Genomic DNA, 55,529 nt, shown 5'->3' on the forward strand with positions numbered 1-55,529 from the left:
CCACGATATTGGATACCCCGAAGAAAATCTTCGTATGTTAGCCGTGAAGACAACATGTAAAGACCGCTGGCGTCAGATATTAAACGAGGCGGACAAAATCAGAGAGATACATCTTTTCACACTACAGGAAGGCGTTTCTCAGACTCAGCATAAAGAAATGAAGGATGCTGGGGTAAAACTGGTTGTACCATCATCATTACACAGGAAATATCCGGAAGCGGTGAGAGGTGAACTAATGACGCTAGGGGCTTTTATCGCTGAACTTACAGGGCTCTACGCAGAACTGCCATAAGAAACCCCCGGCATGTGAAAGCCGGGAGTTTCAGTTATGCCTAATCAGGCTTGGCAGAAACAGCCTTGAGAATGTAAGGCTCCAGTAGTCTGGCTACTGCTTCAAAGACAGGGACCACAACGGAGTTACCGAACTGACGATATGACTGAGTGTCAGAAACCGGAATCCGGAAAGGCTTGCCGTCTGGCGTTTCAAAGCCCATGAGGCGTGCGCACTCGCGGGGGGTCAGTCTACGTGGGCGGCGAGCTTGGTTTTCAGGATTCGCAAAATCGACTTCACCTGCAGCCATATCCCAGCCACGGTCTATCAGAATCTCGGAGCCATCTTTATGATAACGGGCTGAAAGTGTGCGGGCCACGCTTTCTTTATCTTCAGGGTTAACGAGACCAAAACCAAAACCGTTCCCCTTAGCGGCATGCTTTTTAGCATAGTTGTAAAGGTACTCCCAGAGTTTAGGCGTCAGTATATATTTGCTATCAACCACTGGTTCCAGTAGCTCACCAAATGCTGGACGTCGTTCGGGATAAAATCGACTGACGTCGCGAAGGGTGAAGCCATTGTGAATATTCAGGTCGCGACGGAAACCCACCAGAACGATACGTTCACGATGCTGAGGAAGAAAATGCTTACCATCGATGACTTTAGGATCGCTTTTCCCCATCTCATTCGCATCGGCAACTTCATAGCCCAACTCGTCAAGTGTCTCCATGATGACCTTAAAAGTATTACCTTTGTCATGGCTTTTCAGGTTTTTGACGTTCTCAAGCACAAAAATGGCTGGTTTTTTTGCCCGGATAATACGTGCCACATCAAAGAAAAGAGTTCCTTGTGCTTCACACTCAAAACCATGCGCGCGACCCAGCGAATTTTTCTTACTCACTCCCGCAAGGCTAAATGGCTGGCAGGGGAAGCCAGCCAAAAGCACATCATGGTCTGGAACATGTTCGTCGATATAAGCATAAGCATCTGTCTCTGATACCTCAGGCTTGTCACTAAGGGTGACTTCTCGGATATCGAGATTAAATGTATGCGCTTGCTCGTCATTAAACCAGTTAGCTTTATAGGTGCGTACCGCTTGTTTATTCCATTCGCTTGTAAAGACACACTGGCCCCCGATCGCTTCAAATCCCTTACGAATTCCGCCAATCCCGGCAAACAGGTCAACGAAACGAAACGCGTACTCTGGATGATTTGCTGGTGGTTCCGGAAGCATTTTTCGAAGAAGCGCCTCCTCGGCTGAAATCAGTGACCTGGGGGAGCATTTATCATTGATCCAGCGGTTAAGTGTCTCCCGGCTCCATTCGTTTTTACCAACTTTTCTTAAGAGCTCTGCAACATACTTCTGATCATAGATTTCCAATACCTGCTCAATTAGTTTTCTGTCATTTTCCTGTCGCTGCTTTTCTTCTATTTCCACTTTTTCAAGCAGATCCTGCGCCAGTAATTCAAATTCAGACATAACGCCTCCATAGGGTCTTATTAGTGACATCCTATCACTCATTTAACCCAGATGTAAACTTTATTACTGGGCATTTAAACAGTGCTTAACATAAATCTGCCGGCTGTTGAAATCTTTCTTCAATGAAACCGCACAGACAATGAAAGTTTTCTCAGAACAACTTGGTGCTAACCAAACCAATACCGACACTAGTAAAGTGGTTTACCATTTTAATGTTAAGAGGGTATCCCCTTCCTTGCAAAATCGCAGATGTTTTCCTCCTTTTTATCGTCTCATTCGGGTATACCTGATAAAGACCATGATACAAAGTATCAATAGGGTTTAATTTGACTCTATTGACAACATAAACACGCACTGTATCATATGGATATCCATTTAATACTCAGAAGAGAATGCATAATGAATGTCCGTATCTATTGCCGTGCATCTACCGAAGGCCAACATGCTGATCGTGCATTAGTTAGCCTGCGCGAATTTGCGCAAAGCAAAAACTGGCAAGTAGCCGGAGAATACATTGAGAATGCAAGTGGTGCGAAGCTGGAACGTATGGAACTGATGCGCCTACTTGCGGAAGCACAGCCTGGCGACTTGCTTCTAATTGAAGCGATTGATCGTCTCAGTCGTCTTCAACATGAAGAATGGGCTGAACTCAAAGCTACGCTGAACAGTAAAGGACTGGTTATTGTTTCGATGGACTTACCGACCAGTTGGCAGATGGTTGAAATGTCCGGTAACGACCTTACCAGCGGCATTCTTCGGGCAGTCAATGCAATGCTGATCGATATTCTTGCGACAATGGCGCGACAAGATTATGAAACCCGACGTAAACGCCAGGCACAGGGTATCGCAAGAGCAAAACTGGCAGGTTTGTATACGGGGAAAGAAAAAGATATGGAAGCCCGTGAAACTGTTCGCGAAATGCTGGCGCAGAACGTTAAACCAGCCCACATCATGAAGGCAGCAGATATCAGCCGCGCCACCTTTTACCGAATCAAGAAAGAGTTATTAAGCTAATTATATTTGTATTATATCGTAAGAATGCACTCGGATCTGACCGTCCACACTAAAGGAGGTGCGGACATTGCATACTATCTTTTGTTCATGATAGTGTGAGTATGCCGCTGAATATAGCATGTAAATTTATAGGAACTGTTTAAAAGGAGGTAGGACCAATGTTTCGTGTTGATACAATAAATAAGACACTAATAAAATTAAAACCAACAAATTTTTCCGAACTTGGGTTGAGAGAACGTTTCGATATTCAGGAGTGGATCGAAAAAAGCCCTGCTATTTTGGGTAATGATCTACTTGTCATTGGTAAAGAGGTTGTTCTTGCATCAGGCAAGCGCCTCGATTTACTTTGCGTAAATAAATCGGCTGCACTTGTTATAGTTGAGTTAAAACGGGATGATTCTGGCTCGTCTGTTGAATGGCAGGCAATAAAGTATGCATCGTATTGCTCAAAACTCTTCCCCGATGAGATTTTTAAACTTTACGCAGCCTATTTAAAGGAGTCTGAATTTGATGCAGCAAAAAAAATCGAGGAATTCATTGATGCTGATATTGAGCTACTTAACGAGAAACAGCACATTATTTTGGTCTCAAAAGAATTCAACTCTGAAGTCATCTCCGCTGTATTATGGCTGCGAGAATATGGCATAGATATTCAGTGCACTCGGCTTGCACCATTTGTCGATTCTGATGGTGAGCTATTTATCAAACCGGAAACAATTATTCCGTTGCCGGAAGCTAAAGATTATATTGAACGAAGAGAAATTAAGCATAGAGCAATTGCTTCCACTCAAGAAGATTGGACTGGTAGTTGGTTCGTGAATGTGGGCGAATGCAAGTATCGAACCTGGGACGATAACAGACAATTTGGCTTTATTAGCGCAGGTCAAGGGAAGGTGTACTCATCTGCACTTAATCGTCTTGCAGTCGGTGACAAAATTTATGCTTACATGAAAGGATGCGGTTACGTCGGCTTTGGGGAAGTGACCAAACCAGCAGTCATGATTCGCGATTTCGTAACTGATTCAAATGTTCCTTTACTCTCCGCAGGATTGAAAGCGGAACACCCAAACGCAAACTCTGACAATGAAGAACTTTCAGAATGGGTTGTTGGTGTTCGTTGGATCAAGTCTCTTCCGAGAGAGCAGGCGAAAACATTTTCTGGCATCTTCGCGAACCAAAATGTCGTCTGTAAATTGCGGCATGAGCAAACATTAAAATTTGTTCAATCTGAATTTGGTCAGTAAAAACTAATTTCAGCGAAGCTCGCTGTTGGCACTTGACGGAGGTGAAGGTCTGCTCTGTGCCAAAGCTGTGTCAGGCCAAATCTAATATTTTATCTTCGATTCTGACCGGACAATGAACATTGAACAAAACGTTCTAAGGGTTGCGAAAATCGTTTCAAACGCTGAAGTTATATCCTGAATTACGAGCGAAGCGAGTTCCGTCAAGCGAAGCGAAGACGGATAGTTAATGCTGGTTAAAAAATATACGGAAATGTACTGTTTTCTCTATATATAAAATATAAATATTATAAACAGTACATCGTACACAGACACTCACTTCGTTCGTGTCCCTCGCTTCGCGAGGAATTTTGAAGTGATGTATGAATCTATCAGCATAGCAACTATAGTTGAACTATCAAGCATCTGACCGAAGCATAAAGTTAACCAGTTACAAATCATGCCTTAAAACGCTCTGAGCGAGGCTGTAAGCGACTTTTATGATATGGGTAATGCGATTGCATGCATTCGAAAGAAAAACGTGCTACGGGCTTCCTGTGCGATATTTACGAATTCAGTACTTTGCTACTCAATTTTGATGTTGAGTACATGCGCGTTCCCTTCCCTGTTTGCGCTTTACCGCGTTCTTTTGCCAGGTAAGAAAGCCAGAATACCGGACCTTCGAGTGATGAAGGATGTTCACGATGAATGACGTAGTGATCGGGATAGTCTTTAGTGGCTTTAGACAAGTTTACCAGCGTTGCTTTACCACCTGTCAGTTTCATCCAGATTTCCGTAATAATACCAGCGATCCCTCTTTCTGGCGTTCCAAACCATCTTACCGAACGATGTGGAAGTGCAATCCAGCAATGGTAATGGGGTTGTGAAGCCTTTTCCTGTTCGCAAACCCAACCGTAAGCAAAATCAATGATAGGTTCTGATAACCCGTTGTTTCCAGACTCCAGGCGGTCACGTAATCGTTTGAACAGGTTGCGTATGTATTTGTTACCTGCTTCAACAGAAGTGAACTCAGGGAGGTGGAGATCAAAACGGGTCAGGAACACTCGACTGTAGAGCTTCAGGATTGCGTTCAGTTCGTTGATTGTTGACATAAGTATGTCATGACGAACACCAGAGCCGATTCTTGTGTTAATCCGGTATTCATGACCATCATGAACAAAGGAGTTGCCATTAATGGTTTTGTAACGTCCGTGTTCATGGTAGACGGTACGAAAATTTGTTGTCGATAAAATCGACGATTCGAACAGGGTTTGTGATTGTTGCATCATTGTTAAATTAACCTTTTTGTACTCGGAAAGAGACCACACCTCCCACATAGCTATAGTTACTACCTAAAACCACGGTAAAACGAGGGCATTTGCGATAGCGCAAAGCCGCCTTGTATCTGACGTTGGGGATGTTTTCGAGGGGGAAAATACTACGGAACAAAGCTTACGAATATATTTATATAACCCCCTATCATCTCAAAAATCATACTGGATGGCAACAATTATCGTTCATCAATGAAAGAGGAATAATGATTGTGTGGCTTGTTGGTAATAACAGGAGAATTCAAAAGGATTTGCAATCTTGTATTTGGCTTCCTTCCGGCATACACAGTTGAGGGTGTATCTGTAGTTTACAACATTGCAATAGTCTGATTGTTCACAAGGTAGATCATAAAACATTGATCATACCTATCGCACTTCAGTGAACACCGACGGCAACGTAATTGATTTCGTGGTGTTCGGCATCCTGCATGGTTTGTCCACCAAGTGGTATCTGGTACCGGTCGTGGCGGCGATCTGGTTCGTGGTGTACTACGGTATCTTCCGCTTCGCCATTACCCGCTTTAACCTGAAAACGCCTGGCCGCGATGCCGAAACCGCCACCAGCGTGGAACAGGCCGTTGCCGGTACAGTGGGTAAATCGGGTTATAACACGCCGGCCATTCTGGCGGCGCTGGGCGGTGCGGATAACATTACCTCTCTGGATAACTGCATTACCCGTCTGCGTCTGTCGGTGGCGGATATGTCGAAAGTGGATACCAATGCCCTGAAAGCCAACCGGGCAATCGGCGTGGTACAGTTGAATCAGCACAATTTGCAGGTGGTTATCGGCCCGCAGGTGCAGTCGGTCAAAGATGAGCTGGCCACCCTGATGCGCACAGTCGAAGCCTGATGCCTCACCCCCTCACGCAGAGGGGGTTTTACTTTAAGGACATACGTCATGTTTGATTTCTCGACCGTTGTCGATCGCCACGGCACCTGGTGTACACAGTGGGATTATGTTGCCGACCGTTTTGGTGCCGCCGACCTGCTGCCCTTTACGATCTCTGATATGGATTTCGCCACCGCCCCCTGCATTATCGATGCGCTACATCAACGTATTGATCACCGCGTGTTTGGCTACAGCCGCTGGAAAAACGAAGAATTCCTGGCCGCGGTGACGCACTGGTTCCAGCAACGTTTTAATAGCCGGATTGATACTGAAACCGTTGTTTATGGCCCTTCCGTGATCTATATGGTCTCTGAGCTGATTCGCCTGTGGTCGATGTCGGGAGACGGTGTGGTGGTGCATACCCCGGCTTATGATGCGTTTTATAAAGCCATTGAAGGCAATGCGCGCCACGTAGTGCCAGTGGCGATGGAGAAACAGGCGACGGGCTGGCAGGGAAATATGGCCGCGCTTGAGGCCGCCCTGGCGAAACCGGAAAACAAAATATTGCTGCTGTGCAGCCCGCAAAACCCGACCGGCAAGGTCTGGACGCAGGAGGAGCTGGCGCAGATGGCTGAACTGTGCGCGCGCTATGACGTGGCGGTGATAAGCGATGAAATTCATATGGACATGGTATGGGGAGAACATCGCCACACGCCATGGAACAGGGTCGCGCGCGGTAAATGGGCACTGCTGACCTCAGGCTCCAAGAGCTTTAATATCCCGGCACTGACCGGCGCATATGGGTTAATAGGCGATGAGGAGAGCCGTAATGCGTATCTGAGCGCGCTAAAAGGCCGTGACGGCCTCTCCTCTCCCTCCGTGCTGGCACTGACGGCGCATATTGCCGCCTATCAGCAGGGTGAGCCGTGGCTTGCCGCGCTGCGCGACTATCTGGAAGAGAACCTGAAATTTATCGCACGTGAAATGAACAGCGCTTTTCCGGTACTAAACTGGACGCCACCCGAGGCGACCTATCTCGCCTGGATTGACCTGCGCCCGTTAAATATTGACGATCGCGCCCTGCAAAACGTACTGATTGAGCAGCAAAAAGTCGCCATCATGCCGGGATATACCTATGGAAACGAAGGCATCGGTTTTATCCGCCTGAATGCCGGCTGCCCGCGCAGCAAGCTGGAACAAGGGGTGCAGCGGCTGATTGCGGGTATCAACACGCTCCTGTAGTTTGTTTGCGCAACGGAATATTCCCTTGCGCAAATAGCTTTTTACCTCGTTTTGTTTTTATAATGTGGCGCACTTTAACCAGAAAAGAGTGCGACCATGATTGATACACGCCTGCCTTTAACAGATATTCATCGTCACCTTGACGGTAACATTCGTGCCCAAACCATCCTCGATCTTGGCCGCCAGTACAATTTAACGCTCCCTGCTCAATCGCTTGAAACCCTGATCCCGCACGTTCAGGTCACCTCTAATGAACCGGATCTGGTCAGTTTTTTGAGCAAACTCGACTGGGGCGTTAAGATGCTGGCCTCACTGGATGCCTGTCGCCGTGTCGCTTTTGAGAACATCGAAGATGCCGCCCGTAACGGCCTGCATTACGTCGAACTGCGCTTTTCGCCAGGCTATATGGCGATGACCCACAGCCTGCCCGTTGCAGGCGTGGTTGAAGCCGTTATTGAAGGTGTCCGTGAAGGGTGCAAAGCCTTCGATGTGCAGGCCCGTTTGATTGGCATCATGAGCCGTACCTTCGGCGAAGCGGCCTGTCTGCAGGAACTGGAAGCGCTGCTGGCGCATCGTGACGCGATCACCGCCGTCGACCTGGCCGGGGATGAACTGGGCTTCCCGGGCAGCCTGTTCCTTTCACATTTCAATCGCGCACGTGATGCCGGCTGGCATGTAACCGTTCACGCCGGTGAAGCGGCGGGGCCGGAGAGCATCTGGCAGGCCATCCGTGAACTGGGTGCCGAGCGTATCGGTCACGGTGTAAAAGCGGTGGAAGATCGCGCCCTGATGGACTTCCTGGCCGAGCAACGTATCGGGATCGAATCCTGCCTAACCTCCAATATTCAGACCAGCACCGTGCCCGCGCTGGATAAGCACCCGCTGAAAACCTTCCTTGAGCACGGCGTGCTGGCCTCGCTGAATACCGATGACCCGGCGGTACAGGGCGTGGACATTATCCACGAGTATACTGTCGCCGCACCGCAGGCGGGCCTGAGCCGCGAACAGATCCGCCAGGCGCAGATTAATGGGCTGGAGATGGCCTTCCTCACGCCGGAAGAGAGGCAGGCGCTTCGGGATAAGGTGGCAAACGCGTAACCCCTTTGCCGGGTGGCGGCTACGCCCTACCCGGCCAACAACACTTATGCCAGACAGAGCGTGGCGCGATGTTTGGCAGATTCAATGCCCAGTTCGATCAACTCCATAATCTGAATCGCCTGACTGGCTGGTACCGGGTTTTCCCCCGTGCCGTTCAGCGCATCACGCACGGCCGCATAATATGCCGGGTAGTTCCCCGGGCTCGTCAGCAAGGTTTCTTCCACCAGCGTCTCCCCCTCCACTTTAGTCACCACCCCGTCTCGCATATCATATCCCCAGTCTTCCTGAGGCAAACGCTCGCCGTTTTTCAGCCTGTCTTCCTGCGGATCCAGACCAAATTTCACGTAGCTCCCCCGCGTACCATGGATGATATAACGCGCAGATTCCGCAGCCGCAACCATCGTTCCGTGCAGCACTATCCGCCGTTGCGGGTAGCTCAGGATGGCATGAAAATAATCGGTCGTTTGCGCGCCGGGTCTGAGCTGGGCCAGATCAACCGTCATACTCACCGGCAGGCCAAACAGATTCACGGCCTGGTCGAGCAGGTGTGGGGCTAAATCGTACCAGATGCCGCTGCCTGGCCCGGCTTGCTCACGCCAGCGATTTCGCACCTGCGGCCGGAAACGATCAAAGTGCGATTCAAAGAAGGTTATCTCCCCGAGCGTTCCCTCGCTGAGCAGCGCTTTTACCGTGAGAAAATCGCTGTCCCAGCGGCGGTTATGAAACACCGACAGCAGTCTGCCAAGGCTTTTCGCCAGCGCGTCCAGCTCGCGTGCCTGAGACAACGTCACGGTAAAGGGTTTATCGACGACGACATGCTTACCGGCTTCCAGCGCCGCCTTCGCCAGCGGGAAATGGGTGTCGTTCGGCGTGGGGATCACAATTAAATCGATATTCGGATCATTGAAAAGGTGCTTAGGCTCAGAGACAACCGGAACGGTGGGCCAGTCGGCATGCACCTTGGTGGCATCGCTGCTCGACACCGCCGCCAGCGCCATTCCCGGCGTACCGGCAATTAACGGCGCATGGAATGTTTTGCTCGCATACCCGTAACCAATAAGCCCGACACGGATGCTATCACTCATAGTGTTGCCCTCTCCTGTGATGTTCTTATTTCACACTGGCTAACCCGGCCTCATGACAGATTAAGCATGTGCCATATGACTTAAAATAGCATCCTGCTCCGCTTGTTTTTGTTATATGGGGTTAACCCGCTGATTGTGCTTAAGGGAACCGTTCCCAAAGCACTTGCTGTCTCCCCCCTGGCGCTGTAACATTTGCAACCGGTATTTATGGATAAATTACAATCACGAATTATGACGTCAATTATTAATCGAATCATTGAATTAGCGGGATGGATTGTTCTTGGGGTATCGGTCATTTTGCTTGGCGTTGCCAGCCACATCGATAACTACCAACCGCCGGAGCCTGTCACTGTCGCCCAACCTAAGTAACCGGTTACGGTAATAAAGAGTGACATAATATGTCAGTTACTTATTGCCACTCCTGGTGAACACGGTTAACCTTCTCTTCCAGGCATCATCAGATGCCTGAATCTTTCGCAAAGAAAACTCCTAATTTAGTCGCGTTACCTGAGTGGGCAGTTTACGTCTTTATTAATCCGTTTATTATTCAAACGAATTACCTTAACGGGTATGACTCACTTTTATATGGAAACTTATTAATATGACAGTTCAGGACTATTTATTAAAATTTCGCAAGATCAATTCCCTTGAGAGCCTGGAAAAACTGTTTGACCACCTGAACTACACGCTGTCGGATAATCAGGACATCATCAATATGTATCGTGCAGCGGATCATCGCCGTGCGGAGCTGGTCTCCGGTGGCCGTTTGTTTAACGTCGGCGAAGTGCCTAAGTCCGTATGGCGTTACGTTTTATAAGAAAGTAGCCATCCGCGCGAAATGTTATATACTCTCCGCCCTGCAAACTGGCTGTACAACATTTCGCGCAGATTTATGGGAGAGTTCATGACCGCAACGCCTGGAGAAAGAATTGGAGGCTGGTTAATCGCCCCACTGGCATGGCTGCTGGTTGCCTTATTAAGCGCATCACTTGCGCTGCTGCTTTATACCACCGCGCTGGTTACCCCTCATGCAATCCAGACCCTGATGTCGCAAAGTGTGCTGAATATTACGCTGTGGTTCGTGTCGTTCGTCTTCGCCATTGGCATGTGGTACTACACGCTGTGGCTAACCATTGCGTTCTTTAAACGCCGCAAAAATGTGCCTAAGCACTACATCATCTGGCTGCTCGTTTCCGTACTGCTGGCGGTGAAAGCCTTTGCTTTTTCACCGGTTTCGGACGCGCTGGCCGTTCGTCAGCTGCTTTTCCCGTTACTGGCGGCGGCGCTTCTGGTGCCCTATTTCAAGCGTTCGACGCGGGTGAAGAACACCTTCGTGAATCCGTAATAACCTTACAGATAACCTGTTGTCGCCTGTTGTGGTTTATCCGATAATAGGCGGCTTTTTTATTTCAGGCTGAATAATGACCGATTACTTACTGCTCTTTGTCGGCACAGTGCTGGTTAACAACTTCGTTCTGGTGAAGTTCCTTGGCCTGTGTCCGTTTATGGGCGTGTCCAAAAAGCTGGAAACGGCAATGGGCATGGGGCTGGCAACCACCTTCGTGATGACGATGGCGTCCATCTGCGCCTGGTTGATTGATACCTGGATCCTCATCCCGCTGGGTTTAGTCTATCTCCGTACGCTGGCCTTCATTCTGGTCATTGCCGTGGTGGTGCAATTTACCGAAATGGTGGTGCGTAAAACCAGTCCGGCGCTCTATCGTCTGCTGGGTATCTTTCTGCCGTTGATCACCACCAACTGTGCCGTTCTTGGCGTAGCGCTGTTGAACATTAATCTCGGGCATAATTTCATGCAGTCGGCGCTGTACGGTTTTTCTGCCGCCGTCGGTTTCTCGCTGGTGATGGTGCTGTTTGCCTCTATTCGTGAGCGCCTCGCCGCAGCGGATATCCCTGCGCCCTTTCGCGGAAACGCGATTGCGCTGGTGACCGCAGGTTTAATGTCTCTGGCCTTTATGGGCTTTAGTGGTCTGGTGAAGTTGTAATGAATACCATCTGGATTGCCATCGCCTCCATCAGCGTGCTGGGGTTGGTGTTTGGCCTGATTCTGGGTTACGCCTCCCGCCGATTCGCGGTGGAGGACGATCCTGTTGTTGAAAAAATCGATGAGCTTTTGCCGCAAAGCCAGTGTGGGCAGTGCGGCTATCCTGGCTGTCGTCCCTATGCAGAAGCCGTGGGTATTCAGGGTGAGAAAATCAACCGCTGTGCGCCAGGTGGCGAAGCGGTAATGCTGAAAATTGCAGCGCTGCTAAACGTCGACCCGCAACCCATTGACGGCGATGCACAGGTGCAGGAGCCCGTGCGCGCCCTCGCGGTGATTGACGAAGCGAACTGCATTGGCTGCACCAAGTGTATTCAGGCATGCCCTGTCGACGCCATTGTTGGCGCCACCCGCGCCATGCACACCGTTGTGGCGGATCTGTGCACCGGCTGTAACCTCTGCGTGGCCCCCTGCCCGACGCAATGTATTGAGTTGCGCCCGGTTGAAACGACTACCGAAAGCTGGAAGTGGGATCTTCAAACCATTCCGGTTCGCAATATTCCTGTGGAACAACATGCTTAAGTTATTTTCTGCTTTCAGAAAAGAGAAGATTTGGGACTTTGACGGCGGGATCCATCCGCCAGAGATGAAAACCCAGTCCAGCGGCACGCCGCTGCGTCAAATTCCGCTGGCGACCCGTTTCGTCATGCCGCTGAAGCAGCACATTGGCGATGAGGGTGAGTTGTGCGTTAAAGAAGGCGATACCGTCCTTCGCGGCCAGCCATTGACCTTTGGTCGTGGGCGTATGCTGCCGATCCACGCCCCGACATCCGGTAAAGTGGTGGCGATTACCCCTCACACCGTTGCACATCCGTCAGCCCTCTCCGAACTGAGCGTCATTATTGAAGCCGACGGCGAAGACCGCTGGATAGAACGTGATGGCTGGAGCGACTACCGCGCCCGCAGCCGGGAAGCGCTTATCGACCGTATTCATCAGTTCGGCGTTGCCGGGCTGGGTGGCGCAGGGTTCCCGACCGGCGTCAAACTGCGCGGTGGCGGCGATAAAATTCAGACCCTGATTATCAACGCCGCTGAATGCGAACCCTATATCACCGCCGATGACCGCCTGATGCAGGACTGCGCCGCGCAGGTCGTGGAGGGGATCCGTATCCTCGCCCATGTGCTGCAGCCTCGTGAAGTGCTGATTGGCATTGAGGATAACAAACCGCAGGCCATTTCCATGCTGCGCGCGGTGCTCGCCGGTAGCCACGATATCAGCCTGCGCGTCATTCCGACCAAGTACCCGTCAGGCGGTGCAAAACAGCTGACGCAAATACTCACCGGAAAGCAGGTTCCCCACGGCGGCCGCTCGTCGGATATTGGCGTGCTGATGCAAAACGTGGGTACCGCCTACGCCGTGAAACGCGCGGTGATTGACGGTGAACCCCTGACCGAACGCGTGGTGACGCTGACGGGCGAATCAGTGTCTCGTCCGGGGAACGTCTGGGCGCGTCTGGGCACGCCGGTTCGTCATCTTCTGGAGCAGGCCGGATTCTGTCCCGGCAGCGATCAGATGGTGATCATGGGCGGTCCATTGATGGGCTTTACCCTGCCGTGGCTGGACGTTCCGGTCGTAAAAATCACTAACTGCCTGCTCGCCCCCTCCCCCACCGAAATGGGTGAAGAGCAGGAAGAGAAAGGCTGCATCCGCTGCAGCGCCTGTGCCGATGCCTGCCCGGCCGATCTGCTTCCACAGCAGTTGTACTGGTACAGCAAAGGTCAGCTGCACGATAAAGCGCAAGCGCATAATCTGGCTGACTGCATCGAATGCGGCGCGTGCGCCTGGGTCTGCCCTAGCAACATTCCGCTGGTGCAGTACTTCCGTCAGGAGAAGGCCGAGATTTATGCCATCTCGATGGAAGAAAAACGCGCTGCCGAAGCGAAAGCCCGCTTTGAAGCCCGCCAGGCTCGTCTGGAGCGTGAAAAACTGGCCCGTCAGGAGCGTCATAAGCAGGCTGCCGTTCAGCCAGGCGAGAAAGATCAGGATGCCATTAACGCGGCGCTGGCTCGCGTGCGCGAGAAAAAAGCGACCGCAGCGCAACCTGTGGTGATCTCCGCCGGTGAGAAGCCAGATAACAGCGAAGCCATTGCCGCACGTGAAGCGCGTAAGGCCGCGGCGCGCGCGCGTCAGGCGGAAAAAGCGCAAACAGGGCAACCGGAAGAAACCCGTGTCGATCCGCGTAAAGCGGCCGTTGAAGCGGCCATCGCCCGCGCCAAAGCACGGAAAGCGGGAGAGCAGCAGGTAGTCGTTGAGCAAGAGGCCACAGACCCGCGCAAAGCCGCCGTTGAAGCCGCGATAGCCCGCGCTAAAGCGCGTAAAGCGGCGCAGCAACCGCAACCAGCCACAGAAGAGGCGCCGGTCGATCCGCGCAAAGCGGCGCAGCAACCGCAACCAGCCACAGAAGAGGCGCCGGTCGATCCGCGCAAAGCGGCTGTCGAAGCGGCCATCGCCCGCGCCAAAGCACGGAAAGCGGCGCAGCAACCACAACCAGCTGCAGAAGAGGCACCAGTCGACCCGCGCAAAGCCGCTGTCGAAGCGGCCATCGCCCGCGCCAAAGCGCGGAAAGCGGCTCAGCAGGAAGTACAACAGCCTGCCGCGAACGACGATCCACGCAAAGCCGCCGTCGCCGCCGCGATTGCACGCGTTCAGGCGAAGAAAGCCGCACAGCAAGCAGTTAACGAGGATTAAATGGTTTTCAGAATCGCAAGTTCCCCTTACACCCATAACCAGCGCCAGACGTCGCGCATTATGATGCTGGTCTGCCTGGCTGCACTGCCGGGTATTGCCGTTCAGTTCTGGTTTTTCGGCTGGGGAACCCTGTTCCAGTTAGCACTGGGCTGTGCCAGCGCCGTAGCGGCCGAAGCGCTGGTGCTGAAGCTGCGTAAGATGAACATCTCCCGTATTCTCAGCGATAACTCCGCTCTGCTGACGGGCCTGCTGCTGGCCATCAGTATTCCGCCGTTTGCGCCGTGGTGGATGATCGTGCTCGGTACGGTGTTTGCGGTGATTATTGCCAAACAGCTGTACGGTGGGCTGGGCCACAATCCCTTTAACCCGGCGATGGTCGGCTACGTGGTACTGCTTATCTCCTTCCCGGTACAAATGACCAGTTGGCTGCCGCCGCACGATATCGCCGCCACGGTGCCGGGTTTTATGGATGCCCTTCAGGTGATCTTTACCGGCCATACGGCGTCCGGTGCCGATATGAATGCGTTGCGTATGGGCGTGGATGGTGTCAGCCAGGCTACACCACTCGATACGTTTAAAACGTCCCTGCGTGCCGGGCATAGCGTTGAGCAAATCATGCAATCAGCCATCTACAGCGGCGTGCTGGCCGGTGCAGGCTGGCAGTGGGTTAACCTGGCATATCTGTTGGGCGGCCTGTTCCTGCTGCAGCAGAAAGCGATCCGCTGGCATATTCCGGTGAGCTTCCTGGTCACGCTCGCGGTCTGCTCCACGCTGGGCTGGCTCTTCTCTCCTGAATCCCTGGCGAGCCCGCAGATGCATCTGCTCTCTGGTGCCACCATGCTGGGCGCGTTCTTTATTCTGACCGATCCGGTGACCGCCTCGACCACCAATCGCGGTCGTCTGATCTTCGGTGCGCTGGCCGGTCTGCTGGTGTGGCTGATCCGCAGTTTTGGCGGATATCCGGATGGCGTAGCGTTCGCCGTCCTGCTTGCCAACATCACCGTTCCGCTCATTGACTACTACACGCGCCCACGCGTATACGGCCATCGGTAAGGGTTTCGCGATGCTGAAAACAATGCAAAAACATGGCGTCACGCTGGCCATTTTCGCTGCTGTCCTCACCGGGATGACGGCACTGGTGAACGAACTGACCAAAACGACCATTGATGAACAGGCCGCGAAGCAGCAACGCGCGCTGTTCGATCAGGTGATGCCGTCTGATTTCTACGATAATGACCTGCAGAAAAGCTGTTACGTGGTACAGGCGCCGCAGTTAGGTAAAGGCCCGCATCGTCTCTATATCGCCCGTAGAGGCGATAACGCGGTGGGCGTGGTGATGGAGGCCACGGCACCAGACGGATATTCCGGAGCCATTCAGCTACTTGTGGGTACCGATTTTTCCGGTACCGTGTTGGGTACCCGCGTGACTCAACACCACGAAACGCCAGGCCTTGGGGACAAAATTGAGACACGCCTGAGCGACTGGATTTTGCATTTTGCCGGTAAGGTGATCCACGGCGAAGCGGACCCGGCATTTGCCGTCAAGAAAGATGGCGGCGAGTTTGACCAGTTCACCGGGGCCACCATTACGCCGCGTGCCGTCGTGAATGCCGTAAAACGTGCCGGGTTGTATGCAGAAACGCTGCCTGCGCAGATTAACAATCTTCCGGCCTGTGAGGAGTGAGCATGAGCCAGGTTAAAGAGGTCATTGTCCAGGGGTTGTGGAAGAACAACTCCGCACTGGTACAGCTGCTGGGATTGTGCCCGCTGCTGGCGGTGACATCCACCGCTACCAACGCATTGGGGCTGGGGCTTGCCACCACGCTGGTGCTGACCCTGACCAACCTCTCCATTTCCACCCTGCGCCGCTGGACGCCGTCGGAAATCCGTATTCCAATTTACGTCATGATCATCGCGTCAGTGGTGAGCGTCGTTCAGATGCTGATTAATGCCTACGCGTTCGGTCTGTATCAGTCACTGGGGATTTTTATTCCGCTGATCGTTACCAACTGTATCGTGGTGGGGCGTGCAGAAGCCTTTGCCGTGAAGAACACCCCGGCGATGTCGGCCCTGGATGGTTTCTCCATCGGAATGGGAGCCACCTGCGCGATGTTCGTTCTGGGCTCACTGCGTGAAATTCTTGGCAACGGTACCCTCTTCGACGGCGCAGACGCGCTGCTGGGAAGCTGGGCTAAAGTTTTACGCATCGAGGTGTTTCATACGGACACGCCGTTCCTGCTGGCTATGTTGCCACCGGGCGCGTTTATTGGCCTTGGCATGATGCTGGCGATAAAATACCTGATTGATGAAAAACGTAAGCGCCGCGCGGCTGAGCGCAGCGTGCAGGGAGGGATACCCGGGAAAGCCTCATGAACAAAGAAAAGCGCATTGCAATCCTCACCCGTCTTCGGGACGCAAACCCGCACCCGACGACTGAGCTGAATTTCACTTCGCCGTTTGAGCTGCTGATCGCAGTGCTGCTTTCGGCTCAGGCCACTGACGTGAGCGTGAATAAGGCCACCGCCCTGCTCTATCCGGTGGCCAATACCCCGAAAGCCATGCTGGAGTTGGGCGTGGAAGGGGTGAAGTCTTATATCAAAACCATCGGGCTGTTTAACAGCAAAGCGGAGAACGTCATTAAGACCTGCCGCATTTTGCTGGAGCGTCATGGTGGTGAAGTGCCGGAAGATCGCGAGGCGCTGGAAGCGTTGCCGGGTGTGGGACGTAAAACGGCGAATGTGGTACTTAACACCGCGTTTGGCTGGCCGACCATCGCGGTTGATACCCATATTTTCCGTGTCGCTAACCGAACCAACTTCGCTCCGGGTAAAAATGTCGAACAGGTGGAGGAGAAACTGTTAAAAGTGGTTCCCGCTGAATTCAAAGTCGACTGTCATCACTGGCTTATCCTGCATGGCCGTTATACCTGCATTGCCAGAAAGCCTCGCTGCGGCTCATGTATCATTGAAGATCTCTGCGAATATAAAGAAAAAGTGTATCCCTGAGCGGCGTTATTCCTTTTTACTTTCGCATCATCAAGACCTTACTAAAGGAAGGCTTAACTAAAAACCTTCCTTTAGGCCGCAAGTTGTCCGCTTATGTTCTCTTATGCCCTGTCAATTGTTCGGTCATTTAACGCTCAAACAGGTTAATAGTTTTTTCACTACCGAAAATTTCTATACATTTGTGATCGCGATCACTCTGATAACTTCATGTTGATTTTTTGTTGTCAGATCCCACCTAAACCCTTTGCCAGACAAGATGTAATCCTTCAATGGCCGCAGATAAGACCACTCATTTTTCAGAATATGGGCTATATGACTGCATTTAACGGCAAATAGCAGAACATATCGCCACACAACCCTCTCCGCCGGTTTTTCGCAGTCAAAAAAACCAACAAAATCCATTGTGTGAAATTTAACGCTGAATAACATTTGCAGAAACCGAGGATTATAGCGGCTCAGTTATATGTAACAGATTATTACAAACGTATTGCCAGACGGGTCAGGATAGTGAACATTACCCGCCGTTTCTCCTCCCAATATAACTATAAAGCGGATGGACTCCGACCATCACGCTATGAACACCCCCGTTAATATGGGATGTAAAAAAAGAGGTATATGTGTCAACTGCAAACAATAAACCAACAGATGAAAGCGTGAGTTTGAACGCTTTTAAACAGCCAAAAGCGTTCTATCTCATCTTCTCTATCGAGTTATGGGAGCGTTTTGGTTATTACGGCCTGCAAGGGATCATGGCGGTTTACCTGGTAAAACAGCTGGGTATGTCCGAAGCCGATTCCATCACGCTGTTCTCTTCATTCAGTGCCCTCGTTTACGGTCTGGTCGCGATTGGCGGCTGGCTTGGTGATAAAGTTCTGGGTACGAAGCGTGTCATTATGCTGGGCGCCATTGTTCTGGCAATCGGCTATGGTCTGGTTGCCTGGTCTGGTCATGACGCAGCCGTAGTCTATATGGGTATGGCAACCATTGCCGTCGGTAACGGATTATTCAAAGCGAACCCGTCTTCCCTGCTCTCTACCTGCTACAGCAAAGATGACCCACGTCTGGACGGTGCATTCACCATGTACTACATGTCCATCAACATTGGTTCATTCTTCTCCATGCTGGCAACTCCATGGCTCGCCGCAAAATTCGGCTGGAGCGTGGCGTTTGCGCTGAGCTTTGTTGGTATGCTGATTACCGTTGTGAACTTCCTGTTCTGCCGTAGCTGGGTTAAGGACTACGGTTCAAAACCTGATTTCGAACCGGTGCACATGGGCAAACTGCTGGCCACCATCGTGGGTGTTGTTATCCTCGCGGCCATCGCCACCTGGTTGCTGCATAACCAGGGTGTTGCACGTGCCGTTCTGGGCGTGGTGGCACTGGGTATCGTCATCATCTTCGCGAAAGAAGCCTTCGCGATGCAGGGTGCGGCCCGTCGCAAGATGATTGTGGCCTTCATTCTGATGCTGGAAGCGATTATCTTCTTCGTGCTCTACAGCCAGATGCCTACCTCGCTGAACTTCTTCGCTATTCGCAACGTTGAGCACTCCATCCTGGGTATCGCGTTCGAGCCGGAGCAGTATCAGGCGCTGAACCCGTTCTGGATCATGATTGGTAGCCCAATTCTGGCGGCTATCTATAACAAGATGGGTGACCGTCTGCCAATGCCGCACAAGTTCGCCATCGGTATGGTGCTGTGCTCTGGTGCGTTCCTCGTGCTGCCACTGGGTACCAAATTTGCGACTGACGCCGGTATCGTCTCCGTTAACTGGCTGATCCTGAGCTATGCCCTGCAGTCTATCGGTGAACTGATGATCTCCGGTCTGGGTCTGGCGATGGTTGCACAGCTGGTGCCACAGCGTCTGATGGGCTTCATCATGGGTAGCTGGTTCCTGACCACTGCCGGTGCAGCCATCATCGCAGGTAAAATCGCAAACCTGATGGCGGTGCCTGAGAACGTGACTGACCCGCTGGTCTCCCTGAATGTATACGGCACCGTCTTCCTGCAGATTGGTATCGCAACGGCGGTTATCGCGGCTTTGATGCTGCTGACGGCACCGAAGCTGAACCGTATGACTCAGGACGACGACAAAGCGACGAAAACGACCGAAACCGCTACCGCGTAACGTTATTGAGAAACGATGAGCCGCTAATTTATTAGCGGCTTTTTTTTTGTTTGCTTGCGCACTAACATAGCTGAAACCTCAGCAAAAAGGAGTTACCGATGAAACTGTTCTACAAACCGGGCGCGTGCTCTCTTGCTTCCCATATTACCCTGCGCGAGAGCGGCAAAGATTTCACGCTGGACGGCGTTGACCTGATGAAAAAGCGCCTGGAAAACGGCGACGATTTTTTTGCGATTAACCCGAAGGGACAAGTTCCGGCCCTGCTTCTGGATGACGGTACCCTGCTGACAGAAGGCGTCGCCATTATGCAGTACCTGGCAGACAGCGTGCCCGATCGCCAGCTGCTGGCCCCGGTAAGTACGGTTTCACGCTATAAAACGCTCGAGTGGCTGAACTACATTGCAACCGAACTGCATAAAGGATTTACGCCACTGTTCCGCCCGGATACACCGGAAGAGTACAAACCGACCGTTCGCGCCCTGCTGGAGAAAAAGCTGCAGTACGTCAATGAGTCATTGAAGGACGATCAGTATATCTGCGGGGCACGCTTCACCATCGCCGATGCGTATCTCTTTACCGTGTTGCGCTGGGCGCGTGCGGTTAAGCTGAATCTGGACGGGTTAGACCATATCGCAGCATATATGGCGCGTATGGCGGAGCGCCCTGCGGTGGCCGCGGCGCTGAAAGCGGAAGGATTGAATTAACCGGGTCGTTATTGCCCGGCGGCGCTTCGCTTGCACGGGCCTACGGGATTTGTAGGCCGGGTAAGCGCAGCGCCACCCGGCATAGTTTAGAGCTGTGTTGCGCTGAAATAGTGCTCCGGCTGCGCAATACGATCCTGTGCCGCCACTACCTGCAGTTCGTATTCCTGCATCTCTTTCGTCGCAATCATAATTTCGTACACCGCTGCAGTCACATGCTCAAGCGCTTCGCGCAGCGTCGCACCCTGTAGCAGTTTCACCAGCAACAGCCCGCTGGTCACATCTCCCACGCCCACTGGCTGACGCAGGCCAAAATCCACCAGCGGACGGCTGATGTGCCAGGCTTCGTCTTTGGTCACCAGCAGCATCTCAAAGCGGTCTCTGCTCAGCCCTGCACGGGCGAGATGTTTCACCAGCACAATCTCAGGCCCCTGGGCTATCAGTTCACGAGACGCGCTTACCGCCTCTGCTACGCTGTTAACCGGATGCTCGCAAAGGATCTCCAGCTCAATCAGGTTGGGCGCGATGATATCGCTGGCAGGTAACGCATGGCGAACATGGAATTCAGCCACGCCAGGCGCCACAATGCAGCCTTTTTCCGGATGACCCATCACCGGGTCGCAGAAGTACTTTGCTGCGGGATTGGCTGCTTTCACCTGGCGAACGATGCCGAGGATATGCTCCCCCTGCTCTGCGGAGCCCAGGTAACCACTCAGAACCGCGTCACAGCGTTTGAGCTGGTCGATATCGGCAATGCCCTGCACGATCTCCGTGAGATGCGAAGGCGGCATCACGCAGCCGGTCCATTTGCCGTATTGTGTATGGTTTGAGAACTGTACGGTATTGAGGGGCCAGACGTTAGCCCCGAGGCGGCGCATCGGGAATTCCGCCGCGCTATTGCCAGCATGTCCAAAAACAACGTGGGACTGAATGGCGAGGATGTTCTTCATTTTATGCTTACCAAACCCTGAAAAAACAAAAAGGGCGTGGTTTCCCACGCCCCTGGAGACTTTTATTTATTTCCAGCAGACCAGACAGTAATTTTTCTTACCGCGACGCAGCAGCGTGTAGCGGCCATACAGGCGATCGCTATCGGCGAAGGTGTATTCCGGGTCAGCCTGTTTTTCACCGTTGATGGTGATGGCGTTAGACGCAATGGTTTTACGCGCCTGCCCGCGAGACGGCTGCAGCTCAGAGTCCACCAGCGCCTGCATCAGGTCAGCCCCTTTCTCCATCTCAACCATCGGTACGCCATCCTGCGCCAGCTGCTCGAAGTCAGCTTCGCTCAAATCGCTCAGCGTACCGTTGAACAGGCTTGCGGTAATGCGTTTCGCCGCAGCCAGACCTTCTTCACCGTGAACCAGTTTGGTCACTTCATCCGCCAGCACATACTGCGCGCGTGGTGCTTTACCGCTGTTTTTATCTTCTTCTTCCAGGGCGTTGATGGTTTCAATGTCCATGAAGGTGAAGAACTTCAGGAAGCGGTAAACATCGGCGTCCGCGGTGTTGATCCAGAATTGATAGAATTTGTACGGGCTGGTTTTCTTCGGATCGAGCCATACCGCACCGCCTTCGGTTTTACCGAATTTAGTCCCGTCGGCTTTGGTGATCAGCGGAACGGTCAGACCAAACACCTGGTTTTGATGCAGGCGACGGGTCAGATCGATACCGGAAGTAATGTTACCCCACTGGTCAGAACCGCCAATCTGCAGGCAAACGCCGTGCAGTTTGTTCAGACAGGCGAAGTCGTAGCCCTGTAGCAGGTTATAAGAGAATTCAGTAAAGGAGATACCTTGATCGTCACGGTTCAGGCGCTGTTTCACCGCTTCTTTGTTAATCATCTGGTTAACAGAGAAGTGCTTGCCGATGTCACGCAGGAAGGTCAGCACGTTCATGCTGCCAAACCAGTCGTAGTTATTGGCGGCAATCGCGGCGTTATCACCACAGTTGAAGTCGAGGAACGGTGCAACCTGTTTGCGGATCTTATCCACCCACTCCTGCACGGTGTCTTCGGTGTTCAGTTTACGCTCAGCGGCTTTAAAGCTTGGGTCGCCGATCAGACCGGTCGCGCCGCCCACCAGGGCCACAGGCTTATGGCCTGCCATCTGGAAGCGTTTCAGGCATAACAATGGAACAAGATGCCCCAAATGCAAGCTGTCAGCGGTGGGATCAAAGCCGCAATAGAGCGCGATCGGGCCTTGCGCCAGTCGCTCTGCTAACGCTTCCTCGTCCGTCACCTGGGCCACAAGGCCCCGCTCTTGCAATTGTTTAATCAAGTTACTGCTTGCCATCAAATTCTCCATGTATAAACGACTGCACCTTTGCCGGTACACGACTTTTCGCCTGATGCGAAAGGACCATAGAATAAAGCGCAAGCGCGGCGTGCGCTAGCGCTTAAATCAACAAATTTCGGGGATTACGGTGCAAGCCTGTCGATTTTCCAGCCGCCGTTGTCGCGCTGGTATAAAAAGCGGTCGTGCAGGCGATGTTCGCCCCCCTGCCAGAACTCAATCTGCTCGATCGGGATGCGGAAACCGCCCCAGAAGCTGGGCAGTGGAATTTCGCCCTGCTGGAATTTCTGCTTCAGTTCAAGGAATTTGCTTTCCAGCACGCCGCGGGCAGAAATTCGGCTGGACTGTTTTGAGACCCAGGCGCCAATCTGGCTGTCACGCGGGCGGCTGTGGAAGTACTTCACCACTTCCAGTGTGGAAAGGCGCTCCGCTTTGCCTGTGACCATGACCTGGCGTTCCAGCATATGCCAGGGGAACAGGAGACTGATTCGGGGATTGTTCTCTAAATGGTGTGCTTTGCGGCTGTCCAGGTTGGTGTAAAACACCAGCCCTTTCTCGTCATAATGCTTAAGCAGCACGATACGTTGATACGGTTGACCATTTTCATCCACCGTGGCAACCACCATGGCCGTTGGGTCGGCCAGTTTTGCTTCACAGGCCTGTTTCAGCCAGCGTTCAAAAAGCACCAGAGGTTCAGCGGGAAGATCCTGGCGACGCAGGCCGCCTTTGGTGTATTCACGGCGCAGATGCGCTATTTGCTGCAGTTCGTCGTTATCAGACATGGCATTAGGTGACGTTGAGATTGGGTGGCGCTATTGTGCGCCGCCCCTGTGAAAATCTCAACGCTTCGGATTATCGAGCTGGCAATTGTTCAGCACAATGCGGTCTCGTTTGTAGACGGTGGCGCTGTCACCTTTCGACCAGAAGACGTAAATACCGTCGCTGTAGCGCGCGCCGGAGGCGGAGATCCCCTGCTTGAGCGTCAGCAATTTATTGTCATAGACAAAGCTGGCTTCCTGGCGTGGGTTATTAAGCTTGACGGTCAGCGGCTTTTCATCACAGCGATATTCCAGCGTGTCGGTCTGCATGCGCTCAACGAGCTGGTTATAGACGCTGCAGCCTGACAGCAAGACAGGTACAGCAATAAGAAGAAGTTTTTTCATGAGCGTATTCCGAAGACTATCCTGGTCCTGGAGGGCTAACGGGCCCTCCTGTTCCCTTTTATTTTACCGGCGACGCGCTGCGCTGAATTTCAGTTAACTCTGATTATGGCGGGGATTGGCCGGGAAAATGGCACCGAGAACGCTGGCTTCGCGTGCGCCGGTGACTGAGGGCAAATTCCCCGGTAGCCCGGCAACGGTACGCCAGGCAAGCCAGGCGAAGGCCAGCGCTTCCATGTCGTCTCCGCTGATGCCGGCTTCATCGGTGGTTGTCACTTCGGTGCCCGGCAACAAGCCGGCAAGGCGCGCCATCACCAGCGGGTTGCGGCTTCCCCCCCCGCAGACCAGCAGACGTTCGCAGCCACCGCTCAAAAGTACCTGTTCTGATATGGAGACCGCCGTGAGCTCGGCCAGCGTCGCCTGAACATCCTGCGGTGCCAGCGCCGGGAACTGAGCCAGCTGACGTTCAAGCCAGCCATAGTTAAAGTACTCGCGCCCCGTGCTTTTTGGTGCCGGCAGGGCAAACCAGGGATCGCTGAGCATGGACTGCAGCAGCGGGATAATGACTTTGCCTTCGCTCGCCCACTCCGCGTCTTTATCATACGGTTTACCGCACTGACGCCAGATCCAGGCATCCATCAGCATGTTACCCGGGCCGGTATCATATCCCCGTACCGGCTGGCCCGGGATCAGCATCGACAGGTTGGCAATACCGCCAATGTTAAGCACCATACGGCGCTCTGACGGGTGCCCCAGCAACGCCTGGTGGAAGGCAGGCACCAGCGGCGCACCCTGCCCGCCCAGCGCGATGTCGCGACGCCGGAAATCGCCCACGACCGTGACGCCCGTTTTTGCCACAATCTGATTATTATCGCCAATTTGCATGGTATGCGGCGCATCGCCAGTGGGTTCGTGCCAGACGGTCTGCCCGTGACAGCCAATCGCGACCACATCCTGCGGCCGGAGATTCTCTTTATGCATCAGCGCCAGCACCGCATCGGCAAACAGCGCCCCCAGCCTGACATCAAGCTGTCCAAGCTGCGAAAGCGTCAGCTGTTGCCCCTGGCAGATGCTCAGGATCTCCTCTTTCAGCGAAACAGGGATAGGCCAGGTCAGACTTGCCTGTTGTGCCACCATGTTTTCGTCTATGGCGGCCAGAACGACATCTACCCCATCCAGACTGGTGCCAGACATCACACCAATATAGCGACCCGATTTCATGCGCTTTCCTTACGTTGCGTGGGCTAAGGATAACCACTCAACCATAAACAGCCCCGCTTTGCCATCAGGCGATAATATTTTTTAACACTCTCAGTGAGGTAACGCGTCGAAATTTTGTTTATCTCTCGTTAAGTCAAATTCAAGTACAATTTTCCGATTGTTAGTGCAAAGATATGAACGATGGCCCTTTATGCCATATAATTTAGCCATAACGGATGCCCGGATTGGGCGTTTTTGGTGAACAGGAGATTCAAATGATTTTACGTGTACTGGGCGTTTCGCTGATTGGTTTAACTCTGGCTGGCTGTGTGAATGACAGTTCACTTTCTGGCGACGTTTATAGCGCTTCTGAAGCGAAACAGGTTCAGAACGTGACTTACGGTACGATTGTTAACGCACGTCCTGTTCAAATTCAGGGTGGTGACGAGAACAACGTCATGGGTGCCATCGGCGGTGCGGTTCTGGGTGGCTTCCTGGGCAACACCGTAGGCGGTGGTACAGGCCGTTCTCTGGCGACTGCGGCAGGTGCCGTTGCGGGTGGCGTAGCAGGCCAGGGCGTTCAGGGTGCGATGAATAAAACCCAGGGCGTAGAGCTGGAAATTCGTAAAGACGACGGCAGCACCATTATGGTTGTGCAGAAACAGGGCAGCACCCGCTTCTCTGCAGGTCAGCGCGTCGTGCTGGCAAGCAACGGTAGCCAGGTTACCGTTTCTCCGCGTTAATTCATAAAAAGGATGTGGCTGCCAGGCCGCATCCTTTTACAAATAGCATCATTATAATAAATAGTTTTACAAAATTTATTCAGGCAATGAATAATTAACCACGCCGTATCTTGTTCCTGCGCAAAGTATTCCCCTCTCTTTTGCATTAGGCTAATCTCAATTAACTTTTTTATTTATTATTTTCGTTGAAACATACTTATGCTTGCGATCTCCCGGTACGTGAAAAAACCCTATATTCCATTCTGTTTAGGGTGCATTGTCGTCATTGGAATATTACAAATTTTATTTTTAAAACTGGTCGAATGGGTTCCCTCTTTCTCACCGCTTTTATTCCCTACACTCACCATTTTTTTACTGGTATTCCATCTGTTTATTGCCTGCTTTATGGCCATGAAATACTGGTGTGACAGAAGACGGTTGTACCTGATTGCTATTGCTTTTGCCTTTGCCGGTTCAGCCATGCTGATGGTGGGTACGCTTACCAGTTTCCCGGCCTGGCTTGATCTCTACCAGCTCAACGTCGTGGACTATAACGATACGATGATCTTCTTTATGTACCGCCATCTGTTAATGGCGGTACTGATGATTGCGTCGGCCCTGCTGTATATCGTCAGGGATAATCCGCTTTCACGTGCGGCGCATATCGCCATTGTTGCCGGTACATTTCTGTTTATGGTGGGCATGGTGCTATTGGCCTGGCTTAGCTCCAGCCACTCATCATTAATGTCGTTAGACCTGGTGGATAATGAAACCCATCAATTTATGGTTCTCTGGAGCCATGCAATAAATATCGTCTTGATTATTCTTTGGGTGGTGACATTAGCAACGCTAATGGTTATTACCCGCGTACGCAATATTTTTTGGGTGGGCGGTAATTTTTTATGTGTCTGTTATATCGTGACGCTCGCGATGCTATTAGCAGGCGGACACGCGGAGGATATTTCCTGGTATCGAGCGCGCTTATTTGAAACTGTTGCGACGTTATTGATTATTTTTGTTCTGCTTTATGATGTCTTTAGACTCTATCGCGACTCGCATTTGAAATATCAACAGTCGTATCAAAACTCGATTCGCGATCCTCTGACCCGCCTCTACAATCGCAGCTATTTTTACGACTCGCTAAACCAGGCACTCGGTGCCTGTAAAGCCAGCCGTCCGGTTTCGGTTATCGTCAGCGATCTCGACCGCTTCAAGCGCATCAACGACTGCTACGGCCATCTGCAGGGCGACAAAGTGTTGCAGTTTGTGGCGCATCTGCTGATGGATTCCGTACGGCCTCAGGATATTGCCGCACGTATTGGCGGTGAGGAATTTGTGTTGATGTTAACCAACACCCCTTCAGCAGCCGCGTACCAGGTGGCGGAACGCATCCGCCTGAAGCTGAGCAGCTTTGATAAGACCAGCAGCGGGGGACAGCTTCCGGAGCCCATTACCATCAGCATGGGCGTCTTTACGGCAACGTCCGTGGAGACGACGGCTGAAGAGTGTGTGGAAAAGGCTGATAAAGCGATGTATGAGGCGAAAGAGACGGGTCGCAACCGGGTGATCGTCTCCAGATGATAAAAGGCCTTGCGAATGCAAGGCCTGATAAGGTCAGGCGTCGCGTGCCTGCAGGTCGTGAATGTTCTGCTCAAGGCGTCCAATCAGACTGATGAGCATTTCAAGCTCCGCAGGGGAAACCCCGGACAGGATCTCACCGCGCGTTTTGGTAATCACTGCTTCCATTTCAGTGATAATGGGAGCCGCTTTCTCAGTGAGTTTAATTCGCTTGGCGCGACGGTCGCTGGCACAGGTTTGTCGGGAGATCAGCCCCTTCTCTTCCAGTTGGTCAAGCGTACGCACCAGCGACGGCTGCTCAATACCAATCGCCTTTGCCAGTTGAATTTGTGACTGGTCGGGCGGCAGCTGATGAATGTTGTGCAGCGTGACCCAATGCGTCTGTGTCAATTCCAGAGGTTTCAGGCGATGGTCAATCAGAGCACGCCAGACGCGTACCAACCTTGCCAGATCAGAACCTAATGGCGATTCCAATTTCATCTCCTTATAATTAGCTTGCTAAGTTATTATACTGATTTTAGAATAGTGTGCAGCATTTGTATTGCCAAAACAAATGCATTACGACATTCATCAAATTTAAAAGTATGACTTACACTGAAAAGTGATGTTCCATCTCATTAAGACAAGCCATCCCGGCATTCTGTTCACTGCAAAGGATCTCTGCTCGTGACGTTTTTTCATCGCTCAGAGGGGCTGCCCCTTCAGGACCTGATCTTCGGTGCATCAGTCTACTTTCCTCCCCTGTTTAAAGCCGTTCTGGTGGGCTTTGTGATCTGGCTTGTCGCGCATCGTCTGCTCCGCGACTGGATGTATTCTGGCGAGATCTGGCACCCCATGCTGATGGATCTCTCCCTGTTCGCTCTCTCCGTGTCTCTTGGCCTTGCTGTGCTGATTGTGTGGTGATTATGCCCCTGAAAACGCTGAAGTACTTTTCCACCCTCTTTGTCCTGGCTCTGGCCCTGGTTGCCGGCTGGTGGCTGTGGAATTTTTATATGCAGTCACCCTGGACACGCGACGGTAAAATTCGCGCTGAGCAGGTGAGTATCACCCCGCAGGTATCTGGCAGTATCACGGCGCTTCTGGTTAAGGATAACCAGTTTGTTAAAAAGGGAGATGTTTTATTCCGCATTGACGATACCCCGTACCATATTGCGATCCTTAACGCCCAGGCGCAGCTGGCTAAGGCCCAGACAGAGCTGGCGAAAGCAAACAACGAAGCCACGCGTCGTCGGCATTTATCACAAAACTATATCTCTGCCGAAGACCTGGATACCGCCAACATCAACGTCAAGGCGATGCAGGCCAACGTCAATGTGGCAGAGGCAACGCTCAAACAGGCGCAATGGGAACTGACGCAAACCGTGGTACAGGCCCCTGTCGATGGCTGGGTGACGAACCTCTCTGCCCGCGTGGGTAATTATGCCACCACCGGCCAACCGATTTTCGCGCTGGTCGACAGCCACTCGTTTTACGTCGTGGGCTATTTTGAAGAGACCAAACTTCGCCATATTCGGGAAGGTGCCCCTGCCACAATAACGCTTTATAGCGGCTCGCAAAGGTTACAGGGTCACGTTTCCAGCATTGGCCGTGCCATTTACGATCAGAGCGTTGAAACCGATTCTGGCCTGGTTCCCGACATCAAACCTAATGTCCCCTGGGTGCGCCTGGCCCAGCGCGTGCCGGTTCGGGTTGAATTTGACCGCTTACCGCAGGGGTTAACGCTGGTCTCCGGCACAACCTGTACTGTCTCGATCGGAACACCCTGATGAATGCCTTCTCCTGGCGAAATCTGCCGTGGATGAAAGCAACGCGCCCTCAGTGGCGCTACGCCCTGCGCAATGGCATTGCCATGTGCCTTGCGCTGACCGTCGCCTACTATCTGAACCTTGACGAGCCTTACTGGGCCATGACCTCCGCGGCGGTCGTGAGCTTCCCGACCGTTGGCGGAGTGATCAGTAAAAGCCTTGGGCGCATCGCGGGCAGCCTGCTCGGTGCCACTGCGGCGCTGATCATTGCAGGCCATACCCTGAACGATCCGTGGCTTTTTTTACTGAGCATGGCGGCATGGCTGGGATGCTGTACCTGGGCCTGCGCCCACTTTACTAATAACGTCGCCTACGCCTTCCAGCTGGCGGGCTATACCGCCGCGATTATTGCCTTTCCGGTAGTTAACGTTCTTGATACCACCGAGTTATGGGATATCGCCCAGGCGCGCGTCTGTGAAGTTATTGTCGGTATTCTGAGCGGCGGGTTTATGATGATGATCCTGCCCAGCACCTCCGACGGCACCGCGCTTATCACGGCGCTGAAGACCATGCATACCCGCTTGCTGGAACATGCGAGCCTGCTCTGGCAGCCGGATACAAACGATGAGATTCGCCTGGCGCATGAAAAGGTGATTGGTCAGATCCTGACCATGAATCTGTTACGCATTCAGGCCTTCTGGAGCCACTATCGTTTTCGCCGCCAGAATACCCTGCTGAACTACCTGCTTCACCAGCAGCTACGGATGACCAGTGCGATCTCCAGCCTGCGCCGGATGTTACTCAACTGGTCAACGCCACCGGAAAACACCCGCGCCATCATTGAAACGCTGCTCGCAGCCCTTGCCCGCCCGGATGCCGACATCTACACGGTGGCCCGCATTATCGCCCCGCTTGCGCCGAAAGATGAGTACGATTATCGCCACCGCGCCTTCTGGCAGCGTCTGAACTACTTTTGCCGCCTGTATCTGCGCAGCAGTCGCTGGATCAAGGCCGTTGAAAATGCCACGCCGATAACGGAATTCGCCGTTCCCAGTAGCCCGGCGCTGGCGCGGCACACTGACTATCTGGAAGCGCTGTGGAGCGGTTTTCGAACCTTTTGCGCCCTGACGCTGGTGGGGGCATGGAGCATCACCACGCAGTGGGAATCTGGCTCCGCCGCGCTCACGCTGGCCGCCATCAGTTGCGTGCTCTACTCCGTCGCCGCCTCGCCGTTCAACTCGCTTACGCTGCTGCTGCGCACGCTGGTGTTGTTATCGCTGTTCAGCTTTGTGGTCAAGTTCGGCCTGATGGTGCAGATAAGCGACCTGTGGCAGTTCCTGCTGTTTCTGTTTCCGCTATTAACCACGATGCAGCTTCTGAAGCTGCAAATGCCCAAACTTGCGGGGCTCTGGGGTCAGTTGATTGTCTTTATGGGCTCGTTTATCTCAGTCACAAACCCGCCGGTTTATGATTACGCCGATTTTCTCAATGATAATCTGGCAAAAATCCTGGGCGTGGGTCTGGCGTGGCTGGCTTTTGCCGTATTACGCCCCGGCTCAGACGCGCGTAAAAGCCGACGCCATATCCGCGAGCTTCGTCGGGGGTTTGTCGATCAGCTCAGCCGTAAACCGCATCTGCGTGAAAGTGAGTATGAATCGCTGGTGTACCACCATGTCAGCCAGCTCAATAACAGCCAGGACTCGCTTTCCCGCCGCTGGCTGCTGCGTTGGGGAGTGGTCTTGCTGAACTGTTCCCATGTGGTCTGGCAACTTCGCGCATGGGAGACGCGGTCCGATCCGCTGTCGCAGGTGCGCGACGTGTGCATCTCTCTGCTACGCGATGTGATGAGTGAACGCGGCGTTCAGCAACGCCCGCTGGAAGCGACGCTGACTGAACTGCAGCGGATCTGCGACAGTCTTGCTCACCACCATCAGCCCGCCGCGCGTGATTTAGCGTCGATAATCTGGCGGCTGCACTGTTCCCTGTCGCAGCTGGAACAAGCGCCACCGCCGGGGACGATTGGGGATCAGATCACCCCGCAGGCATAGCGTGCCCCACCACCGCCAAGCGGTTTCGGCTGATCGGACATATTGTCGCCGCCGACGTGGATCATTAGCGCCTTGCCTTTGACCTCATCCAGCTTTTTGAGGCGTGGCGCAACAACCGGATCCGTGGCTTTGCCGTCATTATTTACCACGAGCACGGGCAGATCGCCCAGATGGCCCATTCCGTTTGGGCCCTCATGCTTACCGGAATGTTGTGGGTCAAGGTGGCCGCCTGCCGCCTCTGCTGCCGAGGGTTTACCCTCTTTTAACGCGGGCTGACAACTCCCCTTAGCATGAACATGAAAACCATGTTCGCCGGGAGGCAGGGCCTTGAGATCGGGCGCAAATTCCAGTCCTTTGTCGGTTTCAGTGATTTTCACTGTGCCGATGGACTGACCTACGCCCTGCGAGGTGACGAGATTCATTTCTACTTCATCGCTGGCTGCCTGCGCCCCTGCGCAAACAACCAGCGTGACCAGTGCCAGAGCAAAACGCTTCATATGACCTCCGCTGGTTATTTTTTGCCTCTTAAGTGTATACCAGAGGCAAAGATTTCACCGGAAAGTCACATTTTTACCGGTTTACGGAACGTCGTAACCGAGCGCAGCTTTGCGGATGCGGAACCACTGCTGACGGCTCATCTGCAGCTCTTCAGCCGCCAGGGCAGAACGGACGCGTTCAATTTTACCGGAACCAATAATCGGTAGCGGTTTCGACGGCAGACGCAGGATCCACGCGTAAACCACCTGTTCGATGTTCTCAGCGTTCAGTTCACGGGCAATGGTTTCCAGCTCATTGCGCAGCGGCTGGAATTCATCGTCATTGAACAGACGACCGCCACCGAGGCAGGACCACGCCATAGGACGGATGCGCAGCTGTTGCAGCTGATCGAGCGTACCATCCAGCAACAATGGCTGATGCACCGGGGAGATTTCCACCTGGTTGGTGGCCAGGGTAAAGGGCAGACGAGACTGCAGCAGCGCAAACTGCGCCGGGGTAAAGTTTGAGACGCCAAAATGACGCACTTTGCCGCTTTGATGCAGCGCCAGGAAGGCTTCGGCGACCTCATCGGCATCCATTAACGGGTCAGGACGGTGGATCAGCAGCAGGTCGATATGATCCGTTGCCAGGTTCACCAGCGACTGCTCGGCGCTTTTGATGATATGTGCGCTATCGGTAATGTAATGACCAAGGGTATGTTCAGGTTTTGCCGTCGTGGCAATACCGCATTTGGTGACAATTTCCATCCGCTCACGCAGCGCCGGAACCAGCTTGAGGGCTTCTCCGAACGCCGCTTCACACGCATAGCCGCCATAAATGTCAGCATGATCGACGGTGGTGATCCCTAAATCGAGGTGCTCCTCAATGAAGCTCGCCAGTTGCAGGGGGGACATATTCCAGTCCATCAGGCGCCAGTAACCCATCACAAAGCGCGAGAATTCTGGCCCCTGGGGGGCAAGGGTAATACGCTGAACCATAACATTTTCCTCAAGGAAGTGATGTCATGAGTATACGCAATAAGCGTGTTAAAACAGTGAAGGTTGCTGGGGTTCTTCGGTTTCACCGGGCTTGTTTGCACGTATTTTGCGCAGAAACCGCTGGCGGCAGAGGCGAAGCACCTCCTGCTTTTGCGTGTCGCTGAAATTTTGCCAGTTAAACCGCTCGTCGCGGGTACGCATACACCCACGGCAATAACCGCGCTCATCCACCTGACAAATCCCCCGGCACGGGCTCTGGATGGGGAAAAACTCCAGCTGCTCTGCCACGTTCACCTCCGAATACCGACACTCACCTACAGTGAAGACGTTAAACGCCCCACGTGCAAGGGCTTTACCACAGTTTTGTGGCATTAAGGTTTCACTAATCTTCCCTCTCTATACTCGCCTCATCAATATGATGACAGGTTTCTTTTCGATGTGGTTAACGAAGAAGTTACAGTGTAACGATATAAAATTCACTCTGGGTTGTGCGCTTTTCTTTACGCTGATAAACGCACTGTTTATTCAACGTAGCTGGGCTATTACTGCCCCGGCAAGGCTTCACGATATCCTTTTTGCCGCGTCCGTGCCGCTGGTGCTGTTCTGCGGCTGGGTGATTGTCTTCAGCCTGCTCAATATCCCCTTTATCCGTAAGCCGCTGCTGATCGTCTTAACCGTCGGCTGTGCCGCGGCAACGTACTTTATGTATACCTATGGCGCGGTTATCGATCAGAACATGATTGTTAACGTGTTCGAAACCAACTCCCAGGAAGCCACAGCGCTGGTCACGCCGCAGATGATTCTGTGGATTGTCATAGCAGGACTGGTTCCTTCCGTGGTGTTGGCGATGACGCGTATTCAGACCGGAAAATGGTGGTATGCGCTGCTGATGCGCGTTGCCGCCATGCTTGGCGCCCTGCTGGTGATCATCCTCGTCGCCGCCGTGTTTTATAAAGATTATGCGTCGCTGTTTCGCAACAATAAGAGCATCGTCAAGATGGTCACCCCTGCTAACTACGTCAGCGCCATGATGAAATACAGCAAAATGCGCTGGTTCGAAGGTGACCAAACGCTGGTGCGTATAGGTGAAGATGCGCATAAAGGCACGCTGATTGCAGGACAGAACAAGAAAACAGTTCTGGTGCTGGTTGTCGGTGAGGCCTCACGTGCCGCGAACTACTCGCTGAATGGTTACGGCCGTGAAACGAACCCGGAACTGAAAAAACAGGATGTCATCAACTTCCCGCAGGCCACGTCATGCGGTACCGAAACGGCCGTTTCCGTTCCCTGCATGTTCTCCGGGATGACGCGCAGCAAATACGATGCCGACCTGGCGCATCACCAGGAAGGGTTGCTCGATGTGCTCAAACACGCGGGAATCAACCTGCTGTGGCGCGACAATGACGGCGGCTGTAAAGGTGCCTGCGACCGCGTACCCCATACTGATATGACCCAGTGGAACCTGGATCAGTTCTGCAAAGACAAGTCCTGTATTGATGATGTGAACTTCTACCGTCTCGACAACGTGCTGGACGGCCTGAAACAGGACACCGTACTGGTTATCCACCTGATGGGCAGCCACGGCCCGGCTTACTATCACCGTTACCCGGATAATTTCCGCAAATTCACCCCAACCTGCGACACCAATGAGATTCAGGATTGCGATCACCAGGCGCTGATGAATACCTATGACAACACCATTCTGTATACCGACAGCGTGGTCAGCAAAACCATCAATGCGCTGAAGGCACGTCAGGCGAATATGAACACCGCGCTGATTTACCTTTCCGACCACGGCGAATCGCTGGGCGAAAGCGGAATTTATCTGCACGGCACGCCGTACATGCTGGCGCCAGAGCAACAAACGCACATTCCGTTTATGTTCTGGTTATCACCGGACTACGCGAAAAACTTTGGTATCAACGCGCAGTGCCTGCGCGACTACGCAGCAAAAAATGCGGTTTCGCAGGATAATCTGTTCTCTACCGTACTGGGTATGATGGATGTGAAATCAACGGTTTATCAGCAGCAACTGGATATTCTGAACGCATGTCGTCAGTAAACGCCCTTGCAATAGACCGAACGGTCTATTAGAGTTTGGCCATGAGCAGAAATACTGAACACGATACACGCGAACATTTACTGGCGACCGGCGAGCGGCTTTGCATGCATCGCGGGTTTACCGGTATGGGGTTAAGCGAGTTACTTAAAACCGCTGAAGTGCCAAAGGGATCGTTTTATCACTACTTCCGTTCCAAAGAGGCGTTTGGCGTGGCGATGCTGGAGCGGCACTATGCCAGCTACCATCAACGCCTGGCCACCCATTTCGCCAGTGGTGAAGGAAACTATCGGGATCGTGTTCTCAACTACTATCAGGAAACGCTGAACCAGTTCTGTCAGCAGGGCATTATCAGTGGTTGCCTGACGGTAAAACTCTCTGCAGAAGTGTGCGATCTCTCCGAAGATATGCGCGCGGCAATGGATAAAGGTGCCAGCGGCGTGATCGCCCTGCTGGCGCAGGCGCTTGAGAACGGCCGCCGTGAAAAAACGCTGGCCTTCGCCGGTGAGGCGTTAACCCAGGCGCAGGTTTTATATTCGCTCTGGTTAGGGGCGAATCTGCAGGCCAAAATTTCCCGCAGTGCCGTGCCGCTGGAAAGCGCACTGGCACATGTTAATAGCAGCATTACTGCGCCTGGCGTGTAGCAGGCGTTTTTATTTACTTAATTACTAGTCGACTGGTCTACTCAGGAGTCGTTATGTCAGCTGAAAAACTTTTCACCCCACTGAAAGTGGGTGCCGTCACCGCACCAAACCGCGTGTTTATGGCCCCACTCACCCGTCTGCGCAGCATTGAGCCGGGTGATATCCCAACCCCACTGATGGGTGAATACTATCGTCAGCGCGCCAGCTCTGGCCTCATCATCACTGAAGCCACGCAGATTTCCGCACAGGCGAAGGGATATGCCGGCGCACCAGGCCTGCACAGCACGGAGCAGATTGCCGCCTGGAAGAAAATCACCGCTGGCGTTCACGCCGAAGAGGGTCGCATTGCGGTTCAGCTATGGCACACCGGTCGTATCTCTCACAGCAGCATTCAGCCTGGCGGTCAGGCGCCGGTTTCCGCGTCAGCCCTGAATGCGAATACCCGCACTTCCCTGCGCGATGAAAACGGTAACGCGATCCGCGTCGATACCTCAACGCCACGCGCCCTTGAGCTGGACGAGATCCCGGGTATCGTGAACGATTTCCGTCAGGCCGTAGCTAACGCCCGCGAAGCCGGTTTTGATCTGGTTGAACTGCATTCCGCGCACGGTTACCTCCTGCACCAGTTCCTTTCACCGTCGTCCAACCACCGCACCGACCAGTACGGTGGCAGCGTCGAAAACCGCGCCCGTCTGGTGCTGGAAGTGGTTGATGCCGTTTGTCAGGAGTGGAGCCCGGACCGTATTGGTATTCGCGTCTCCCCAATCGGTACGTTCCAGAACGTCGACAACGGTCCGAACGAAGAAGCGGACGCGCTGTATCTGATTGAAGAACTGGCGAAACGCGGTATCGCGTATCTGCACATGTCCGAGCCGGACTGGGCCGGTGGTCAGCCTTACTCTGAGGCTTTCCGCCAGAAAGTGCGCGAGCGTTTCCACGGGGTGATCATCGGTGCGGGGGCCTATACGCCTGAGAAAGCCGAAGATCTGATTAATAAAGGGTTGATCGACGCCGTGGCCTTTGGTCGTGATTACATTGCCAACCCGGACCTGGTTGCCCGTCTGCAGCAGAAAGCAGCGCTGAACCCACAGCGCCCGGAAAGCTTCTACGGCGGCGGCGCGGAAGGCTATACCGACTACCCTACGCTGTAATCTCTCCGTTGTGCATTGATAGCGGCGGCCTTTCGCCGCTATACTAAAACATCGTTTCTGTTCAAAAAGATACTCTACTCCATTGGTTAATGAGGAAATTATGCGCCTACTTCACACCATGCTGCGCGTTGGCGATCTGCAACGTTCCATCGATTTCTACACTAACGTACTGGGTATGAAGCTGCTGCGCACCAGCGAAAACCCGGAATACAAATACTCGCTGGCATTCGTGGGTTACGGCCCGGAAACGGATGAAGCGGTTATCGAGCTGACCTATAACTGGGGCGTCGACAGCTATGAGCTGGGCACGGCGTATGGCCACATCGCGCTGGAAGTGGACAACGCGGCAGAAGCCTGTGAACGCATTCGCAGCAACGGTGGCAACGTCACGCGTGAAGCGGGCCCGGTAAAAGGCGGCACCACCGTGATTGCGTTTGTTGAAGATCCAGACGGTTATAAAATCGAGCTGATTGAAGCCAAAGACGCCGGTCGCGGTCTGGGCAACTGATCCCTCAGGGCGCACTATGCGCCCGTTGTTTTACTGCATCCCACGCCAAAATTTGCCATAATGCGCTCTGCTTTTTTCCCCTTGTAAGAGACCCTGATGTCCGATAACGCTCAACTTACCGGTCTGTGCGACCGTTTTCGTGGTTTTTATCCTGTTGTCATTGATGTCGAAACAGCCGGATTTAACGCTAAAACCGATGCGCTGCTTGAAATTGCCGCCATCACGCTGAAGATGGATGAAGAGGGCTGGCTTACACCGGACACCACGATGCATTTCCACGTTGAGCCCTTTGAAGGCGCAAACCTGCAGCCAGAGGCGCTGGCGTTTAATGGCATCGATCCGCATAACCCGCTGCGCGGTGCGGTGAGCGAATATGACGCGCTGCACGCCATTTTCAAAATGGTGCGTAAAGGCATGAAAGAGAGCAACTGCAGCCGCGCCATTATGGTGGCGCATAACGCCACGTTCGATCACAGCTTTACGATGGCCGCAGCCGAGCGAGCCTCTCTTAAGCGTAACCCCTTCCACCCGTTTGTGACCTTTGACACCGCCGCACTGAGTGGCCTGGCGCTGGGACAAACGGTCTTGTCAAAAGCCTGTATTACGGCCGGGATTGAGTTTGACGGCACGCAGGCGCACTCCGCGCTGTATGATACGGAGCGCACCGCAGAGCTGTTCTGTGAAATAGTCAACCGCTGGAAGCGTCTGGGCGGCTGGCCGCTGGCGATGGGCGACAGCGAAGAATAAAAAAAAGCGACCTCTTAAGGTCGCTTTTTATTTGCGCAGAAAATTACTCTGCGTCCGGCTCTTCGGTTTTGTACTTCGCCGCCGTCTCTTTGATCAGCTGCTGCAGTTCGCCGCGCTGATACATTTCAATCAGGATATCGCAACCGCCAACCAGTTCACCGTCGACCCACAGCTGCGGGAACGTCGGCCAGTTCGCGTACTTTGGCAGCTCAGCGCGGATGTCCGGGTTCTGCAGGATATCAACGTAAGCAAAACGTTCACCACAGGCAGACAGCGCCTGAACCGCTTGCGCGGAGAAGCCACAGCTCGGCAGCTTCGGAGAACCTTTCATATACAGCAGAATTGGGTTTTCAGCGATCTGGCGCTGGATTTTTTCAATAGTGGTGCTCATGTCTTGCTTCCTTTAACTTCTGTTACGGCATTAGTCTGACATTGTAGCGGTTCAGACTGGCATCGGAAAATAACATTTTTGTCACGTATAGCTATTTTATCGCGAGTGGCGAAAAGTTGCATTGTAAATGGTGCTTAACCCTGCGGCAGGCAGGGTTTTGCTTAGGGCGTGAACAATTGTGCGACAAATCGATGAATTTTTTTGCACTTGCTAACGAAACAGGTTTTTAGATTGAAAAATGCTATTAACTTCTCGGGTTTTTATGGATTAGAATCGACGGGCTTTGTAAATCACACGCGGGTATTATTGATGACCTGCATTTATCAGGGGACTGCCCAGTGGCGCGGATAAATAAAATCTCGATCACGCTCTGTGCTTTACTGTTTACATCACTCTCTTTCACGCCAGCGGCAAACGCCTCTCAACAGGCGCGGCACTCTGCTGTGCAAAAAACGCATCTGGCAAAAACCACAGAACGTAAAAAAAAGACTACCAGTAAGAACGAAAAGAAAAAAACAACCGCTCAAACGAAAAAGACCGCCTCCAGCAAATCGAAATTAACATCTTCCCGCACTGCCCTCGCATCGAAACGTAAAGCCTCAAAAACTGCTGCCAACCTCGTAACGGAAAAATGCACCACGCGCAAAGGGCATAAAGCCAAATGCACGAAAGTGACAAAAATTGCCGACGCGCATAAGGTTCGGGTACAGAAAGCGCAAAAAACGGCGATGAATAAGCTGATGGGGCAAATTGGCAAACCGTATCGCTGGGGTGGTACCTCTCCCCGCACCGGTTTTGACTGCAGCGGGCTGGTGTATTACGCCTATAAAGATCTGGTGAAATTCCGCATTCCGCGTACCGCCAATGAAATGTACCACCTGCGCGACGCCGCCCCCGTTAACCGTGGCGAGCTGCAAAATGGCGATCTGGTCTTCTTCCGCACCCAGGGTCGCGGTACGGCTGATCACGTCGGCGTGTATGTGGGTAACGGGAAGTTTATTCAGTCCCCACGAAGCGGCCAGGACATTCAGATCACCTCGCTTAGCGAAGACTACTGGGTGCGTCACTACGTCGGCGCACGCCGCGTCATGACGCCGAAAACCATCCGCTAAACCCTGCTCTGCCGTCACTACGGCAGGGTAAGTTCCTCTTTTGCATACCCTTTCAATTTGCTATCCTGTCCTTGTTGTCTGTGTGGTTATTGGCAACGCAAAATACAATAAGGAGAGAAGCAATGTCGTTCGAATTACCTGCACTACCGTATGCAAAAGACGCCCTGGCACCGCACATTTCTGCGGAAACCCTGGAATATCATTACGGCAAACATCACCAGACCTATGTCACCAACCTGAACAACCTGATCAAGGGCACCGATTTTGAAGGCAAAACGCTGGAAGAGATCGTCCGCAGTTCAGACGGTGGCGTATTCAACAACGCTGCTCAGGTGTGGAACCACACCTTCTACTGGCACTGCCTGGCACCAAATGCTGGCGGCGAGCCGACCGGCGAACTGGCTGCTGCGATTAACGCCGCCTTTGGCAGCTTTGCGGAGTTCAAAGCGAAATTTACCGATGCCGCAATCAAAAACTTCGGTTCTGGCTGGACATGGCTGGTAAAAGAGGCCGATGGCAAACTGGCTATCGTCTCCACGTCTAACGCGGGTACACCACTGACCACCAGCGCGACTCCGCTGATGACCGTGGATGTCTGGGAACACGCGTACTACATTGATTACCGTAACGCGCGTCCTAACTACCTGGAGCACTTCTGGGCACTGGTTAACTGGGACTTTGTGGCGAAGAACTTCGCCGCGTAAGAGAGACGCAGAAGGGTTTCCCCTTCTGCGTTTTTTTATTCGGCAGCACAGGCCGCTTCAGGCTGTTTACGACCCGACATCATCACTAACAGCAGGCCAAGCGCGGCAATAATGGCCCCCATCACCGGCACAAAGCTGTATCCCAGACCACCCGAAATCACAGCACCGCCCGCTGCGGCACCGAGCGCATTGCCCAGATTGAACGCGCCAATATTCACCGACGATGAAAGACCCGGCGCCTCATGCGCGACGCGCATTACGCGCATCTGCAGCGGCGGAACCACGGCAAAGGTGGCCGCAGGAACGCCGCCAATGTTGGCGATGGTCAGGCCCATAAACATGGTTGCCACGGCACTCGCCTGCTTGTGTTTGGGCACCACGCTTGCCGCCACCACCGACCCCAGCCCAAAGAAAGCGCCGTGGTTAAGGCTTGTCAGAATGCGTGACAGCATCAGCGTGGTGTAATCAGGCGAAATGGCGGAGAGCACGTTGCCAAGCGTAAAGATAGCCATCAGGAAAATCAGCGCATTGCGGCGCGCTCGGTGGGAAAGCAATAGCGTCATCAGCGGTGCCCCTACCATCACACCAATGGCATAGGCGCTGATTAACATCCCGGCTGCAGGGATAGAGACGTCCACACCGCGGGCGATAACCGGTAAGAGTCCCATAGGGGAAAATTCAGTGGTGCCAATCCCAAAAGCGCCAATCGCCAGGGCCAGCAGGGGAAAATTGATTTTCATGCGTCAACTCCGGATGCCGTGTCATGTGGTGACACAGAACAAAGAAGCCGAAAGCATGACATCAATCACAAAAAATGAGAAGTTAACAAATTGGCAAAAGATTTTTGCCGGAGATGTAACAATCAGGACGAGCGGGAGAGAGCGAACGCCCCCTCCGCGTAAATCAGTGCAGTGCAGCCGTCAGACCTGCAGCAACAATCAGCGCCAGCACAATAACGGTGGTGAACAGCGAAAACTTCAGATCGGAACTCATCAATTTTTCTCCTTTTAATCCCCCCACGAAAAGTGAGCTTGCTCATTTTTACACAATTTACGTCAAAAATCTTCCAGGATTTAAACGGATAACCACTTTAGCTCTTCCCCTTTTCATCAAGATAGGACAAAATTCCACGCTAAATTTATTAGCGTACCGGCCATTGACCCCCTCCTGACGTCCCGTGTCGTTTTCCTGGCGTGCCGCAATTCAAGATTGCGTGATAAGGGTGAGAGAAGGCAAACGTTTACCTTCAAGGTTTTCAGGAGCTTAGGATATGGTCTGGAGTGACATTTAATGGCAACAATTAAAGACGTAGCAAAACGCGCAAACGTTTCCACTACAACCGTATCACATGTAATTAACAAAACCCGCTTCGTGGCGGAAGAGACGCGCAACGCCGTCTGGGCGGCAATCAAAGAGCTGCACTACTCGCCGAGTGCCGTTGCGCGTAGCCTTAAAGTTAATCACACCAAATCCATTGGTTTGCTGGCGACCAGCAGTGAAGCGGCCTATTTTGCCGAAATCATCGAAGCGGTTGAGAAAAACTGCTTCCAGAAAGGCTATACCCTTATCCTCGGCAACGCGTGGAACAATATTGAAAAACAGCGCGCCTATCTGTCGATGATGGCGCAAAAGCGTGTGGATGGCCTGCTGGTGATGTGTTCCGAATACCCGGAATCTGTCCTGTCCATGCTGGAAGAGTATCGTCATATCCCAATGGTGGTGATGGACTGGGGCGAAGCGCGCGCCGACTTTACCGACTCCGTCATCGATAACGCCTTCGAAGGCGGTTATATGGCGGGCCGCTATCTGATTGAACGCGGTCACCGTGAAATTGGCGTGATCCCGGGGCCGCTCGAGCGCAACACCGGTGCTGGCCGTCTGGCCGGGTTTATGAAGGCGATGGAAGAAGCGCTGATCACCGTGCCGGAAAACTGGATCGTGCAGGGCGACTTTGAGCCGGAGTCTGGCTACCGCGCCATGCAGCAGATCGTTTCTCAGCCGCATCGTCCAACGGCGGTGTTCTGCGGCGGGGACATCATGGCGATGGGGGCCCTGTGTGCAGCCGATGAGCTGGGCCTGCGCGTGCCGCAGGATATTTCCGTGATCGGCTATGACAACGTGCGCAACGCGCGCTTCTTCACGCCTGCGCTGACCACCATCCACCAGCCGAAGGACTCCCTCGGTGAAACGGCCTTCAATATGCTGATGGACAGGATCGTCAACAAACGTGAAGAGTCGCAGTCCATTGAAGTTCACCCGCGCCTTATCGAGCGCCGTTCCGTTGCGGATGGTCCATTCCGCGACTACCGTCGTTAATCTCGTGTGGAGCCAGCTAAGCTGGCTCCCGTAGCCATTCCCGGTTAAGCGTTTCGCTGTCTCCCAGATAATCCAGTAGCCATGCCATGGCGGGCGACACATCATTTTGTTGCCATGTCAGGCAGCAGGCCGCATCCGGGAACGGATTCTCCAGCGTCAGCTCGACCCATTCACCGGTATCGATTCTCGGCTTAGCGAAATGGACGGGAACCATCGCGACGCACAGCCCGGCGCTGAGGCAGGTCGCGGAGGATTCCCAGTCCGGCGCTACCACCCGCCGCTGGTTATCAAGAAGCCAGGTAATACGTTTTGGCAACGAGCGCGAGGTATCCTCCAGCACCAGCGACGGCCAGTTGCGCAGCGTGTCGTCACTCAGCGGTCCCTTCAGGGCAGCCAGCGGATGATCGTGTGCCACGACGCATTTCCAGCTCAACATGCCCATATCGCGAAACGCATAGCGCCCCCCGACGGGGATCGCCTGGGTTGCGCCAATCGCCATCTCTGCCCTGCCGTCCGCCAGCGCGTCCCAGACCCCGTTGAATACCTCCTGCGAGACGCGAAGTTCAACGTCTGAAAAATGGCGATAGAAATCCACGATCATCTGCCGGGTACGCTCCGGCTTAACGATATTGTCCACGGCGATGGAAAGATGTCCGCGCCAGCCGTTGGCGATCTGCTGGCACTGTTCGCGGGTGATCTGCATTTTTTTGATAACAGAACGCCCTTCTTTCAAAAACCACGCGCCAGCAGGTGTTAATTCCACATCGCGATGCCGCCGTTCGAACAGCGGAACCGCCAGCCACTCTTCAAGCTGCCGCACCGTGTAGCTGATAGCCGAAGGGACGCGGTGCAACTCCTGTGCCGCACCGCTAAAGCTGCCGTTACGCGCGACAGCATCCACCACTTCAAGAGAATAATCTGACCACATTTTCTGCCTGCAAAAAATTTGAATGCAACCGCCAAATATTAGCGTTTCACAACCCGCTTTGCACTCCCTACACTCTGCGCCAGTGTCTACCTGCCTCCTCAAGGAGAATAAAACAATGCAACCCAGGAATGGATTTTTAGTCTGGCTCGGCGGTTTGAGCGTGCTGGGCTTTTTGGCCACCGATATGTACCTGCCCGCGTTTGCGGCGATGCAGGAAGATCTGCAAACGCCAGCCGCGGCCATCAGCGCCAGCCTGAGTTTGTTCCTCGCCGGTTTTGCCATCGCACAGCTGCTCTGGGGCCCGCTCTCCGATCGCTTCGGGCGTAAACCGGTGTTGTTGCTGGGCCTGGCCATTTTTGCCGCAGGCTGTCTGGGAATGTTGTGGGTACGCGATGCGACCTGGCTGCTGGTGCTGCGCTTTGTGCAGGCCGTCGGCGTCTGTGCCGCGGCGGTAACCTGGCAGGCTCTCGTGACCGACTACTACCCGGCCAACCGTACCAACCGCATTTTCGCCACCATTATGCCGCTGGTTGGCCTGTCACCCGCCCTCGCTCCCCTGCTGGGCAGCTGGATCCTCGCGCACTTTGACTGGCAGGCCATTTTTGCCACGCTGTTTGCCATCACCCTGGTACTGATGCTGCCGGCGTTTGCCCTCAAGCCCGCGCATAAAAAAGAGGCGCATGCTGACGCCAAACCGATCACGTTCCTCTCCCTGCTGAGCGCCAAAGCGTATCGTGGTAATGTCCTGGTCTATGCCGCCTGCTCGGCGAGCTTCTTCGCCTGGCTCACCGGCTCGCCGTTTATTCTGCACGATATGGGGTACAGCCCGGCCGCCATTGGTCTGAGCTATGTCCCACAGACCATCGCCTTCCTGCTGGGCGGATACGGCTGCCGTGCGGCGCTGCAGAAATGGGAAGGTCAGCAGATGCTGCCCTGGCTGCTGGCGCTGTTTGCCTTGAGCGTGGGCGCCACCTGGGCCGTTGGGTTTATTCCAGGCGTCGGTCTGGCGGAGATTTTGATTCCGTTCTGCGTGATGGCGGTGGCTAACGGTGCCATTTACCCTATCGTGGTCGCACAGGCGTTACGTCCTTTCCCGCAGGCGACAGGACGCGCCGCGGCGCTGCAAAATACCCTGCAGCTCGGCCTGTGCTTCCTGGCAAGCCTGGTGGTGTCAGCGCTGATTGCCACCCCGCTGTTAACTACCACCAGCGTGATGCTGGTCACCGTTGCGCTGGCAGTAATGGGTTATCGCATGCAATCCGCCGCACAGCGCGAGCTTGAGAACCATGCTCAGGCGGAGACGTCGCACGCGTAATCACTGGGGAAAATATGTAACATTTCAGTGATTAGGTTGCTAAGAATTTTCTATTGAATCACCAAATTTTGAGGCCTATACTAAATTTGGTTCGATTAAATACGATAAATATTAAGTGTTAACGGGAGCCGGAGTGCTCCCGTTTTACCAAGGAAGGCATTTCGGCAAGGGTTATCTCCCTTCCTCTGTTCTACGTCGGATACTAGCCTCGCGGTATTTACCGTGAGATTTCTCACAAACCATAAAAAGCGTCTACGCTGTTTGAAGGTTCTGATCACAGTAAGGTGATGGAGAAGCTATGAGTTCATCGTGTATAGAAGAAGTCAGCGTTCCGGACGATAACTGGTCCCGGATCGTCAGTGAACTGTTAGGTCGTGCAGGCATCACTATCAACGGATCTTCACCCTCCGATCCGCAGGTCAAACATCCCGATTTTTTTAAACGCGTACTGCGCGAGGGATCGTTAGGGCTGGGCGAAAGCTATATGGATGGCTGGTGGGATTGCGAGCGGCTGGATATTTTCTTTGCCAGCGTGTTGCGCGCCGGTCTGGAGAACCAGCTTCCCCGCAATATAAAAGACACGTTGCGCGTCGCCTCCGCCCGTTTGTTCAATCTGCAAAGCAAAAAGCGGGCGTGGATCGTGGGCAAAGAGCACTACGACCTCGGTAACGATTTGTTCAGCCGCATGCTGGATCCCTTCATGCAATACTCCTGCGCCTACTGGAAAAAGGCGACAACCCTCGAAGAAGCCCAGCAGGATAAACTGCGTCTGATTAGCGAGAAACTGCAGCTGCAGCCCGGTATGCGTGTGCTGGATATCGGCTGCGGCTGGGGCGGTCTGGCGTATTTTATGGCGAAGCACTACGGCGTCAGCGTGGTCGGCGTAACCATTTCAGCCGAACAGCAAAAAATGGCCCGGGAGCGCTGCCAGGGTCTCGACGTTGATATCCGTCTGCAGGATTACCGCGACCTCAACGAACAGTTTGATCGCATTGTTTCCGTGGGCATGTTTGAGCACGTGGGGCCGAAAAATTACGACACCTATTTTGAGGTGGTGGATCGTAATTTAAAACCCGACGGCATCTTCCTGCTGCACACCATAGGCTCTAAGCGCACGGACAATAACGTTGACCCGTGGATCAATAAATACATCTTTCCGAATGGCTGTTTGCCTTCCGTTCGCCAGATTGCCAACGCCAGCGAAAGCCACTTCATTATGGAAGACTGGCATAACTTTGGCGCGGATTACGACACCACGCTTATGGCGTGGCATGAACGTTTCCAGCAAGCGTGGCCTGAGATTGCAGACAACTATTCTGAACGATTTAAACGGATGTTCAGCTATTATCTGAATGCCTGCGCAGGTGCGTTCCGCGCGCGTGATATTCAGCTCTGGCAGGTGGTCTTCAGTCGCGGGATTGAACATGGCTTACGTGTGCCGCGCTAAAAAATAACCCCGGGTATCCGGGGTTATTTTTTATTCTTCTTCGGTGGCCTTTATTATGGCCGCCTCTTTCGCCGCCAGCACACGCTCGACGGTATCCACGACCGCCTGGGTTTGCGGATCGATTTCGATATTCACACGCTGCCCCAGTTTTTTCGCCCCCAGCGTCGTACGCTGTAGCGTTTCCGGAATTAAATGCACGCAAAAACGCGTCGGCGTCACTTCTCCGACCGTCAGGCTAATCCCATCAATACCAATAAATCCTTTATACAGGATGTATTTCATTAATGACGGATCCTGCACTTTAAACCAGATTTGACGGTTATTTTCAGAGGTGACAATTTTCGCCACTTCGGCGGTGGTCATGATATGGCCCGACATCAGGTGGCCGCCAATTTCATCGCTGAACTTCGCCGCACGCTCTACGTTTATGGTATCGCCCACCACCAGTTCGCCCAGGTTGGTGATACGCAGCGTTTCTTTCATTAAATCAAAGCTAATCTGGTTGCCGTTAATTTCGGTCACCGTCAGGCAGCAGCCGTTATGCGCAACCGAGGCACCGGTTTCGATGCCATCCAGCATATATTCTGGCAGCTCAACGACGTGGGTACGGAAATTAGGTTTTTCATCAATGGACACCACTTTAGCGGTGCCCTGCACAATACCAGTAAACATGCTTACAACTCCTGTATTTTCCGGACGGTGGTGACACCGTTTAATCCCACCACAATAACAGTTGGAAATACAGGTTGCCAGAGCAGCGCATTTTCTGGCGATTTTTTCACTAGATTAATAGCTAAAGCCCGCTACAATAGCTGGCACCCCCTCTGCTTTTTCTTCTTGCTGCCAGTTACGGCGGCTTTTTTAGTCTCTCATATAACTACAAAATAAAGGTGTTCACGTGCAGAAGTACATGAATGAAGCGCGGCAGTTATTGGCACTGGCTATCCCGGTGATCATCGCGCAGGTGGCCCAGACCGCAATGGGATTTGTGGATACGGTGATGGCCGGTGGCTACAGCGCCACCGATATGGCCGCCGTGGCAATCGGAACCTCTATCTGGCTTCCGGCCATTCTCTTCGGTCACGGCCTGCTGCTGGCACTCACGCCGGTTATCGCCCAGCTGAATGGTTCCGGCCGACGTGAACGTATCGCCCATCAGGTGCGCCAGGGCTTTTGGCTAGCTGGATTTGTCTCCGTACTGATTATGATTGTGCTCTGGAACGCCGGGCATATCATTCGCGCCATGCATAATATCGACCCGGCTCTGGCAGACAAGGCCGTGGGGTATCTGCGCGCCCTGCTCTGGGGTGTACCGGGTTATCTCTTCTTCCAGGTGGCGCGTAACCAGTGCGAAGGCCTGGCAAAAACCAAGCCGGGGATGGTCATGGGCTTTATCGGTTTACTGGTCAATATTCCGGTGAACTATATCTTTATTTACGGCCATTTTGGTATGCCGGAGCTTGGCGGCGTAGGCTGTGGCGTGGCAACAGCGGCAGTGTACTGGGTGATGTTCTTTAGCATACTTACCTTTGTTAAACACGCCCGCTCCCTGCGTGATATCCGTAATGAGCGTTCATTCAGCACGCCGGACTGGCACATTATGATGCGTCTGGTACAGCTGGGGCTGCCCATTGCGCTGGCACTGTTCTTTGAAGTGACTCTGTTTGCCGTGGTCGCCCTGCTGGTCTCGCCGTTGGGCATTGTGAACGTGGCCGGACACCAGATTGCGCTGAACTTCAGCTCGCTGATGTTCGTCCTGCCGATGTCGCTGGCGGCCGCGGTCACCATCCGCGTCGGCTTTCGTCTGGGGCAAGGCTCAACCCTTGATGCACAAACGGCTGCGCGCACCGGGCTGGGCGTGGGTGTCTGTATGGCGGTCTGCACCGCGCTTTTCACCGTCGCACTGCGGGAGCAAATTGCCCTGCTCTATAATGACAACCCGGAAGTGGTGATGCTGGCATCGCATCTGATGCTGCTGGCAGCGGTATACCAGATCTCTGACTCCATCCAGGTGATCGGCAGCGGCGTACTGCGTGGTTATAAAGATACCCGCTCCATCTTCTTTATTACCTTCATCGCCTACTGGGTGTTGGGTCTGCCGAGCGGTTACATTCTCGCGCTCACCGATCTGGTGGTGGATCGCATGGGGCCCGCCGGGTTCTGGATCGGCTTTATCATCGGTCTGACCTCTGCGGCTATCATGATGATGCTGCGTATGCGCTTCCTGCAACGTCAGCCATCCACGGTAATTTTGCAACGCGCCGCACGTTAAATACACAGCAGCCGCCTGCTGGCGGCTACTTTCTCTTCACTTTGCGCGGTAATGAAGCAATCGCGTGAAATCAGAGAGAAAAATGCATTTTGCCTCTTGCCACTGCGGTGCTGTGCCGCTAATATTCGTCCCCGTTGTCACCGACAACACGTTGCGTTCATAGCTCAGTTGGTTAGAGCACCACCTTGACATGGTGGGGGTCGTTGGTTCGAGTCCAATTGAACGCACCATTCTGCGTCCGTAGCTCAGTTGGTTAGAGCACCACCTTGACATGGTGGGGGTCGGTGGTTCGAGTCCACTCGGACGCACCATTTCAGTCCTGAAATGGTGCAAATCCTCTTCTCGTAGTCTGAATAATCCCAATTGTCTGATTTTTTAAGCTTTCTCCTGCTACGCTTTTCATATGACAAAAAAAGCAGGAACAGTGTCGATGAAAAAAATCGCCATTATCGGCTCCGGCCCCACAGGGATTTACACCTTTTACGCGCTCCTGAAGCATAAAACGCCACTGGCCGTTTCCATTTTCGAAAAAGCCGAAGAAGCGGGCGTGGGCATGCCCTATCGAATTGATGAAAACTCGCGTCTGATGCTGGCGAATATTGCCAGCATTGAAATCCCACCCGTTTTTATGACCTACCTCGACTGGTTAAAAGAGCAGAGTGCAGCCCATCTCGCCCGCTATCACGTCGATAAAGCTTCCCTGCACGACCGGCAGTTTCTGCCCCGAATCCTGCTGGGGGAATATTTTCGCGACAGTTTTCTCAGGGTGGTCAAAGAGGCCCGCAGGCTCGGATTTCAGGTCGATATCCATGAATCCGCCGAGGTGACGGATATCGCCACCGACAAAGACGGCGTTACGCTTTCGGTAAATAACAGCCGCTTACCTGAACGCTTCAACCTTGCCGTCATCGCCACCGGCCACGTCTGGCCTGATGAGGATGAGGCCACGCGCACCTTCTTCCCAAGCCCCTGGTCCGGGTTGATGGACGCCGATATCCCAGCCTGTCGGGTGGGGATTATGGGGACCTCATTAAGCGGACTGGACGCCGCCATGGCGGTTGTTATGCAGCATGGCGCCTTTGTTGATGACAAATTCGTTCTGGATAAGGGCAGCGAGGCGTTAAAAATAGTTCTCATGTCCCGGACAGGCATTCTGCCTGAGGCCGATTTTTACTGCCCTATTCCTTACGAGCCGCTGTCGGTATTAACTGAATTTGTCGTTGAGAATGAAATCGCCAAAGGGTCTGACGGCCTGCTGGATCGTATTTTTGCCCTGATGGTAAAAGAGCTGGAACTCGCCGACCCGGCATGGTGTGAGAAAATCGGGCTGCGCGCCCTGGATGCGGACACCCTTCGCGATGCCTGGTTTGAGGACCGCAAACAGCACGGTCCGTTTAGCTGGGCAGAAGCCAATCTGAATGAGGTCGAACGCAACAAACGTGAGCATCGAACGGTGCCCTGGCGCTACACCGTGCTTCGGTTGCACGAGGTGGTTCAGGAGATCGTGCCGCATCTTAATGAGCAGGACCGGGAACGTTTCAAACAGGGACTGGCGCGGGTGTTTATCGACAACTACGCCGCCATTCCACCGCAGTCTATCCGTCGGCTGCTTGCGCTGCGCGAGGCCGGGATCATCAGCGTTGTCGCATTAGGTGATGATTACACGCTGGATGTCGGTCGTGCCCAGACGGCGATCGCGACTGAAGACAACACCTATCTCTTTGACGTGTTTATTGATGCCCGCGGGCAAAAACCGCTGAAAACAGAGGATCTGCCTTTCCCGACACTGCGCAAACAGCTGCAGGCGACAGGCGACGAGATCCCTGATATTGGCGAGGATTACACGCTTAAAGCACCAGAAACGGTGCGCGGGAGAATCGCGTTTGGCGCGATACCGTGGCTGATGCACGATCATCCCTTCGTTCAGGGACTGGCCGAGTGCGCGGAGATTGCCGGGTCGATGGCGAAAGCGGCGGAAAAACCCGCTTCTGGGTTACGCAGGAGATTGCCGTATTTCGATAGCTGACAGGGCTTCCATGCCCTGATCGTCATTATTCGAAGAACACTTCCGGGTTCTCAGACAGAGAAACGAAGGTTTTCGTCGCTTTATCCAGCGCACGAATTTCACCGCTCTCAATGTCATACACCCAGCCGTGCAGGCGAAGGGCGTTTTTGCGCAGACCCACAGCAACGGATGGATGGGTCTTGATGTTGCTCAGCTGCGCAAAGACGTTCTCCTGCACCATTGCATTCACTTTGTCGATCGGCTGATCCCAGCTTTTCTTCTCCACCACCGCTTTAGCGGCATCAGAATAACGCAACCAGTGGGAGACGGCAGGCATCGGTTCGAGGTTCGCGTTATCCGCAATCGCCTTCATCGCCCCGCAGTTGGAGTGACCGCAAATCACAATATCCGTCACGCCAAGCGCCACAACGGCATATTCGATGGTTGCGGAGACACCGCCCGGCTCTGGCCCGAACGGCGGCACAATGTTGCCAGCATTTCGAATGACAAAGAGCTGTCCTGGCTCTTGCTGAGTGACCAGTTCTGGTACCAGACGGCTGTCGGAGCATGAGATGAACAGCGCTTTGGGATTCTGGCTGGACGCTAAACTGCGGAAGAGCTCTTTACGTTGCGGGAAAATCTCTTTTTGAAAGTTGAGGAAACCTTCAATGATATGTTGCATAGCAATTTCTCTTTTATCTGTTGTAGTTTAGGTATGATCGAGATCACACTCGTGAAGTTTACCCATCGTGCTTTACCTGAGACAAGCAATATATTTCTGGCCCGACCGCTGCACAATCTCGTCCGCATTTGCCGGGATGTTTTGTCCCTCAAAGGCACCGTACAGACGGGCAAATTTTTTGCCTTCCAGAAGTCCGCTAATCCGCTCAACGGTGCGGGCAGGCAGCGGCAGCATATTCGGGTAGCTCCACATAAACGAAACGGCGTCTTTTCCGGGCGTGACCTGAAGAATATCCCCCGCCAGTAATACGCCTTCGCCCTCCTGCCAGTGCAGCACCGTACCGCCTGCAAAATGTCCCCCCAGACGCAGCAAGGTGACCGACGGGAATAGTTCCAGCGCATCCCCTTCCCAGAACTGAATGGCGGGACTGCCGCGCATGACCCACTCTCTGTCGCTGGCGTGCAGGTACACCGGCGCATCAAATGCCGCAGCCCAGGTCTGCATGGTGGTGTAATAGTGTGGGTGCGAAATCGCAATCGCGCTGATGCCGCCGAGCGCTGTAATGAGCGTTTTGGTTGCCGGGTCGAGGTTGGCAATACAGTCCCAGAGAATATTGCCGTGCGGGGTACGCAAAAGCAGCGCGCGCTGGTTAATCGCAAAGGCAGGCACCGTTTTGATACTGAACAGCTGTGGCGCCAGCTGCTGCCATTTGTTGCTGTGGGTGGAAGTCACGGTAGCAAAGTCAATCCACGCCTGGCCGCTGTGCGGAACATACTGGCGTTCATCCTCGCAAATCGGGCATGTTTCCGGCGTGGCGTCATACGCAGTACCGCAGGTTTTGCAGAGTGTCATCATATGCATTCCTCAGCCATAAAGCAGAGAGTATGGCAGGGATTATCCATATGTGCTGCGAGGTACATTGCTGGCCTTTTTTGCCCTATACTGTGCCAGTATCAAAAACTGAACAAAGCAGGTGCCCCATGGAAATTGATCTCGAAAACCTGGTCTTTAACGGACTGGATGAAGCAGAAGAGCGTAATGCGGAACGTCTGGACGACGCAGATAAAAAAGCCCAGGCGATTGTTGCGGATGACGACTGCGGCGATGCCTGCAAGATCTGATGAAAAAGCACCGGTTAACCCGGTGCTTTTTTTATGTTACTTTTTCAGCCCGTCAATGGCCGCCTGCGCGCAGGCTTCATCAAGATGACCGCCCGGCGCACCGCCGATGCCAATCGCCCCGATCACCTCATCGCCCTCTTTCACCGGCAGGCCGCCCGCCAGCAGCAGGAAGCCCGGAATATCACGCATGTTTTGCGCGCCGGCGTTGCTCTGCGCCGCTTCCATCACTTTGCCTGAGGCATTCTTTGCGCTGAGCGCCGTCCAGGCTTTCATTTCGCTGGCTTTAACCGTATGAGGACCGGCATTGTCCGTACGCTGCACGGCTTTCACCACGCCCGCACGGTCAACCACGGTGACCGTCACCTGATAATTCTTTGCCGTACACGCCTGAATGGCGGACGTGGCCAGCGCATTCGCCTGCGCCAGCGAGAGACTCTTTTGGTTTAACGTATCGGCTTGTGCCGTCAGACTTACGCTACCTGCGGCCAGTGCCGCAACCATCATTAATTTTTTCATCGCACTTCCTCGCGTGTTGGGATACGTGGCAGAGCGTACCCCGCCGGGCGATGAAACATAATTCGGTTGAATACGCACTCAACCTGGTAGTTATACGGATTGCAATTTATCGTATTCGCGTATTGCCTGAACCAGACTGCCGACGCCAAGCTTGGTAAACGCCGCCGCGCGGTGCGCTTCCACCGTCCGTGGCGAAAGGTTCAGCCGGGCGGCCACCTCTTTGTTGCTGAGCCCTTTCATCAACTCCCCCAGCACCTCATGCTCCCGCGCGGATAATTGTGCGAAGCGCGCTTTCACCCGGGAGGTTTCCTGCCAGCCGGCAAACCGGCGCTGACTCTCCTCAAAGGCTAATCCTACCGTTTCAATAAGCTTATCGGCATCCAGCGGTTTGGTGAAAAACTCAAACACGCCGTTACGAAATGCCCGACGACAGGCATCTACGGTCCCGTGCCCGGTCATGATGATCACCGGCAGCAGGGGCCAGGGCCATTTCCCCTCCTCAAGCCAGGTGAGTCCGCCTTTGCCCGGCATCCGCATATCCAGCAGCATGCAGCCTACCAGCTCCGCGTCCCGTGCATGGGCCGCGGTAAAGGCATCAACGCTTTCAAACGTCCTGACCGGCCACCCCATGCCCGAAAGCAAAAACGCCATCGACTCTCTGATGGATTCATCATCATCAATCAGCCAGATTGTGTTATCCAACTGTAGCCTCCTTTCCGTTTGCCAGTTGTAGCCGGATCTGTGCCCCGCCCTGCGGTGCATTGCCCAGCGTAATCGATCCATTCATACGCGTCATTAATGATTCCGTTAAGGTCATTCCCAGGCCTATGCCCTCTTCCCGGCCGCTGTAAAACGGCATAAAGGCATTCTGTAATGCCTCCGGGCTGAAGCCAGGCCCGCCGTCCGTCACGGTAATCTGAATGCCGCTCTCGGTTTTGTGGCTTTCAATCTTTACCCAGCCAGCAGGACTCGCCTGTTGGGCCTGAATCGCATTGCTGAGCAGATTATGCAGCACCTGCTCCAGCCAGAGCGGGTCGGCCAGCACGGTGGTGGCCCCGGGGGCAAACGCATGACTGACCGAGATATGTTCAGCCCTGCGCTCATGCTCAAGTAAGTTCACCACCTGCAGCCAGCATGCTGCCAGATCGGTTTCCCGCAGGGTGACTTTCTCCTTCACAACGTGCTCGCGAAAACGGGTTAATAATGCGCTAATACGCTGCGTTTGCGTCAGCGCAGCCGACAGCGCCTGCGACACGGCCTGGCCGTTTTCCTGCTGTAACTGACGCTGTGCGCCCTGGATCCACGTCTGGACGGCGGTCAGCGGCTGGTTTATCTCATGCACAATACCGGCGGTGATCTCCCCCAGGGTATTGAGCCTGGCGTGCTGATAATAGCGCGCCCTTTGCTCGGCGTCTTTACGTGCTTTACGCTGCCAGAGCACCACGTTTGCCAGCGCAATCACTATCCCCCAGCCGATAAACAGTAAAGGGTAAACAGACCAGCGGACGCCAAACCAGTCCGGCCGGGAATCCGCTTCAAGCGTAAAAGGTTGCGTATGTTGCGGGAAGGTGCGTTGCCAGTGCCAGAATGCATCAGAGGGCCGTTCTTCTCCGGTCGGTATGAAGCGGATCCCAAGGTGGGTAAACGGATGATGCGCATTCAGAATCGGGCCGAGATCCACCCGCACGCGGATCTGACGCCAGGGGTTATAAAGCCAGTACTGCATCTCGTGGGCAGGCTCCACCCGCGCCGCATCCAGTGGGCGTCCCGTCGTTTTTTCCAGGGCGAGCAGATGGGGGAATTTTTTGCGCAAGGCGGCAATGTCTTCATCGCCATTCAGAAGCGGTAAGACCGATTCATTTTGCGTCAGGACCGCGCTTAATTCGGAAAATAACGCCGAGAACTCACGGTCTCGTTCCCAGAACTGACGGCGAATTTGTTCGGCGTAGAGCAGTACGCCGCTGAGTGTGCACGCTATCGCCCAAAGAACGATAGCGCGTTTCATCATGCTGTTGGTGGTCATTGCGTTAACAGGGGCAGTGGCGAATGCCGAGACCTTACCAGCTAACCCTGTTAAGAACAAAAAAACGTAGGGTCAGGCCTCCGGCGTATGTTTAAAGCCAGTCAGCATGAGCATTAACCCGTCTGGTGATGAGGCTGGTTCAAACTGATAATGATTCCCCTGGCGATCGCCACCGATATACCACGAGATCTCGGTTTTCCCTTCCGCCAGCGCCTTACGCACGGCTTTATCCACGTCGACCATCCGGTATTCACGAACATGGTTCAGATAAAGCACGGCATCGGAACGGTAATTACAGGCCGGACGCGACGACCACTTCACGGTCGCAGGATCCCAGTCATTACTGGCCGGATAAAAGAAAATCTGATCGGCCCCATTGTTTTCTACCTTCCCACCGAAAATACGGATGCGGTATTTAAACAAGGACGGATCCTGCCCGGCGGGCAGCGGTGGGATATGGAATTTTACCAGGCTCAGCGTCTCGCTGTTTTTTGTGCGTCCACCGTTCTGCCAGTTATCTTCTACCAGTAACACCTGCGGTGAAGGCTGAGTGATGTTCGGTTCAAGACTGCTGAGCCAGACATTGGCCTTCGCCATAGAATAACCATAGGGCACGGTTGAACCACAATCCATACCGCGGTTCATGCAGCGTTCGGTCATAAAGCGGGCGGCATCGTCCGTCCAGCCGTTCATGAAATCGGCATGCGCCGTATAGAGGCTACCCCAGCGTTCTTCACGTTCAGCCCCCTGCATCACCGGATCGAGCGACAGTTGCGCCTGACGGGTGTCCAGGCGGGTAATACCATGCAGCACGTAAGCCACATTCATGTTAACCGTTGGAATTTTTACCGGGAACGCGCTCGGGCACTGGCCGTTAACGTCATACGCCGCATTGGCCAGACCGTGGTCGGGCTTCAGATTCACACCGTCCCAGCAGTTCGGAAATTGAATGCCAATATTAAACTGGACGGCATCGTTAGCTTTACGCAGCCCGCATACCTCCCCGATTTTGCTGCTATAGCCATTCCCGTTCGCGCATAAAAAGCTGATATGGGGGTTGGGCGTGCTGCCGTGATGATCCCCGGCGAGCAGCGACAGCCCGGCCGGGAACGGGTGCAAGGGATAGGCATCAACCTTCGAGGCCTGATAATAGGTTTTTTGATAGGCCGGTTTGACCACCGTTCCGTCGGGTAATCTCAGAGAAGGCGCCCAGTAGGCA

At 53.6% G+C, this 55,529-nt stretch carries 58 protein-coding genes, 2 tRNA genes and 1 pseudogene (1 of these 61 running past the window's edge); 38 read left to right on the forward strand and 23 right to left on the reverse strand.

The window, feature by feature from the left end:
• The coding region (locus M8370_RS01315; protein ID WP_250020391.1) for a type II restriction endonuclease at positions 1-292 on the forward strand (292 nt) is incomplete at its 5' end.
• Between the two features lie 40 nt (positions 293-332).
• On the opposite strand, the gene M8370_RS01320 is transcribed toward M8370_RS01315, so the two are convergent.
• Entirely contained in the window at positions 333-1,751 is a 1,419-nt protein-coding gene (locus M8370_RS01320) for a DNA cytosine methyltransferase (protein ID WP_050863415.1), read from the reverse strand.
• Positions 1,752-2,150: 399 nt separating this feature from the next.
• On the opposite strand from M8370_RS01320, the gene M8370_RS01325 reads away from it, so the two are divergent.
• Together M8370_RS01325 and M8370_RS01330 are read left to right on the forward strand one after the other, a co-directional pair.
• On the forward strand, positions 2,151-2,765 hold the full coding sequence (locus M8370_RS01325; protein ID WP_058660855.1) for a recombinase family protein: 615 nt from the start codon (positions 2,151-2,153) through the stop codon (positions 2,763-2,765).
• A gap of 158 nt (positions 2,766-2,923) precedes the next feature.
• Positions 2,924-4,009 carry a DUF8606 domain-containing protein gene (locus tag M8370_RS01330; RefSeq protein WP_058660857.1) on the forward strand — a complete coding sequence of 362 codons (1,086 nt, stop codon included), beginning with the start codon at positions 2,924-2,926 and terminating at the stop codon, positions 4,007-4,009.
• Positions 4,010-4,551: 542 nt separating this feature from the next.
• On the opposite strand, the gene M8370_RS01335 is transcribed toward M8370_RS01330, so the two are convergent.
• Complete coding sequence (locus M8370_RS01335) at positions 4,552-5,274, reverse strand: YagK/YfjJ domain-containing protein (protein ID WP_065187184.1); 723 nt, start codon at positions 5,272-5,274, stop codon at positions 4,552-4,554.
• A gap of 424 nt (positions 5,275-5,698) precedes the next feature.
• Here M8370_RS01335 and M8370_RS01340 point away from each other — a divergent pair.
• From M8370_RS01340 to add, 3 genes and pseudogenes are all read left to right on the forward strand, one after another.
• Positions 5,699-6,166, forward strand: a pseudogene (locus M8370_RS01340) (glucose PTS transporter subunit EIIB); the annotation flags it as partial.
• Between the two features lie 48 nt (positions 6,167-6,214).
• Entirely contained in the window at positions 6,215-7,387 is a 1,173-nt protein-coding gene (locus M8370_RS01345) for a MalY/PatB family protein (RefSeq protein WP_095454796.1), read from the forward strand.
• 96 nt (positions 7,388-7,483) lie between these two features.
• On the forward strand, positions 7,484-8,485 hold the full coding sequence (gene add / locus M8370_RS01350) for an adenosine deaminase (RefSeq protein ID WP_250020392.1): 1,002 nt from the start codon (positions 7,484-7,486) through the stop codon (positions 8,483-8,485).
• Positions 8,486-8,529: 44 nt separating this feature from the next.
• Here add and M8370_RS01355 read toward each other — a convergent pair whose 3' ends face one another.
• The gene (locus M8370_RS01355) at positions 8,530-9,570 is read right to left on the reverse strand and encodes an oxidoreductase (RefSeq protein WP_013096894.1); all 1,041 of its coding nucleotides are present in this window, start codon (positions 9,568-9,570) and stop codon (positions 8,530-8,532) included.
• Positions 9,571-9,813: 243 nt separating this feature from the next.
• Between M8370_RS01355 and blr the strand changes: the two genes are divergently transcribed.
• The 12 genes from blr (at position 9,814) to gstA (ending at position 20,153) form a co-directional block, all read left to right on the forward strand.
• Complete coding sequence (gene blr, locus M8370_RS01360) at positions 9,814-9,939, forward strand: division septum protein Blr (protein WP_168112406.1); 126 nt, start codon at positions 9,814-9,816, stop codon at positions 9,937-9,939.
• A gap of 232 nt (positions 9,940-10,171) precedes the next feature.
• A complete protein-coding gene (gene ydgT, locus M8370_RS01365; protein WP_013096896.1) occupies positions 10,172-10,387 on the forward strand; it encodes a transcription modulator YdgT in 216 nt (71 codons plus the stop codon).
• Between the two features lie 87 nt (positions 10,388-10,474).
• Positions 10,475-10,915, forward strand: a complete 441-nt coding sequence (locus M8370_RS01370; RefSeq protein WP_013096897.1) for a DUF2569 domain-containing protein — start codon at positions 10,475-10,477, stop codon at positions 10,913-10,915.
• A gap of 76 nt (positions 10,916-10,991) precedes the next feature.
• Positions 10,992-11,573, forward strand: coding sequence for an electron transport complex subunit RsxA (gene rsxA / locus M8370_RS01375; protein WP_013096898.1), 582 nt, complete (start codon positions 10,992-10,994; stop codon positions 11,571-11,573).
• On the forward strand, positions 11,573-12,151 hold the full coding sequence (gene rsxB, locus M8370_RS01380; RefSeq protein ID WP_013096899.1) for an electron transport complex subunit RsxB: 579 nt from the start codon (positions 11,573-11,575) through the stop codon (positions 12,149-12,151). Before rsxA ends, rsxB begins: the two co-directional genes overlap by 1 nt.
• Complete coding sequence (gene rsxC / locus M8370_RS01385; RefSeq protein WP_250020393.1) at positions 12,144-14,318, forward strand: electron transport complex subunit RsxC; 2,175 nt, start codon at positions 12,144-12,146, stop codon at positions 14,316-14,318. Before rsxB ends, rsxC begins: the two co-directional genes overlap by 8 nt.
• Entirely contained in the window at positions 14,319-15,371 is a 1,053-nt protein-coding gene (rsxD, locus tag M8370_RS01390) for an electron transport complex subunit RsxD (protein ID WP_038980391.1), read from the forward strand.
• A gap of 10 nt (positions 15,372-15,381) precedes the next feature.
• Positions 15,382-16,002 (forward strand): electron transport complex subunit RsxG, encoded by a 621-nt coding sequence (gene rsxG / locus M8370_RS01395; protein ID WP_045902895.1) that lies wholly within the window; start codon positions 15,382-15,384, stop codon positions 16,000-16,002.
• 2 nt (positions 16,003-16,004) lie between these two features.
• Positions 16,005-16,691: an electron transport complex subunit E gene (locus M8370_RS01400; protein ID WP_248031508.1), complete on the forward strand. Its 687-nt coding sequence runs from the start codon at positions 16,005-16,007 to the stop codon at positions 16,689-16,691.
• On the forward strand, positions 16,688-17,323 hold the full coding sequence (gene nth / locus M8370_RS01405) for an endonuclease III (RefSeq protein WP_020688297.1): 636 nt from the start codon (positions 16,688-16,690) through the stop codon (positions 17,321-17,323). The genes M8370_RS01400 and nth overlap by 4 nt, the downstream gene beginning before the upstream one ends.
• A 617-nt stretch (positions 17,324-17,940) precedes the next feature.
• On the forward strand, positions 17,941-19,449 hold the full coding sequence (gene dtpA / locus M8370_RS01410) for a dipeptide/tripeptide permease DtpA (RefSeq protein ID WP_250020394.1): 1,509 nt from the start codon (positions 17,941-17,943) through the stop codon (positions 19,447-19,449).
• 98 nt (positions 19,450-19,547) lie between these two features.
• Entirely contained in the window at positions 19,548-20,153 is a 606-nt protein-coding gene (gene gstA / locus M8370_RS01415; protein ID WP_020688299.1) for a glutathione transferase GstA, read from the forward strand.
• An 86-nt stretch (positions 20,154-20,239) separates the two neighbouring features.
• Here gstA and pdxY read toward each other — a convergent pair whose 3' ends face one another.
• The 5 genes from pdxY to anmK all read right to left on the reverse strand — a co-directional run bounded on the left by pdxY (position 20,240) and on the right by anmK (position 24,822).
• The gene (gene pdxY, locus M8370_RS01420; RefSeq protein WP_013096907.1) at positions 20,240-21,100 is read right to left on the reverse strand and encodes a pyridoxal kinase PdxY; all 861 of its coding nucleotides are present in this window, start codon (positions 21,098-21,100) and stop codon (positions 20,240-20,242) included.
• A 66-nt stretch (positions 21,101-21,166) separates the two neighbouring features.
• Complete coding sequence (gene tyrS, locus M8370_RS01425; RefSeq protein ID WP_014831636.1) at positions 21,167-22,441, reverse strand: tyrosine--tRNA ligase; 1,275 nt, start codon at positions 22,439-22,441, stop codon at positions 21,167-21,169.
• 125 nt (positions 22,442-22,566) lie between these two features.
• The gene (pdxH, locus tag M8370_RS01430; RefSeq protein WP_194500214.1) at positions 22,567-23,223 is read right to left on the reverse strand and encodes a pyridoxamine 5'-phosphate oxidase; all 657 of its coding nucleotides are present in this window, start codon (positions 23,221-23,223) and stop codon (positions 22,567-22,569) included.
• A 57-nt stretch (positions 23,224-23,280) separates the two neighbouring features.
• On the reverse strand, positions 23,281-23,604 hold the full coding sequence (gene mliC / locus M8370_RS01435) for a C-type lysozyme inhibitor (RefSeq protein WP_045902892.1): 324 nt from the start codon (positions 23,602-23,604) through the stop codon (positions 23,281-23,283).
• Positions 23,605-23,697: 93 nt separating this feature from the next.
• Positions 23,698-24,822, reverse strand: a complete 1,125-nt coding sequence (anmK, locus tag M8370_RS01440) for an anhydro-N-acetylmuramic acid kinase (RefSeq protein ID WP_045902891.1) — start codon at positions 24,820-24,822, stop codon at positions 23,698-23,700.
• 254 nt (positions 24,823-25,076) lie between these two features.
• Between anmK and slyB the strand changes: the two genes are divergently transcribed.
• Positions 25,077-25,544 (forward strand): outer membrane lipoprotein SlyB, encoded by a 468-nt coding sequence (gene slyB, locus M8370_RS01445; protein ID WP_013096912.1) that lies wholly within the window; start codon positions 25,077-25,079, stop codon positions 25,542-25,544.
• Between the two features lie 198 nt (positions 25,545-25,742).
• A complete protein-coding gene (locus tag M8370_RS01450; protein ID WP_040023036.1) occupies positions 25,743-27,104 on the forward strand; it encodes a sensor domain-containing diguanylate cyclase in 1,362 nt (453 codons plus the stop codon).
• 33 nt (positions 27,105-27,137) lie between these two features.
• On the opposite strand, the gene slyA is transcribed toward M8370_RS01450, so the two are convergent.
• Positions 27,138-27,581: a transcriptional regulator SlyA gene (gene slyA, locus M8370_RS01455; RefSeq protein WP_020688303.1), complete on the reverse strand. Its 444-nt coding sequence runs from the start codon at positions 27,579-27,581 to the stop codon at positions 27,138-27,140.
• A 186-nt stretch (positions 27,582-27,767) separates the two neighbouring features.
• On the opposite strand from slyA, the gene M8370_RS01460 reads away from it, so the two are divergent.
• Genes M8370_RS01460 through M8370_RS01470 form a run of 3 tightly spaced genes read left to right on the forward strand, consistent with a single transcriptional unit; the run spans position 27,768 to position 30,894 of the window.
• Positions 27,768-28,004, forward strand: coding sequence for a DUF1656 domain-containing protein (locus tag M8370_RS01460; protein WP_013096914.1), 237 nt, complete (start codon positions 27,768-27,770; stop codon positions 28,002-28,004).
• 2 nt (positions 28,005-28,006) lie between these two features.
• Positions 28,007-28,867: an efflux RND transporter periplasmic adaptor subunit gene (locus M8370_RS01465; RefSeq protein ID WP_013096915.1), complete on the forward strand. Its 861-nt coding sequence runs from the start codon at positions 28,007-28,009 to the stop codon at positions 28,865-28,867.
• Entirely contained in the window at positions 28,867-30,894 is a 2,028-nt protein-coding gene (locus M8370_RS01470) for an FUSC family protein (RefSeq protein ID WP_130626028.1), read from the forward strand. The genes M8370_RS01465 and M8370_RS01470 overlap by 1 nt, the downstream gene beginning before the upstream one ends.
• On the opposite strand, the gene sodC is transcribed toward M8370_RS01470, so the two are convergent.
• The 3 genes from sodC to M8370_RS01485 form a co-directional block, all read right to left on the reverse strand.
• A complete protein-coding gene (sodC, locus tag M8370_RS01475; RefSeq protein ID WP_013096917.1) occupies positions 30,873-31,391 on the reverse strand; it encodes a superoxide dismutase [Cu-Zn] SodC in 519 nt (172 codons plus the stop codon). The two genes, M8370_RS01470 and sodC, sit on opposite strands and share 22 nt — an antisense overlap.
• Positions 31,392-31,472: 81 nt before the next feature.
• Entirely contained in the window at positions 31,473-32,369 is an 897-nt protein-coding gene (locus tag M8370_RS01480; RefSeq protein WP_013096918.1) for an aldo/keto reductase, read from the reverse strand.
• 48 nt (positions 32,370-32,417) lie between these two features.
• Entirely contained in the window at positions 32,418-32,657 is a 240-nt protein-coding gene (locus M8370_RS01485) for a DUF1289 domain-containing protein (protein WP_013096919.1), read from the reverse strand.
• Positions 32,658-32,805: 148 nt separating this feature from the next.
• Here M8370_RS01485 and eptA point away from each other — a divergent pair, with 148 nt between their 5' ends.
• The 5 genes from eptA to rnt all read left to right on the forward strand — a co-directional run bounded on the left by eptA (position 32,806) and on the right by rnt (position 37,478).
• Positions 32,806-34,431, forward strand: a complete 1,626-nt coding sequence (eptA, locus tag M8370_RS01490) for a phosphoethanolamine transferase EptA (protein WP_250020395.1) — start codon at positions 32,806-32,808, stop codon at positions 34,429-34,431.
• A gap of 41 nt (positions 34,432-34,472) precedes the next feature.
• Positions 34,473-35,072, forward strand: a complete 600-nt coding sequence (locus tag M8370_RS01495; protein ID WP_028028082.1) for a TetR/AcrR family transcriptional regulator — start codon at positions 34,473-34,475, stop codon at positions 35,070-35,072.
• Positions 35,073-35,125: 53 nt separating this feature from the next.
• Positions 35,126-36,223, forward strand: a complete 1,098-nt coding sequence (locus tag M8370_RS01500) for an alkene reductase (RefSeq protein ID WP_139936550.1) — start codon at positions 35,126-35,128, stop codon at positions 36,221-36,223.
• Positions 36,224-36,323: 100 nt separating this feature from the next.
• Entirely contained in the window at positions 36,324-36,731 is a 408-nt protein-coding gene (gene gloA, locus M8370_RS01505; protein WP_013096923.1) for a lactoylglutathione lyase, read from the forward strand.
• A gap of 96 nt (positions 36,732-36,827) precedes the next feature.
• The gene (gene rnt / locus M8370_RS01510; protein ID WP_020688309.1) at positions 36,828-37,478 is read left to right on the forward strand and encodes a ribonuclease T; all 651 of its coding nucleotides are present in this window, start codon (positions 36,828-36,830) and stop codon (positions 37,476-37,478) included.
• 43 nt (positions 37,479-37,521) lie between these two features.
• Here the strand turns inward: rnt and grxD are convergent, their stop codons facing one another.
• Complete coding sequence (gene grxD, locus M8370_RS01515; protein ID WP_003832760.1) at positions 37,522-37,869, reverse strand: monothiol glutaredoxin 4; 348 nt, start codon at positions 37,867-37,869, stop codon at positions 37,522-37,524.
• Positions 37,870-38,207: 338 nt separating this feature from the next.
• Here grxD and M8370_RS01520 point away from each other — a divergent pair, with 338 nt between their 5' ends.
• Entirely contained in the window at positions 38,208-38,981 is a 774-nt protein-coding gene (locus M8370_RS01520; protein ID WP_095427170.1) for a C40 family peptidase, read from the forward strand.
• Positions 38,982-39,103: 122 nt separating this feature from the next.
• Complete coding sequence (gene sodB, locus M8370_RS01525; protein ID WP_029882771.1) at positions 39,104-39,685, forward strand: superoxide dismutase [Fe]; 582 nt, start codon at positions 39,104-39,106, stop codon at positions 39,683-39,685.
• Positions 39,686-39,720: 35 nt separating this feature from the next.
• Here sodB and M8370_RS01530 read toward each other — a convergent pair whose 3' ends face one another.
• Together M8370_RS01530 and cydH are read right to left on the reverse strand one after the other, a co-directional pair.
• The gene (locus M8370_RS01530; protein WP_250020396.1) at positions 39,721-40,425 is read right to left on the reverse strand and encodes an MFS transporter; all 705 of its coding nucleotides are present in this window, start codon (positions 40,423-40,425) and stop codon (positions 39,721-39,723) included.
• Between the two features lie 163 nt (positions 40,426-40,588).
• Positions 40,589-40,678 carry a cytochrome bd-I oxidase subunit CydH gene (cydH, locus tag M8370_RS01535; protein WP_020688313.1) on the reverse strand — a complete coding sequence of 30 codons (90 nt, stop codon included), beginning with the start codon at positions 40,676-40,678 and terminating at the stop codon, positions 40,589-40,591.
• Positions 40,679-40,975: 297 nt separating this feature from the next.
• Between cydH and purR the strand changes: the two genes are divergently transcribed.
• Entirely contained in the window at positions 40,976-42,001 is a 1,026-nt protein-coding gene (gene purR, locus M8370_RS01540; RefSeq protein WP_013096929.1) for an HTH-type transcriptional repressor PurR, read from the forward strand.
• A 16-nt stretch (positions 42,002-42,017) separates the two neighbouring features.
• Here the strand turns inward: purR and punR are convergent, their stop codons facing one another.
• Entirely contained in the window at positions 42,018-42,929 is a 912-nt protein-coding gene (gene punR / locus M8370_RS01545) for a DNA-binding transcriptional activator PunR (protein WP_250020397.1), read from the reverse strand.
• 115 nt (positions 42,930-43,044) lie between these two features.
• Between punR and punC the strand changes: the two genes are divergently transcribed.
• Complete coding sequence (punC, locus tag M8370_RS01550; protein WP_038980360.1) at positions 43,045-44,244, forward strand: purine nucleoside transporter PunC; 1,200 nt, start codon at positions 43,045-43,047, stop codon at positions 44,242-44,244.
• Positions 44,245-44,542: 298 nt separating this feature from the next.
• On the forward strand, positions 44,543-45,691 hold the full coding sequence (gene cfa, locus M8370_RS01555) for a cyclopropane fatty acyl phospholipid synthase (RefSeq protein ID WP_013096932.1): 1,149 nt from the start codon (positions 44,543-44,545) through the stop codon (positions 45,689-45,691).
• Positions 45,692-45,721: 30 nt separating this feature from the next.
• Here the strand turns inward: cfa and M8370_RS01560 are convergent, their stop codons facing one another.
• Positions 45,722-46,363 (reverse strand): riboflavin synthase subunit alpha, encoded by a 642-nt coding sequence (locus tag M8370_RS01560; RefSeq protein WP_250020398.1) that lies wholly within the window; start codon positions 46,361-46,363, stop codon positions 45,722-45,724.
• Positions 46,364-46,589: 226 nt separating this feature from the next.
• Between M8370_RS01560 and mdtK the strand changes: the two genes are divergently transcribed.
• The 4 genes from mdtK to M8370_RS01580 all read left to right on the forward strand — a co-directional run bounded on the left by mdtK (position 46,590) and on the right by M8370_RS01580 (position 49,989).
• Entirely contained in the window at positions 46,590-47,963 is a 1,374-nt protein-coding gene (mdtK, locus tag M8370_RS01565; protein ID WP_013096934.1) for an MdtK family multidrug efflux MATE transporter, read from the forward strand.
• Positions 47,964-48,116: 153 nt separating this feature from the next.
• Positions 48,117-48,193, forward strand: a tRNA-Val gene (locus M8370_RS01570).
• Between the two features lie 4 nt (positions 48,194-48,197).
• Positions 48,198-48,274: transfer RNA gene (locus tag M8370_RS01575), tRNA-Val, on the forward strand.
• 119 nt (positions 48,275-48,393) lie between these two features.
• On the forward strand, positions 48,394-49,989 hold the full coding sequence (locus M8370_RS01580; protein WP_250020399.1) for an FAD-NAD(P)-binding protein: 1,596 nt from the start codon (positions 48,394-48,396) through the stop codon (positions 49,987-49,989).
• A gap of 25 nt (positions 49,990-50,014) precedes the next feature.
• On the opposite strand, the gene M8370_RS01585 is transcribed toward M8370_RS01580, so the two are convergent.
• Both M8370_RS01585 and M8370_RS01590 read right to left on the reverse strand, forming a co-directional pair.
• A complete protein-coding gene (locus tag M8370_RS01585; RefSeq protein WP_250020400.1) occupies positions 50,015-50,650 on the reverse strand; it encodes a carbonic anhydrase in 636 nt (211 codons plus the stop codon).
• A gap of 72 nt (positions 50,651-50,722) precedes the next feature.
• Complete coding sequence (locus M8370_RS01590) at positions 50,723-51,505, reverse strand: MBL fold metallo-hydrolase (RefSeq protein ID WP_114518712.1); 783 nt, start codon at positions 51,503-51,505, stop codon at positions 50,723-50,725.
• Positions 51,506-51,630: 125 nt separating this feature from the next.
• Here M8370_RS01590 and M8370_RS01595 point away from each other — a divergent pair, with 125 nt between their 5' ends.
• Positions 51,631-51,771 carry a hypothetical protein gene (locus M8370_RS01595; RefSeq protein WP_013096938.1) on the forward strand — a complete coding sequence of 47 codons (141 nt, stop codon included), beginning with the start codon at positions 51,631-51,633 and terminating at the stop codon, positions 51,769-51,771.
• A gap of 36 nt (positions 51,772-51,807) precedes the next feature.
• Here M8370_RS01595 and M8370_RS01600 read toward each other — a convergent pair whose 3' ends face one another.
• From M8370_RS01600 to M8370_RS01615, 4 genes are all read right to left on the reverse strand, one after another.
• Positions 51,808-52,287, reverse strand: coding sequence for a GlcG/HbpS family heme-binding protein (locus M8370_RS01600; RefSeq protein WP_029883877.1), 480 nt, complete (start codon positions 52,285-52,287; stop codon positions 51,808-51,810).
• Positions 52,288-52,377: 90 nt separating this feature from the next.
• A complete protein-coding gene (locus tag M8370_RS01605; RefSeq protein WP_250020401.1) occupies positions 52,378-52,989 on the reverse strand; it encodes a response regulator transcription factor in 612 nt (203 codons plus the stop codon).
• Positions 52,982-54,310, reverse strand: coding sequence for a sensor histidine kinase (locus M8370_RS01610; RefSeq protein ID WP_040019833.1), 1,329 nt, complete (start codon positions 54,308-54,310; stop codon positions 52,982-52,984). Before M8370_RS01610 ends, M8370_RS01605 begins: the two co-directional genes overlap by 8 nt.
• A gap of 72 nt (positions 54,311-54,382) precedes the next feature.
• On the reverse strand, positions 54,383-55,529 hold the 3' portion of the coding sequence (locus tag M8370_RS01615) for a DUF1996 domain-containing protein (RefSeq protein ID WP_023620676.1). 260 nt of this gene lie beyond the right edge of the window; 1,147 of the gene's 1,407 nt are visible here — the last part of the coding sequence; its start codon lies beyond the right edge, outside the window — the gene reads right to left on this strand; the stop codon is at positions 54,383-54,385.

The organism is Enterobacter cloacae complex sp. OE43NF (assembly GCF_023544405.1).
Taxonomy (GTDB): domain Bacteria; phylum Pseudomonadota; class Gammaproteobacteria; order Enterobacterales; family Enterobacteriaceae; genus Enterobacter; species Enterobacter cloacae.

Excerpts from the sequence above, each read along its gene's own strand:
- M8370_RS01320 (WP_050863415.1), bottom strand. The coding sequence starts at position 1,751 with ATGTCTGAATTTGAATTACTGGCGCAGGATCTGCTTGAAAAAGTGGAA.
- M8370_RS01325 (WP_058660855.1), top strand. The coding sequence starts at position 2,151 with ATGAATGTCCGTATCTATTGCCGTGCATCTACCGAAGGCCAACATGCT.
- M8370_RS01330 (WP_058660857.1), top strand. The coding sequence starts at position 2,924 with ATGTTTCGTGTTGATACAATAAATAAGACACTAATAAAATTAAAACCA.
- M8370_RS01335 (WP_065187184.1), bottom strand. The coding sequence starts at position 5,274 with ATGATGCAACAATCACAAACCCTGTTCGAATCGTCGATTTTATCGACA.
- M8370_RS01345 (WP_095454796.1), top strand. The coding sequence starts at position 6,215 with ATGTTTGATTTCTCGACCGTTGTCGATCGCCACGGCACCTGGTGTACA.
- add (WP_250020392.1), top strand. The coding sequence starts at position 7,484 with ATGATTGATACACGCCTGCCTTTAACAGATATTCATCGTCACCTTGAC.
- M8370_RS01355 (WP_013096894.1), bottom strand. The coding sequence starts at position 9,570 with ATGAGTGATAGCATCCGTGTCGGGCTTATTGGTTACGGGTATGCGAGC.
- ydgT (WP_013096896.1), top strand. The coding sequence starts at position 10,172 with ATGACAGTTCAGGACTATTTATTAAAATTTCGCAAGATCAATTCCCTT.
- M8370_RS01370 (WP_013096897.1), top strand. The coding sequence starts at position 10,475 with ATGACCGCAACGCCTGGAGAAAGAATTGGAGGCTGGTTAATCGCCCCA.
- rsxA (WP_013096898.1), top strand. The coding sequence starts at position 10,992 with ATGACCGATTACTTACTGCTCTTTGTCGGCACAGTGCTGGTTAACAAC.
- rsxB (WP_013096899.1), top strand. The coding sequence starts at position 11,573 with ATGAATACCATCTGGATTGCCATCGCCTCCATCAGCGTGCTGGGGTTG.
- rsxC (WP_250020393.1), top strand. The coding sequence starts at position 12,144 with ATGCTTAAGTTATTTTCTGCTTTCAGAAAAGAGAAGATTTGGGACTTT.
- rsxD (WP_038980391.1), top strand. The coding sequence starts at position 14,319 with ATGGTTTTCAGAATCGCAAGTTCCCCTTACACCCATAACCAGCGCCAG.
- rsxG (WP_045902895.1), top strand. The coding sequence starts at position 15,382 with ATGCTGAAAACAATGCAAAAACATGGCGTCACGCTGGCCATTTTCGCT.
- M8370_RS01400 (WP_248031508.1), top strand. The coding sequence starts at position 16,005 with ATGAGCCAGGTTAAAGAGGTCATTGTCCAGGGGTTGTGGAAGAACAAC.
- nth (WP_020688297.1), top strand. The coding sequence starts at position 16,688 with ATGAACAAAGAAAAGCGCATTGCAATCCTCACCCGTCTTCGGGACGCA.
- gstA (WP_020688299.1), top strand. The coding sequence starts at position 19,548 with ATGAAACTGTTCTACAAACCGGGCGCGTGCTCTCTTGCTTCCCATATT.
- pdxY (WP_013096907.1), bottom strand. The coding sequence starts at position 21,100 with ATGAAGAACATCCTCGCCATTCAGTCCCACGTTGTTTTTGGACATGCT.
- tyrS (WP_014831636.1), bottom strand. The coding sequence starts at position 22,441 with ATGGCAAGCAGTAACTTGATTAAACAATTGCAAGAGCGGGGCCTTGTG.
- pdxH (WP_194500214.1), bottom strand. The coding sequence starts at position 23,223 with ATGTCTGATAACGACGAACTGCAGCAAATAGCGCATCTGCGCCGTGAA.
- mliC (WP_045902892.1), bottom strand. The coding sequence starts at position 23,604 with ATGAAAAAACTTCTTCTTATTGCTGTACCTGTCTTGCTGTCAGGCTGC.
- anmK (WP_045902891.1), bottom strand. The coding sequence starts at position 24,822 with ATGAAATCGGGTCGCTATATTGGTGTGATGTCTGGCACCAGTCTGGAT.
- slyB (WP_013096912.1), top strand. The coding sequence starts at position 25,077 with ATGATTTTACGTGTACTGGGCGTTTCGCTGATTGGTTTAACTCTGGCT.
- M8370_RS01450 (WP_040023036.1), top strand. The coding sequence starts at position 25,743 with ATGCTTGCGATCTCCCGGTACGTGAAAAAACCCTATATTCCATTCTGT.
- slyA (WP_020688303.1), bottom strand. The coding sequence starts at position 27,581 with ATGAAATTGGAATCGCCATTAGGTTCTGATCTGGCAAGGTTGGTACGC.
- M8370_RS01465 (WP_013096915.1), top strand. The coding sequence starts at position 28,007 with ATGCCCCTGAAAACGCTGAAGTACTTTTCCACCCTCTTTGTCCTGGCT.
- M8370_RS01470 (WP_130626028.1), top strand. The coding sequence starts at position 28,867 with ATGAATGCCTTCTCCTGGCGAAATCTGCCGTGGATGAAAGCAACGCGC.
- sodC (WP_013096917.1), bottom strand. The coding sequence starts at position 31,391 with ATGAAGCGTTTTGCTCTGGCACTGGTCACGCTGGTTGTTTGCGCAGGG.
- M8370_RS01480 (WP_013096918.1), bottom strand. The coding sequence starts at position 32,369 with ATGGTTCAGCGTATTACCCTTGCCCCCCAGGGGCCAGAATTCTCGCGC.
- eptA (WP_250020395.1), top strand. The coding sequence starts at position 32,806 with ATGTGGTTAACGAAGAAGTTACAGTGTAACGATATAAAATTCACTCTG.
- M8370_RS01495 (WP_028028082.1), top strand. The coding sequence starts at position 34,473 with ATGAGCAGAAATACTGAACACGATACACGCGAACATTTACTGGCGACC.
- M8370_RS01500 (WP_139936550.1), top strand. The coding sequence starts at position 35,126 with ATGTCAGCTGAAAAACTTTTCACCCCACTGAAAGTGGGTGCCGTCACC.
- gloA (WP_013096923.1), top strand. The coding sequence starts at position 36,324 with ATGCGCCTACTTCACACCATGCTGCGCGTTGGCGATCTGCAACGTTCC.
- rnt (WP_020688309.1), top strand. The coding sequence starts at position 36,828 with ATGTCCGATAACGCTCAACTTACCGGTCTGTGCGACCGTTTTCGTGGT.
- grxD (WP_003832760.1), bottom strand. The coding sequence starts at position 37,869 with ATGAGCACCACTATTGAAAAAATCCAGCGCCAGATCGCTGAAAACCCA.
- sodB (WP_029882771.1), top strand. The coding sequence starts at position 39,104 with ATGTCGTTCGAATTACCTGCACTACCGTATGCAAAAGACGCCCTGGCA.
- M8370_RS01530 (WP_250020396.1), bottom strand. The coding sequence starts at position 40,425 with ATGAAAATCAATTTTCCCCTGCTGGCCCTGGCGATTGGCGCTTTTGGG.
- cydH (WP_020688313.1), bottom strand. The coding sequence starts at position 40,678 with ATGAGTTCCGATCTGAAGTTTTCGCTGTTCACCACCGTTATTGTGCTG.
- purR (WP_013096929.1), top strand. The coding sequence starts at position 40,976 with ATGGCAACAATTAAAGACGTAGCAAAACGCGCAAACGTTTCCACTACA.
- punR (WP_250020397.1), bottom strand. The coding sequence starts at position 42,929 with ATGTGGTCAGATTATTCTCTTGAAGTGGTGGATGCTGTCGCGCGTAAC.
- punC (WP_038980360.1), top strand. The coding sequence starts at position 43,045 with ATGCAACCCAGGAATGGATTTTTAGTCTGGCTCGGCGGTTTGAGCGTG.
- cfa (WP_013096932.1), top strand. The coding sequence starts at position 44,543 with ATGAGTTCATCGTGTATAGAAGAAGTCAGCGTTCCGGACGATAACTGG.
- M8370_RS01560 (WP_250020398.1), bottom strand. The coding sequence starts at position 46,363 with ATGTTTACTGGTATTGTGCAGGGCACCGCTAAAGTGGTGTCCATTGAT.
- M8370_RS01580 (WP_250020399.1), top strand. The coding sequence starts at position 48,394 with ATGAAAAAAATCGCCATTATCGGCTCCGGCCCCACAGGGATTTACACC.
- M8370_RS01585 (WP_250020400.1), bottom strand. The coding sequence starts at position 50,650 with ATGCAACATATCATTGAAGGTTTCCTCAACTTTCAAAAAGAGATTTTC.
- M8370_RS01590 (WP_114518712.1), bottom strand. The coding sequence starts at position 51,505 with ATGATGACACTCTGCAAAACCTGCGGTACTGCGTATGACGCCACGCCG.
- M8370_RS01595 (WP_013096938.1), top strand. The coding sequence starts at position 51,631 with ATGGAAATTGATCTCGAAAACCTGGTCTTTAACGGACTGGATGAAGCA.
- M8370_RS01600 (WP_029883877.1), bottom strand. The coding sequence starts at position 52,287 with ATGAAAAAATTAATGATGGTTGCGGCACTGGCCGCAGGTAGCGTAAGT.
- M8370_RS01610 (WP_040019833.1), bottom strand. The coding sequence starts at position 54,310 with ATGACCACCAACAGCATGATGAAACGCGCTATCGTTCTTTGGGCGATA.